This is a genomic window from Afipia massiliensis (genome assembly GCF_001006325.2).
GTDB classification, from domain to species: Bacteria; Pseudomonadota; Alphaproteobacteria; order Rhizobiales; family Xanthobacteraceae; genus Afipia; species Afipia massiliensis_A.
Map to the genome: position 1 here is coordinate 1,549,389 of NZ_LBIA02000001.1, position 55,791 is coordinate 1,605,179.

General features: G+C 62.2%; 56 protein-coding genes and 1 tRNA gene (2 of these 57 running past the window's edge). 34 read left to right on the forward strand and 23 right to left on the reverse strand.

Annotated features, from left to right (window positions below):
* Positions 1-889: the 3' portion of a 2-dehydropantoate 2-reductase gene (gene panE / locus YH63_RS07315; protein ID WP_046829691.1), read on the forward strand. Its footprint begins 41 nt before the window's first position; the window shows 889 of its 930 coding nt (coding positions 42-930); its start codon lies beyond the left edge, outside the window; the stop codon is at positions 887-889.
* A 66-nt stretch (positions 890-955) separates the two neighbouring features.
* On the opposite strand, the gene YH63_RS07320 is transcribed toward panE, so the two are convergent.
* Both YH63_RS07320 and YH63_RS07325 read right to left on the reverse strand, forming a co-directional pair.
* Positions 956-2,011: an alpha/beta hydrolase gene (locus YH63_RS07320; protein ID WP_083992610.1), complete on the reverse strand. Its 1,056-nt coding sequence runs from the start codon at positions 2,009-2,011 to the stop codon at positions 956-958.
* A gap of 234 nt (positions 2,012-2,245) precedes the next feature.
* Positions 2,246-2,320 (reverse strand) — tRNA-Gly (locus YH63_RS07325).
* A 365-nt stretch (positions 2,321-2,685) separates the two neighbouring features.
* Between YH63_RS07325 and trxA the strand changes: the two genes are divergently transcribed.
* A complete protein-coding gene (trxA, locus tag YH63_RS07330) occupies positions 2,686-3,606 on the forward strand; it encodes a thioredoxin (protein ID WP_046828169.1) in 921 nt (306 codons plus the stop codon).
* 42 nt (positions 3,607-3,648) lie between these two features.
* Positions 3,649-4,323 carry an LON peptidase substrate-binding domain-containing protein gene (locus YH63_RS07335; protein ID WP_046828168.1) on the forward strand — a complete coding sequence of 225 codons (675 nt, stop codon included), beginning with the start codon at positions 3,649-3,651 and terminating at the stop codon, positions 4,321-4,323.
* A 15-nt stretch (positions 4,324-4,338) separates the two neighbouring features.
* Here the strand turns inward: YH63_RS07335 and YH63_RS07340 are convergent, their stop codons facing one another.
* Positions 4,339-4,701, reverse strand: a complete 363-nt coding sequence (locus YH63_RS07340; protein WP_046828167.1) for a hypothetical protein — start codon at positions 4,699-4,701, stop codon at positions 4,339-4,341.
* A 101-nt stretch (positions 4,702-4,802) separates the two neighbouring features.
* Between YH63_RS07340 and YH63_RS07345 the strand changes: the two genes are divergently transcribed.
* The 3 genes from YH63_RS07345 (at position 4,803) to YH63_RS07355 (ending at position 6,116) form a co-directional block, all read left to right on the forward strand.
* Complete coding sequence (locus tag YH63_RS07345; RefSeq protein WP_046828166.1) at positions 4,803-5,363, forward strand: TetR/AcrR family transcriptional regulator; 561 nt, start codon at positions 4,803-4,805, stop codon at positions 5,361-5,363.
* Positions 5,364-5,453: 90 nt separating this feature from the next.
* Positions 5,454-5,654 (forward strand): Trm112 family protein, encoded by a 201-nt coding sequence (locus YH63_RS07350; protein ID WP_046828165.1) that lies wholly within the window; start codon positions 5,454-5,456, stop codon positions 5,652-5,654.
* A 66-nt stretch (positions 5,655-5,720) separates the two neighbouring features.
* Complete coding sequence (locus YH63_RS07355; protein WP_046828164.1) at positions 5,721-6,116, forward strand: nuclear transport factor 2 family protein; 396 nt, start codon at positions 5,721-5,723, stop codon at positions 6,114-6,116.
* Positions 6,117-6,158: 42 nt separating this feature from the next.
* Here YH63_RS07355 and YH63_RS07360 read toward each other — a convergent pair whose 3' ends face one another.
* Entirely contained in the window at positions 6,159-7,379 is a 1,221-nt protein-coding gene (locus YH63_RS07360; protein ID WP_046828163.1) for a ubiquinone biosynthesis hydroxylase, read from the reverse strand.
* A 174-nt stretch (positions 7,380-7,553) separates the two neighbouring features.
* Between YH63_RS07360 and tesB the strand changes: the two genes are divergently transcribed.
* Entirely contained in the window at positions 7,554-8,429 is an 876-nt protein-coding gene (tesB, locus tag YH63_RS07365; protein ID WP_046828162.1) for an acyl-CoA thioesterase II, read from the forward strand.
* A gap of 37 nt (positions 8,430-8,466) precedes the next feature.
* Here tesB and YH63_RS07370 read toward each other — a convergent pair whose 3' ends face one another.
* Positions 8,467-9,345: a DUF4339 domain-containing protein gene (locus tag YH63_RS07370; protein WP_046828161.1), complete on the reverse strand. Its 879-nt coding sequence runs from the start codon at positions 9,343-9,345 to the stop codon at positions 8,467-8,469.
* Between the two features lie 251 nt (positions 9,346-9,596).
* Here YH63_RS07370 and YH63_RS07375 point away from each other — a divergent pair, with 251 nt between their 5' ends.
* The 8 genes from YH63_RS07375 to YH63_RS07410 all read left to right on the forward strand — a co-directional run bounded on the left by YH63_RS07375 (position 9,597) and on the right by YH63_RS07410 (position 19,345).
* Positions 9,597-9,935: a P-II family nitrogen regulator gene (locus YH63_RS07375; protein WP_046828160.1), complete on the forward strand. Its 339-nt coding sequence runs from the start codon at positions 9,597-9,599 to the stop codon at positions 9,933-9,935.
* A 172-nt stretch (positions 9,936-10,107) separates the two neighbouring features.
* Positions 10,108-11,412, forward strand: a complete 1,305-nt coding sequence (locus tag YH63_RS07380) for an ammonium transporter (RefSeq protein WP_046828159.1) — start codon at positions 10,108-10,110, stop codon at positions 11,410-11,412.
* A 328-nt stretch (positions 11,413-11,740) separates the two neighbouring features.
* Entirely contained in the window at positions 11,741-12,079 is a 339-nt protein-coding gene (locus tag YH63_RS07385; RefSeq protein WP_002713927.1) for a P-II family nitrogen regulator, read from the forward strand.
* 37 nt (positions 12,080-12,116) lie between these two features.
* Entirely contained in the window at positions 12,117-13,559 is a 1,443-nt protein-coding gene (locus tag YH63_RS07390) for an ammonium transporter (protein WP_046829689.1), read from the forward strand.
* Between the two features lie 260 nt (positions 13,560-13,819).
* A complete protein-coding gene (locus tag YH63_RS07395) occupies positions 13,820-15,061 on the forward strand; it encodes an aminotransferase class I/II-fold pyridoxal phosphate-dependent enzyme (protein ID WP_046828158.1) in 1,242 nt (413 codons plus the stop codon).
* Positions 15,062-15,065: 4 nt separating this feature from the next.
* The gene (locus YH63_RS07400; protein WP_046828157.1) at positions 15,066-17,528 is read left to right on the forward strand and encodes a DNA translocase FtsK; all 2,463 of its coding nucleotides are present in this window, start codon (positions 15,066-15,068) and stop codon (positions 17,526-17,528) included.
* A 201-nt stretch (positions 17,529-17,729) separates the two neighbouring features.
* The gene (locus YH63_RS07405; RefSeq protein WP_433995112.1) at positions 17,730-18,458 is read left to right on the forward strand and encodes an outer membrane lipoprotein carrier protein LolA; all 729 of its coding nucleotides are present in this window, start codon (positions 17,730-17,732) and stop codon (positions 18,456-18,458) included.
* 71 nt (positions 18,459-18,529) lie between these two features.
* Positions 18,530-19,345, forward strand: coding sequence for an exodeoxyribonuclease III (locus tag YH63_RS07410; RefSeq protein WP_046828156.1), 816 nt, complete (start codon positions 18,530-18,532; stop codon positions 19,343-19,345).
* 23 nt (positions 19,346-19,368) lie between these two features.
* Here the strand turns inward: YH63_RS07410 and YH63_RS07415 are convergent, their stop codons facing one another.
* A complete protein-coding gene (locus YH63_RS07415) occupies positions 19,369-19,809 on the reverse strand; it encodes a Crp/Fnr family transcriptional regulator (protein ID WP_046828155.1) in 441 nt (146 codons plus the stop codon).
* A 33-nt stretch (positions 19,810-19,842) separates the two neighbouring features.
* Positions 19,843-20,529 (reverse strand): response regulator transcription factor, encoded by a 687-nt coding sequence (locus YH63_RS07420; RefSeq protein ID WP_046828154.1) that lies wholly within the window; start codon positions 20,527-20,529, stop codon positions 19,843-19,845.
* 144 nt (positions 20,530-20,673) lie between these two features.
* Between YH63_RS07420 and YH63_RS07425 the strand changes: the two genes are divergently transcribed.
* Positions 20,674-21,243, forward strand: a complete 570-nt coding sequence (locus tag YH63_RS07425) for a L,D-transpeptidase family protein (RefSeq protein WP_046828153.1) — start codon at positions 20,674-20,676, stop codon at positions 21,241-21,243.
* Between the two features lie 114 nt (positions 21,244-21,357).
* Here YH63_RS07425 and YH63_RS07430 read toward each other — a convergent pair whose 3' ends face one another.
* The gene (locus tag YH63_RS07430) at positions 21,358-22,047 is read right to left on the reverse strand and encodes a YggS family pyridoxal phosphate-dependent enzyme (RefSeq protein ID WP_046828152.1); all 690 of its coding nucleotides are present in this window, start codon (positions 22,045-22,047) and stop codon (positions 21,358-21,360) included.
* Positions 22,048-22,154: 107 nt separating this feature from the next.
* Here YH63_RS07430 and YH63_RS07435 point away from each other — a divergent pair, with 107 nt between their 5' ends.
* The 4 genes from YH63_RS07435 (at position 22,155) to holA (ending at position 28,159) form a co-directional block, all read left to right on the forward strand.
* Positions 22,155-23,846, forward strand: a complete 1,692-nt coding sequence (locus YH63_RS07435; RefSeq protein ID WP_046828151.1) for a sensor domain-containing diguanylate cyclase — start codon at positions 22,155-22,157, stop codon at positions 23,844-23,846.
* A 91-nt stretch (positions 23,847-23,937) separates the two neighbouring features.
* Positions 23,938-26,571: a leucine--tRNA ligase gene (gene leuS / locus YH63_RS07440; protein ID WP_046828150.1), complete on the forward strand. Its 2,634-nt coding sequence runs from the start codon at positions 23,938-23,940 to the stop codon at positions 26,569-26,571.
* On the forward strand, positions 26,558-27,112 hold the full coding sequence (locus tag YH63_RS07445) for an LPS assembly lipoprotein LptE (RefSeq protein WP_046828149.1): 555 nt from the start codon (positions 26,558-26,560) through the stop codon (positions 27,110-27,112). Before leuS ends, YH63_RS07445 begins: the two co-directional genes overlap by 14 nt.
* A gap of 18 nt (positions 27,113-27,130) precedes the next feature.
* Positions 27,131-28,159 carry a DNA polymerase III subunit delta gene (gene holA / locus YH63_RS07450; protein WP_046828148.1) on the forward strand — a complete coding sequence of 343 codons (1,029 nt, stop codon included), beginning with the start codon at positions 27,131-27,133 and terminating at the stop codon, positions 28,157-28,159.
* Positions 28,160-28,179: 20 nt separating this feature from the next.
* On the opposite strand, the gene YH63_RS07455 is transcribed toward holA, so the two are convergent.
* The 7 genes from YH63_RS07455 to hemJ all read right to left on the reverse strand — a co-directional run bounded on the left by YH63_RS07455 (position 28,180) and on the right by hemJ (position 36,345).
* A complete protein-coding gene (locus YH63_RS07455; protein WP_046828147.1) occupies positions 28,180-29,061 on the reverse strand; it encodes a ParB/RepB/Spo0J family partition protein in 882 nt (293 codons plus the stop codon).
* A gap of 169 nt (positions 29,062-29,230) precedes the next feature.
* Positions 29,231-30,085, reverse strand: a complete 855-nt coding sequence (locus tag YH63_RS07460; RefSeq protein WP_046829687.1) for a ParA family protein — start codon at positions 30,083-30,085, stop codon at positions 29,231-29,233.
* Between the two features lie 33 nt (positions 30,086-30,118).
* Positions 30,119-30,775 carry a 16S rRNA (guanine(527)-N(7))-methyltransferase RsmG gene (gene rsmG, locus YH63_RS07465; RefSeq protein WP_046828146.1) on the reverse strand — a complete coding sequence of 219 codons (657 nt, stop codon included), beginning with the start codon at positions 30,773-30,775 and terminating at the stop codon, positions 30,119-30,121.
* 9 nt (positions 30,776-30,784) lie between these two features.
* The gene (gene mnmG, locus YH63_RS07470; protein ID WP_046828145.1) at positions 30,785-32,656 is read right to left on the reverse strand and encodes a tRNA uridine-5-carboxymethylaminomethyl(34) synthesis enzyme MnmG; all 1,872 of its coding nucleotides are present in this window, start codon (positions 32,654-32,656) and stop codon (positions 30,785-30,787) included.
* A gap of 154 nt (positions 32,657-32,810) precedes the next feature.
* Positions 32,811-34,139 carry a tRNA uridine-5-carboxymethylaminomethyl(34) synthesis GTPase MnmE gene (gene mnmE, locus YH63_RS07475; RefSeq protein WP_046828144.1) on the reverse strand — a complete coding sequence of 443 codons (1,329 nt, stop codon included), beginning with the start codon at positions 34,137-34,139 and terminating at the stop codon, positions 32,811-32,813.
* 242 nt (positions 34,140-34,381) lie between these two features.
* Entirely contained in the window at positions 34,382-35,647 is a 1,266-nt protein-coding gene (gene rho, locus YH63_RS07480) for a transcription termination factor Rho (protein ID WP_046828143.1), read from the reverse strand.
* 275 nt (positions 35,648-35,922) lie between these two features.
* Positions 35,923-36,345: a protoporphyrinogen oxidase HemJ gene (gene hemJ / locus YH63_RS07485; protein ID WP_046828142.1), complete on the reverse strand. Its 423-nt coding sequence runs from the start codon at positions 36,343-36,345 to the stop codon at positions 35,923-35,925.
* A gap of 538 nt (positions 36,346-36,883) precedes the next feature.
* Between hemJ and YH63_RS07490 the strand changes: the two genes are divergently transcribed.
* Genes YH63_RS07490 through dnaQ form a run of 4 tightly spaced genes read left to right on the forward strand, consistent with a single transcriptional unit; the run spans position 36,884 to position 39,671 of the window.
* Positions 36,884-37,726, forward strand: a complete 843-nt coding sequence (locus tag YH63_RS07490) for a pyruvate, water dikinase regulatory protein (RefSeq protein ID WP_046828141.1) — start codon at positions 36,884-36,886, stop codon at positions 37,724-37,726.
* Positions 37,723-38,331 carry a Maf family protein gene (locus tag YH63_RS07495; protein ID WP_046828140.1) on the forward strand — a complete coding sequence of 203 codons (609 nt, stop codon included), beginning with the start codon at positions 37,723-37,725 and terminating at the stop codon, positions 38,329-38,331. Before YH63_RS07490 ends, YH63_RS07495 begins: the two co-directional genes overlap by 4 nt.
* A gap of 14 nt (positions 38,332-38,345) precedes the next feature.
* Positions 38,346-38,945, forward strand: coding sequence for a dephospho-CoA kinase (gene coaE / locus YH63_RS07500; RefSeq protein WP_046829686.1), 600 nt, complete (start codon positions 38,346-38,348; stop codon positions 38,943-38,945).
* A gap of 30 nt (positions 38,946-38,975) precedes the next feature.
* Complete coding sequence (gene dnaQ, locus YH63_RS07505) at positions 38,976-39,671, forward strand: DNA polymerase III subunit epsilon (RefSeq protein WP_046828139.1); 696 nt, start codon at positions 38,976-38,978, stop codon at positions 39,669-39,671.
* Positions 39,672-39,708: 37 nt separating this feature from the next.
* Here dnaQ and secB read toward each other — a convergent pair whose 3' ends face one another.
* Positions 39,709-40,191, reverse strand: coding sequence for a protein-export chaperone SecB (gene secB / locus YH63_RS07510; RefSeq protein WP_046828138.1), 483 nt, complete (start codon positions 40,189-40,191; stop codon positions 39,709-39,711).
* Positions 40,192-40,595: 404 nt separating this feature from the next.
* On the opposite strand from secB, the gene YH63_RS07515 reads away from it, so the two are divergent.
* From YH63_RS07515 to YH63_RS07525, 3 genes are read left to right on the forward strand one after another with little or no spacing between them, the layout of a single operon-like run.
* On the forward strand, positions 40,596-41,297 hold the full coding sequence (locus YH63_RS07515) for a Tim44/TimA family putative adaptor protein (RefSeq protein WP_046828137.1): 702 nt from the start codon (positions 40,596-40,598) through the stop codon (positions 41,295-41,297).
* Positions 41,275-42,981: a murein transglycosylase A gene (gene mltA / locus YH63_RS07520; RefSeq protein ID WP_170978670.1), complete on the forward strand. Its 1,707-nt coding sequence runs from the start codon at positions 41,275-41,277 to the stop codon at positions 42,979-42,981. Before YH63_RS07515 ends, mltA begins: the two co-directional genes overlap by 23 nt.
* Entirely contained in the window at positions 42,978-43,562 is a 585-nt protein-coding gene (locus YH63_RS07525) for a Smr/MutS family protein (RefSeq protein ID WP_046828136.1), read from the forward strand. The genes mltA and YH63_RS07525 overlap by 4 nt, the downstream gene beginning before the upstream one ends.
* Positions 43,563-43,752: 190 nt before the next feature.
* Here YH63_RS07525 and hslU read toward each other — a convergent pair whose 3' ends face one another.
* Genes hslU through hslV form a run of 3 tightly spaced genes read right to left on the reverse strand, consistent with a single transcriptional unit; the run spans position 43,753 to position 46,268 of the window.
* Positions 43,753-45,054, reverse strand: coding sequence for an ATP-dependent protease ATPase subunit HslU (gene hslU, locus YH63_RS07530; protein WP_046828135.1), 1,302 nt, complete (start codon positions 45,052-45,054; stop codon positions 43,753-43,755).
* A gap of 57 nt (positions 45,055-45,111) precedes the next feature.
* On the reverse strand, positions 45,112-45,720 hold the full coding sequence (locus tag YH63_RS07535; protein WP_046828134.1) for a DUF2585 domain-containing protein: 609 nt from the start codon (positions 45,718-45,720) through the stop codon (positions 45,112-45,114).
* Complete coding sequence (hslV, locus tag YH63_RS07540; protein WP_046828133.1) at positions 45,717-46,268, reverse strand: ATP-dependent protease subunit HslV; 552 nt, start codon at positions 46,266-46,268, stop codon at positions 45,717-45,719. Before hslV ends, YH63_RS07535 begins: the two co-directional genes overlap by 4 nt.
* Positions 46,269-46,463: 195 nt before the next feature.
* Between hslV and hisB the strand changes: the two genes are divergently transcribed.
* The 7 genes from hisB to coaA all read left to right on the forward strand — a co-directional run bounded on the left by hisB (position 46,464) and on the right by coaA (position 51,256).
* Entirely contained in the window at positions 46,464-47,057 is a 594-nt protein-coding gene (gene hisB, locus YH63_RS07545; protein WP_019199261.1) for an imidazoleglycerol-phosphate dehydratase HisB, read from the forward strand.
* Positions 47,058-47,163: 106 nt separating this feature from the next.
* Positions 47,164-47,667 carry a DUF2628 domain-containing protein gene (locus tag YH63_RS07550; protein ID WP_046828132.1) on the forward strand — a complete coding sequence of 168 codons (504 nt, stop codon included), beginning with the start codon at positions 47,164-47,166 and terminating at the stop codon, positions 47,665-47,667.
* Positions 47,664-48,314, forward strand: a complete 651-nt coding sequence (gene hisH, locus YH63_RS07555) for an imidazole glycerol phosphate synthase subunit HisH (RefSeq protein WP_046828131.1) — start codon at positions 47,664-47,666, stop codon at positions 48,312-48,314. Before YH63_RS07550 ends, hisH begins: the two co-directional genes overlap by 4 nt.
* Complete coding sequence (gene hisA / locus YH63_RS07560; RefSeq protein WP_046829684.1) at positions 48,311-49,051, forward strand: 1-(5-phosphoribosyl)-5-[(5-phosphoribosylamino)methylideneamino]imidazole-4-carboxamide isomerase; 741 nt, start codon at positions 48,311-48,313, stop codon at positions 49,049-49,051. The genes hisH and hisA overlap by 4 nt, the downstream gene beginning before the upstream one ends.
* Before the next feature lie 11 nt (positions 49,052-49,062).
* Complete coding sequence (gene hisF / locus YH63_RS07565; protein WP_046828130.1) at positions 49,063-49,839, forward strand: imidazole glycerol phosphate synthase subunit HisF; 777 nt, start codon at positions 49,063-49,065, stop codon at positions 49,837-49,839.
* A gap of 81 nt (positions 49,840-49,920) precedes the next feature.
* Entirely contained in the window at positions 49,921-50,244 is a 324-nt protein-coding gene (locus YH63_RS07570) for a phosphoribosyl-ATP diphosphatase (RefSeq protein ID WP_046828129.1), read from the forward strand.
* A 55-nt stretch (positions 50,245-50,299) separates the two neighbouring features.
* Positions 50,300-51,256 carry a type I pantothenate kinase gene (gene coaA / locus YH63_RS07575; RefSeq protein ID WP_046828128.1) on the forward strand — a complete coding sequence of 319 codons (957 nt, stop codon included), beginning with the start codon at positions 50,300-50,302 and terminating at the stop codon, positions 51,254-51,256.
* Positions 51,257-51,381: 125 nt separating this feature from the next.
* Here the strand turns inward: coaA and YH63_RS07580 are convergent, their stop codons facing one another.
* The 4 genes from YH63_RS07580 to YH63_RS07595 form a co-directional block, all read right to left on the reverse strand.
* On the reverse strand, positions 51,382-52,416 hold the full coding sequence (locus tag YH63_RS07580) for a GNAT family N-acetyltransferase (RefSeq protein ID WP_083992609.1): 1,035 nt from the start codon (positions 52,414-52,416) through the stop codon (positions 51,382-51,384).
* Positions 52,417-52,523: 107 nt separating this feature from the next.
* Positions 52,524-54,776, reverse strand: coding sequence for an ATP-binding protein (locus tag YH63_RS07585; RefSeq protein WP_046828127.1), 2,253 nt, complete (start codon positions 54,774-54,776; stop codon positions 52,524-52,526).
* A gap of 132 nt (positions 54,777-54,908) precedes the next feature.
* Complete coding sequence (locus tag YH63_RS07590) at positions 54,909-55,373, reverse strand: hypothetical protein (RefSeq protein ID WP_046828126.1); 465 nt, start codon at positions 55,371-55,373, stop codon at positions 54,909-54,911.
* Between the two features lie 161 nt (positions 55,374-55,534).
* Positions 55,535-55,791, reverse strand: partial view of a YifB family Mg chelatase-like AAA ATPase gene (locus YH63_RS07595; RefSeq protein ID WP_046828125.1) — the final stretch only. Its footprint extends 1,282 nt past the window's final position; only the last 257 of its 1,539 coding nucleotides appear in the window; its start codon lies beyond the right edge, outside the window; it ends in the stop codon at positions 55,535-55,537.

The window sequence follows — 55,791 nt, forward strand, 5'->3', positions numbered from 1 at the left end:
TTTCGGCGGCAGATTGCTGCAGGCGGGACGCGACGTCACGTTTCTGGTGCGCGCAAAGCGCGCTGAACTGCTGGCGAAGAATGGCCTGATCATCAAAAGCCCGGTTGGCGACGTCACGCTGAAGAATCCGCCCACCCTTCTGGCGGACAAGATCACCGCACCGTTCGACGTCATCATTTTGAGCTGCAAGGCCTACGATCTCGACGACGCGATCACGTCGTTCGCGGCCGCCGTCGGTCCGGACACCGCAATCATTCCGTTCCTCAACGGCATGAAGCATCTTGAGGTGCTTGATGCGAAGTTCGGCATCGACCGCGTGATGGGCGGACAGTGCCAGGTCGCCTCGATGCTCGACGCCGAAGGCGTCATTCATCATCTCGCGCCGATGCATTCGATGTCGTTCGGCGAACGCGGCGCGCCCGAGGGGGATCGCGCCAAGCGGATCGAGGCGGCACTGCAGGGCGCGATGTTCGACGCCCGCGCCAGCGACGTCATCATGCAGGAGATGTACGAGAAGTGGGTGTTTCTCGCCACGCTGGCGGGAGCGACATCGCTGATGCGCGCGCCCGCCGGTCACATCACCGGCGCACCCGGCGGCGAGCAGTTCATTCGCGCGCTCCGCTCGGAGATCGCCTCAATCGCCGAAGCCGCCGGTCATGCGCCGCGGCCGGAATTCCTGGAGCGCACGGCAGGCCTGCTGTTCACGCCGGGATCGCCGCTCACCGCATCGATGCTGCGCGATATCCGCAGCAATGCGCGGATCGAGGCGGACCAGATCATCGGCGACCTGATCCATCGCGCCGAAACCAACAAGGCAGGCGCACTCAACGTGCCGCTACTGCGTATCGTCTACACGCATCTGAAAGCGTACGAAACGCAACTTGCGTAAGGCGGTCGCCTCGAAAGTATCCATGCATCAAAAAGGCCGGGTCAGACCCGGCCTTTTTTATTGCGATCATTTCAACGCGAGCGGCTTTTCCTCGTCGAGGAAATTCATCAGTTCGCGGAAGAACTGCATGCGGTTCTTTTCCATCATCACCGTGTGGGTACCTTCACTGATTTCGATAAACCGCCAGTAGGGCGCATTCTTCAGTTGCTTGACGTAATTCTGCGCGAGATAGCTCGGCAGGTCGGCATCCCATTCGGCATGCAGAACAATCGTCGGTACCGTGATCTTACCGGGATCGAACAGCGCCTTGCCGGCACCCCAGTAAAGCTGGGTATCCTCCACCACGCCGTTCGGCGCCCGCAGCATGCCGGGATTCTTGGTCGCCGAGTCCGGGTCGGTGGCCCAGGTCGCATTGGCCCATGCATCGAACACGCCGGGCGGAATGAGATCGGCCTTCTTGTTCTCCGGCACATCCTTCAGCCAACGCTCCTTGGCCGAATCTTTCGACACAAGGCGATACGCGCCAAGTTTCGGCCAGGTGGCCGGCGGCGGTTCGGTGCGAATCCACTGCGGCGCGTAGAGCACAAGGCGATTGACCTTGGCGTTGTTCTCGCTGGTGTAGAGACCCACGGTCGAGGTGCCCCACGACCAGCCCATCACGTTGATCTTGGAGACGCCGCGTTTTTTCAGGATGTAATCCACCGTGGTCCCGAAGTCCTTCGCGGCAACGCGTGTTTGGACGATCGGCTTATTGTCCCCCGGCGGCTGGCTCATTTCCGGCGGCCGGCTTGAGCGGCCATAGCCGCGAATATCCACCAGATAGACGTCGTAGCCGCGCGCAGCGATCAGATCCATCATCGACTTGCCTTCAATGGGCAGATCGAACGCGGTCTCAGAGGGATAGGTCGCGCCATGCACGTAAAGCAGGATCTTGTCGGCCGCGAATTTCTTCTGGTTCGCCGGATGCTTGTTGCGCACGAACAGCTGGATGCCCGCATCGCCCGTCGGAATCATGGTGTCCGACGTCTCGAGCCTGACGTCCTTTGCCTGTGCGCTCACACCGGTGAAAAGTGCACCGGCGGCAAGGCACGTCAAAGCGATCCAAGAAAACTTGCTGGTCATCGAATCCTCCCGCGGACTTTTATGTTTGAGTTTTTGATCGTCCCCAGGCAGTTCGTCCGCTCAGCCCGAGCGGTGCGATGGTAGGCAGATTCCATAGCGATGAGTAGGCGCACGAATGTCGGGGCTGGTCTTTGGATGTCGCGCGAACGATGCAGCGCAAAAACGACAAAGCCGCCTTGCGGCGGCTTGTCATTCGACAAACGATCCGAAGATCGCTGATCGGCCAAGAATTTCTGGAGCGGGCGAAGGGATTCGAACCCTCGACCCCGACCTTGGCAAGGTCGTGCTCTACCCCTGAGCTACACCCGCATCACAGAGAATTGGCGGGGCGCGAAGCGCGCCGCCGGGCAAACCTATGCCAAAAGCGGCCATGCAATGCAACAGGGTGAAACCTTTAATCTGCAGGCCCGGTTCCGGCTGTTTCGGGCCAAATCGATGTTTTCATGGGCCTTTGTCGCACATGACGGTCCTTGACCCGATTGAAAATCGCCCAAAAGACCTCCATCTGTGGTTTTGCGCGATTTTCGCCCCGACGGCCACCCGAGGTCGCACGAAAATCGCGCCTTCTTGCATATCGGCCATTTTTCCTGCGGCGGATCGAAGCTGCCGGAAAAGGCCCAAGCCATGCTAGAAGCGGCTCAACTCCACCAAATAACGCGGCAGGCGAGGATCACGTGACGATAGTCGAGCAAGGCACCGGACCCGCGGCAGCGACGCCGCCGGACCTGATCAAGGACACCACGACCCAAACCTTCGTGAAGGACGTTATCGAGGAATCGAAGCGCCAGCCGGTGCTGATCGACTTCTGGGCGCCGTGGTGCGGCCCCTGCAAGCAGCTCACGCCGGTCATCGAGAAAGCCGTCCGAGCAGCGAAGGGCAAGGTCAAGCTGGTCAAGATGAACATCGACGAGCATCCCGCCATTCCGGGACAGATGGGCATCCAGTCGATTCCCGCCGTCATCGCCTTCGTCAACGGCCAGCCGGCCGACGGCTTCATGGGCGCGGTACCCGAAAGCCAGGTTACCGCCTTCATCGACAAGCTGACCGCTGGCATGCCCGCGCCGGAAGACGATGTCGCCCTGATTTTGAATGAAGCCGAAGCCGCGATGGCGGCGGGCGATCCGGCAACCGCCGCGTCGATCTATGCCGAGGTGCTCGGCGTCGATGCCACCAATCTCGCCGCGCTCGCCGGGCTTGCGCGATGCTATGTCTCCGCCGGCGCGCTGGAGCAGGCCAAGCAGACGCTGGCGATGGTGCCGGAGTCCAAGCGCAGCGATGCCGCAATTTCCGCTGTGCAAACCATGCTCGATCTCGCGGAACAGGCGAAGGCCGTTGGCCCGGTGACCGAACTGGAGCAGAAGGTCGCCGCCAACCCGCTTGACCATCAGGCGCGCTTCGATCTTGCCGTCGCGCTCAACGCCAGCGGTAAACGCGCCGAGGCGGCCGGTCATCTGCTGGACATCGTCAAGCGCGACCGTAAATGGGACGACGACGGCGCGCGCAAGAAGCTCGTGCAGTTTTTCGAGGCGTGGGGACCGGACGACGATGCGACCGTGGACGGCCGCAAACGTCTGTCGACGATCCTTTTCTCCTGAAGCTCCTGACCGAGCTTCTTACGCCTGAGCTGAGGAAAGCGGATGCCGATCAACGCTGAATACCGTGGGCCCGCCGATCTGCCGAAAGTCATTCCGGTGTTTCCGTTGCCCGGAGCGTTGCTGCTGCCGCGCGGTCAGATGCCGCTCAATATTTTCGAGCCGCGCTATCTTCAGATGGTGGACGACGCATTTCGCGACGGACACCGCCTGATCGGAATGATCCAGCCCGACGTGACCCATTCCCAAAGCAACGAACGGCCGGCCCTGTTCAAGGTCGGCTGCGTCGGCCGCATTACCCAGCTCGCCGAATCCGGCGATGGCCGCTACATCCTCGAACTGACCGGCGTTGCGCGCTTCAGGATTCTCGAGGAGAAGACGGTGCTGACGCCGTACCGCCAGTGCCAGGTGGACTTCAGCGCGTTCCTTGACGATTTCATCGCGCGCAAGGGCGAGGAAGAAGTCGATCGCAAGGCGCTGCTGGAAGCGCTGACGCAGTTTCTCAAAGCCAACCAGCTCAAGGTGGATTGGGACGGCATCGAAAGCGCCCCCAATGAGGCGCTGGTCAATGCACTCGCGATGATGTCGCCCTATGGCCCGGCGGAAAAGCAGGCGCTGCTGGAAGCGCCGAACCTCAAGACCCGCGCGGAAATCCTGATCGCCGTCACCGAGATGGATCTCGCCAAGAAGCAGACATCCGGCGATCCGCCGCTGCAGTAACGAATGACGTCCGGGTTAGTATCCGGCGATCGCCAGCACGACCACCACGCTCAGCAGCATCCACCCAAAATGACGGCCGCGCTTGGCCCAGGCGTTGGCAGCGGCTGCGAAGGCAAACACCACGGCCATTGTGACAACGATCCAATGACGCGCCGTGTCAGAGCCCATCAACGGCGCCGTCAGCAACAGAACTCCTCCGCCGATCCACGCCACCGTGCCGGTCTGCCAGACGAGGCGCAGCAAGGTCCGCACGTGCGCGGGTTCGATGGTGATTCTGCTATTGCCCTGCGCGAATATTCTTGTTTCGCCCAGCGTGCCGTGGATCAACGCCACGACAATTGCGAGAGCTCCCGAGACTTGCAGCAACAGATCGCGCATCGGCGTTTCTCCCAACCATACAGTGCTGTATGGTTTATGCGCCCGGCGCTGGCGCCTGTCAATACAGTTGTGTATGGTGTCATTGACGGAGGAGTTCATCGGTGAAGAACAGCGCGAAACCCGACCAGCTATCCGCCGCCGACTGGCTCGATCAGGGCCTGAAAACGCTGACCGAAAGCGGGTTCACGGCGTTGAAGGCCGAGCCGCTGGCCAAGGCCATGGGCGTCTCACGCGGCAGCTTCTATTGGCATTTCGCGGATGTCGGCGCGTTCCATGCCGCCCTGCTGAAGCGCTGGCGGGAGGTCACGACCGAGCAGATCATCGCCAGTCTCGAACGCTCGCCGGAGGGGGAAATTCCTATGAATGTACTGCTGCGCCGGGCGTTCGGCGGCAGCAGGCTCACAGTGGACGTTGCGGTGCGCACCTGGGCCACGGTCGATCCGTCGGCTCGCGCGGCAGTGCAGGCCATCGACAAGCGGAGGCTGTCCTACATGGAGAGCCTGTTTGTGGCGCAGGGATATTCCCCCGCCGTGGCGCAGGCGCGCGCCCAGATTCTCTACTGGACTTTTCTTGGCTTCACGCTCTCCGACAAGTCTTTGCCAAAGCCACGGCAAGAGGAGATTCTCGCTGAATTGATCAGGATCGCCAACGCCCCGGCGTAACGGGCTACGACAACGAAACCGCGCGGTCAGTTGATCCGGACCGCCGCGGGTGTGATACAAAGAGCCAAGCCAAGACTGTGGAGCTGACCTATGACGACCTCGCCGAACGAACGACCCGAAATCGGTGTCGATCCGAAACTGCTGGAAATTCTGGTGTGCCCGCAGACCAAGGGTCCTCTGGAGTTCGACAGCGCGCGGCAGGAGTTGATCTCTCGCTCCGCCAAGCTCGCCTATCCGATCCGCGACGGCATCCCGATCATGCTGCCGGAGGAGGCGCGGCGGATCGATTAAGACCTGATCGCCATTCACCCTACTGGCGCGACGCCTCGACGCCGGACACAAACACCGGAGAGCCCGATGCGACCCTTCGCCCTCGACCGCTGGCACGACTTTATCAAATCTCATGATGAGAAGGCGTTGTGGGAGTTGCTGCATCCTGACGCCGTGTTCGAAAGTCCCGTCGTCCACACGCCGCAGCGCGGACGCGAGATCACATTCAAGTATCTGGCCAGCGCGGGAACAGTGCTTGGCGGCCCCGGCTTCAAATATCTCGGCGAATGGCGCAGCGACAACGGCGCGGTGCTGGAATTCGAGAACGAGGTCGAGGGCATCAAGATCAATGGCGTCGACATCATCACCTTCAGCGATGACGGGCGCCAGATCACGCATTTCAAGGTGATGGTCCGGCCGCTCAAGGCGATCAACCTGCTGCATCGCCTGATGGGCGAACAACTGGCGAAGCTTTCCGCCTGATCTTGTCAGGCGGAGTTCGCCGACCGATCCGCAACAGCGTCTTTAAAGCGCCTCGCCGCGCAGCAGCCGCGGCACTTCGCCGGACAAACCTGCTGCCTGACGAATGAACGCGCTTTTCAGCGGCGGCATGCGATCGACCAATCCCAGACCGATGTCGCGCACCGTGCGCAGCAGCGTCGACTTGTTCGAGAACAGCATGTTCAGCGAATTGGTCGCGACGCCCATCGCCACGGTGTCGAACCGCCGCCAGCGCTGGTAGCGCTCCAGCACATCGGCCTGCCCGGGATCGATGCCGAGCCGCGCAGCATCGACGATCACTTCCGCCAGCGCCGCCGCATCCTTCAGACCCATGTTGAGCCCCTGCCCCGCAATGGGATGAATCACATGCGCGGCGTCGCCGACCAGAGCCAGACGTTCCGCGATGAACGACCGCGCAACGAAATAGCCGAGCGGAAACGCGCGCGGCTTGTCGAGCGCTTTCACGTCGCCGAGGTGAAGCCCGAACCGTGTCTCCAGTTCGCTCTGAAACTCAGTGTCGGGCAGCTCGATGATCCGCGCGGCTTCGCGGCGGCTCTCAGTCCACACCAGCGATGACCGGCTGTTCTTGAGCGGCAGGATCGCGAACGGACCCGCAGGCAGAAAATGCTCTTCGGCACGGCCCTGATGATCGCGCTCGTGACCGACGGTGACGACGATGCCGGACTGATCGTAGTCCCAGCCGTGGGTCGCAATGCCGGCGCGCTCACGCAGCTTCGAGCGTGCGCCGTCGGCCGCCACCAGCAGACTCGCATCGATCGCGCGACCGTCGCTCAGCGTAACGCGTGTGCCTTCGGGATTCGATTCATAGGCAGAGACCGCAACCGCGTTGAGTTCGATGCCTTCGGATTCCGCGCGCGTCACCAGCGCGTTGATCAGGTGACGGTTCTCGACCATGTGCGCGAACGGCTCGCCGGGCTCGACCTCGCCGCCGAAGGTCAGAAAGATAGGGCGCGTCACGTCCTCAAGCCGCGAGTCGGTCACCACCATGTCGAGGATCGGCTGGGCGCTGTCGGCCACCTGATCCCAGACACCGACCACCTCAAACAACCGGCGGCAGGCCGCGACGATTGCCGACGCGCGCGGATCGCGGCTCGGCTTCACCGCAAAGGCGGGATCGGCAACGACGATGGGAATTTCAGGGCCGAGACCCTGTCGCAGCGCCAGCGCCAGTCCCAGACCGGCGAATGCGCCCCCTCCGATCACGATGCTTCGCTGTGACGACATAAGACCCGAACTTTCATAAGTGCATTTCGTTTCATGGCCGCTCTTGCCTCGGGCCCGGCCATGGGGGAAATATGCTCCGTGAATGGGCCCGAAAGATGAGCCTGTTTATCAGGGTTTGCGGGTGACCGGAAACCGCCCCTCGACCCTGACATACCGAAGATCGGAACATCGTGAATGTCGAAAAGCCTGATTGATCTGCTGTCGATCCTCGATATCGAACAGTTAGAGGTGAACATGTTCCGCGGCACCAGCCCCAAAACACGCTGGCAGCGGGTGTTCGGCGGGCAGGTGATCGGTCAGGCGATGGTGGCGGCGTGCCGCACCGTCGAGGGCCGCCTGCCGCATTCGCTGCATTGCTATTTCATCCTTCCCGGCGATCCGCAGATTCCGATCATCTACGAGGTCGAGCGGCTGCGCGACGGCAAGAGCTACGCGACGCGGCGCGTCACCGCGATCCAGCATGGCCAAGCGATCTTCTCGATCATGGTGTCGTTCCACGCCGAGGAAGAAGGCTCGTTCAACCATCAGGACAAGATGCCGGACGTTCCGCCGCCGGAGAAGCTCACTGCGGAAGAAGTGTCCAAGCAGCCAATCTTCAAGGAGATGCCGGACTTCATCCGGCGCTACTACGAATCCGACCGGCCGATCGAACTGCGCCCTGTCGAGCTTGGCCGTTACTTCGGTCAGAAAATCGACGACGGCCGCATCCATGTCTGGATTCGCACCGTCGCCAAACTGCCGGACGATCCGGCGCTGCACATGTGCGCGCTGGCTTACGCATCGGACTTCTCACTGCTCGATGCGGTAATGGCGCGTTACGGGCGCACCTTGTTCGATCAGCGCATGATGCCCGCGAGCCTCGATCATGCGATGTGGTTTCATCGTCCGTTCCGCGCCGATGAATGGCTGCTCTACGTGCAGGATTCACCGAGCGCACAGGGCGGCCGCGGTCTGACGCGCGGCATGATCTTCAAGCAGGATGGCACGCTGGTCGCGTCCGTCGCACAGGAAGGCTCGGTGCGGGAACGCAAGGAAAAGCCGAAGGCGTAGCCGGCGGCTTCAGACGACTGATCGCGCTGACGTCGGCTTACGACAAGCGTTCCGATGCGGAAAACTGCGACACGTACCAGCGGGTGTACCAGCCCATCACCCACGGAATCGGAATAATCAACACCGAACCGATGGAGAAGACCAGCGTTCGCCACAGCGTCTCCAGTCCGGTCGCGTTGAACGAAATGGCGCGCCGGGTGCCTGCGATGTTGCTGCACGTCCATCGCATCCAGGCTGTGAGAACCCACGCCCAGCCGATGATGGTGATGAACGACAGCGCCAGCAAAAGATACCAGCCGATATAGATCCACGGGCTGCCGTCGAAGCTGAGCTGAAGCGGCTGGCCCTCCGCCGTGATGTTCGCCACAACCCACCGCACCGTGAGCCACGACAAATACGCCTGAAGCGGAAACAGAAGGTAGCTCAGGTAAGGAATGTCAGTGACCCCGCCGACATATGTCAGCAGCGCCAGCCCGATGAAGACGTACCAGATGTCGAGGGGGTTGCCGGTGAAGCCAAGGTAGCCGCGTTGCGGCACATGGATGCGCGAGATGATCCAGCCGTAGAAACTCGCCGCAACCCAGGGCGCTGGAATGATCAGCAGGAATCCGATCAAGAAAACCAGCGCGCGGCCGAGCATTTCCCAGATGCTGATCTCGATCGAAAGCGATCCGCCTGACTGGTCCCCGTTGGCGGACGGTGCGGATGCGCCTGGCCGCGGAATCAAAGGCGGCGCGCGGCCGGGTGACAGCAGACCCGGGATATCTCCGGCATATTGCCAGTCCTGCATCCCATCGGCCCACACATAGGTGTCGGGCCGGATGTTTCCTCGCGTGATCAGGTCGCGAAATTCGTCCTCGGAGTATGGGCCTTCCTGCTTATCCCCGGCGGCAACAAACCAAGATCGGCCCGGCATGATAATTCCTTTTCTTTCGGAAAATGGAGTGCCGGACCGGCCGCAAGACTGTCTTGCAGCATCAGAGCAAATCGCAATCGGTCTCAGCCCCCGAGAGTGCCGATGCTACAAACTGACCCCGCGCTGCCGCAACGGTTTTCGAGCCAGCCTGCATATTTTTCTGCCCCTTTGCCCAAAAAGGTAGCGGATTTCCGCAGGCGCGCGTAAAGACTCCTGACGCTTCCGCACTGATTTAAGGATGAAGAGCGACCATGAAGCTTATCACCGCCATCATCAAGCCCTTCAAACTTGAAGAGGTTCGCCTGGCCCTGACCGCGATCGGGGTTCACGGCATGACCGTCACCGAGGTGAAGGGTTTCGGCCGCCAGAAGGGTCACACCGAAATTTATCGTGGCGCCGAATACATCGTGAATTTCCTGCCCAAGCTGCGGATCGAAATCGCAGTCGGGAGCGATCTCGCCGACCAGGCCGTCCAGGTCATCACCGCCGGAGCCCGCACCGGGCAGATCGGCGACGGCAAGGTTTTCGTCACGCCCATCGAGAATGCCGTCCGCATCCGAACCGGCGAGACCGACAACGACGCACTTTGATTTGCGAGCTTGATTTCCGAAAGCCGGTTTTCACGTTTCGGAACCCTGCTCAAACAAGAACTAAACGAGCGTTCGATTCAGACTCACTGAACCAAACTCTCGCACAGCATCACCAAGCGACTGCAACGGCGCATGCAAGACGCCGGAGATTATCGTAGCCGGGGGAAAATCCATGTTGAGATTGCCGCATGCCGCCGCGCGCCTCGCGACGGCTTTTCTGCTGACCAGCCTTGCATCCGTCACACCCGCCCTTGCTCAACCTGCAAAGATCGACGCCGCGGACACCGCGTGGATGATCACGGCGACCGCGCTCGTGCTGATGATGACGATCCCGGGTCTCGCGCTGTTCTATGCCGGCATGGTGCGCAAGAAGAACGTGCTGGCGACGATGGCGCAAAGCCTGATGGCAGTGGCGCTGATTTCAATTCTGTGGGTGATCTACGGCTACAGCCTGGTGTTCGTCGGCGACGGCGCCTGGCTCGGCACGCTGGAGCGTTTTCTGCTGTCCGGCATGACGATGGACGGCGTCAACGCCGCCGCCAAGACCATCCCCGAAGCGCTGTTCATCATCTATCAGATGACCTTCGCGGTGATCACCGTCGCGCTGGTCGCCGGAGCAGTCGCGGACCGGATGCGGTTTTCATCCTACGTGCTGTTCTGCATCGGCTGGTTCACGTTCGTGTACATCCCGCTGGCACACTGGGTGTGGGGCGGCGGCTTCCTGGCGCAAGCCGGCGTGCTGGATTTTGCCGGTGGCCTCGTTGTGCATCTCAGCGCCGGCACCGCCGGCCTCGTCGCCGCGGTCGTGATGGGCCGTCGCCGCGGCTACGGCACGGAAAATCTGTCGCCTTACAATCTGTCGCTTGCGGTGATCGGCACCGGAATGCTGTGGGTCGGCTGGTTCGGCTTCAACGGCGGCTCGGCCTTGCAGGCCAACTCGCGCGCGGTGATGGCGATCCTCACAACGCATCTGGCCGCCTGCGCCGGTGCGCTGACATGGTGCGCGATCGAGTGGATCACGCGGCGCAAGCCGTCGGTCCTCGGCATGATCTCGGGAGCCGTGGCCGGTCTCGGCACCATCACGCCCGCCTCCGGCTTCGTGGAGCCGTGGCATGGCATCGTGATCGGCGTCATCGCCGGCGCGATTTGTTTCTGGGCCTGCACCAGCCTCAAGCATCGCTTCAATTACGACGACACCCTCGACGTGTTCGGCATTCACGGTATCGGAGGGTTGCTCGGCACCCTGATGACCGGGATTTTCGCCACCGCCGCCATCGGCGGGACCGCCGGATTGATCGAAGGCAATCCCAAATTGCTGCTGACCCAGGCCTATGGCGTCGCGGTTGTGTTTGCCTGGACCGGCGGGGTGACCTTCATCCTGCTCAAGGTCGTCGACATGCTGGCGGGTCTGCGGGTCTCCCACGAGCATGAGGTCGAGGGGCTGGACATCACCCAGCACGGCGAAGCTCTCCAGTAAGCGCTCAATCGGTCAAGATCTGCCGCCCCTGCGGGGCGCAGATCTCTTTTGCTGCTCCGGTGAGCACGAATGTGTCGACAGTCTGACCTGCCTATGTTTTTGGCATTCCTGTCGCTCTTTTAGGCGTGGCCAAATCGCCTCTTTCCAGAGCACCCCCCTCGGGGCCGAAAACCCCCGGATTCATAAACCGTTAGCGATTTTGGCGGTGTTGGCACGGCATTTGATTCTATGGGACCCGGCTGTGCCCGTGGAGTGATCTGTCTTCGCGCGGTGACCCTCAGTCGAGATCGCCCGGTCCGTACGACCGGGCCCAAGCGGGGAAGAATCCATGAAAATTGTTATGGCCATCATCAAGCCATTCAAGCTGGAAGAGGTCCGCGATGCCCTGACCGCCATCGGCGTTCACGGTCTCACGGTGACGGAAGTGAAGGGCTACGGCCGCCAGAAGGGCCATACGGAAATCTACCGCGGCGCTGAGTACGCCGTGAGCTTCCTGCCCAAGATCAAGATCGAGGTCGCTGTCGCCTCGTCCCAAGTCGACAAAACCATCGAAGCGATCACCGGCGCTGCAAAGACCGGCCAGATCGGCGACGGCAAAATCTTCGTCATCAATCTCGACCATGCGGTGCGCATCCGCACGGGCGAAGCCGATGACGCGGCGCTTTGATTTCGCGCAAACCACATCTTATCAGGAGTACAAACAAATGACGTTCAAGCGTCCCACCAGCGCGGGATTGGCAGCTCTCGCAGTCGGCCTTTTCGCCACGACAGCGGCCTACGCAGCGCCGACCATCAACAAGGGCGATAACGCCTGGGTCATGACATCGGCGATTCTCGTGCTGCTGATGACCATTCCGGGCCTCGCGCTGTTCTACGGCGGCCTCGTCCGCTCCAAGAACATGCTCTCGGTGCTGGCTCAGGTTTTCTACACCGTCTGCATCGTCACCATTATCTGGGCAGTGTACGGCTACAGCCTCGCCTTCACCGGCGGCTCCGATTACATCGGCGGCTTCTCGAAAGCCTTCATGTCCGGCATCACTCTGGAATCTGCGGCGGCGACCTTTAGCGTCGATGTCAACATTTCCGAACTGGTGTATTTCTGCTTCCAGCTCACCTTCGCTGCGATCACCCCGGCGCTCATCGTCGGCGCTTTTGCGGAACGCACGAAGTTCGCGGCGGTCGCGCTGTTCGTCCCTCTCTGGGTGACGCTCATCTACTTCCCGATGGCGCACATGGTTTGGTACTGGGCCGGTCCGGATGCAATCACCGATGCAGCCAAGGCACTTGCGGCAGCGGCTGACGGTGCAGCAAAGACTGCGGCACAGGCGAAACTCGACGAGGTGATGGCTGACGGCGGCTTCATCTTCAAGAAGGGCGCACTCGACTTCGCAGGCGGCACGGTTGTGCACATCAACGCCGGCATCGCGGGTCTCGTCGGTGCTCTGCTGATCGGCAAGCGCACCGGCTACGGCAAGGAGCTGATGGCTCCGCACTCGCTGACCATGACCATGATCGGCGCTGCGCTTCTCTGGGTGGGCTGGTTCGGCTTCAACGCCGGATCGAACCTCGAAGCCTCGGGCGGCGCTGCGCTCGCCATGACCAACACCTTCGTTGCAACCGCAGCGGCGGCTCTGTCGTGGATGTTCGCGGAATGGATGATCAAGGGTCACCCCTCGCTGCTCGGCGCATTGTCCGGCGCAGTCGCGGGTCTCGTTGCGGTCACACCGGCGGCCGGTTTCTCCGGTCCGATGGGCGCGATCGTGCTCGGCCTCATCGTCGGCGTCGTCTGCCTGTTCTTCTGCACCGTGGTGAAGAACGCGCTCGGCTATGACGACTCGCTCGACGTGTTCGGCATCCACTGCGTCGGCGGCATCGTCGGCGCTCTGGGCACCGGCATCCTGGTCAACCCCGCCCTCGGCGGCACCGGCGTGATGGACTACGTCGCCGGCAAGGTCGGCGAGTACGACCTCGTGGCGCAGATGACATCCCAGTTCTGGGGCGTCGGCACCACGCTGCTGTTCTCGGGCATCGGTTCGGCGATCCTGTTCAAGGTCGTCGATGTGATCGTGGGTCTGCGTGTTCCGGTCGATGCGGAGCGCGAAGGCCTCGACATCACCGACCACACGGAGCGTGCGTACAATATGTAAGGACAACGGGTGGGGCACAAACCCGGCAATGCCCCGTCCGTCGAAGGGCCCCAGCGCAAGCTGGGGCCCTTACTTTTGCGCCGTCCAGAAAACAAAAACACCGTCCGCAACCTCAGCTAAACGCATCGAAAATCCGCCCGCGCAGCGATGGTTAATCGCGCCTTAACCTCGCCCCACCTATGGTGATGTGATCCAATCCTGCGCGATCCCTGGGATCAATCCTGAGGGATCGACGGACCTAAAGTGCTGGCGTTTCTCGAATGGCCATAACCGCTTCTTCCCGCTCGGCGGCTGCTGCCGGCGCCCAAGATGGCGCTCAGGTCAGCGAGCGCTCCCCCTTTGCCCGGCTGACCGATCTGCTGAGTCCCTTCGAGCCGGGTAAGCCATTGATAAACATGTCGATTGGTGAACCGCAGCATCCGGTGCCGGGCTTTGTCGGCCCGGTGCTGGCCAAACACATCAACGAGTTCGGCCGCTACCCCGCTGCAAAGGGCACCGAGCCGTTCCGGCAGGCCGCCGCCGCCTGGGCCACCAGGCGCTTCGATCTTCCCAAGGCTGTCGATCCGGAGACCGAGATTCTGGTGCTCAACGGCAGCCGCGAAGGGCTGTTTTTTGCAGCGATCGCCGCGGCCCGTTACGTCAGCCCACGCAAGGGCGCGCCCGCGATCCTGATGCCCAATCCGTTCTATCCGGCCTACGCGGCCGGTGCGCGCGCGGCCGGATGCGAGGCGGTGTTCCTGCCGACCACCCGTGACAACGGCTTCCTGCCCGATCTGGATTCGCTGAGCGCCGAGACTCTCGACCGCACCGTTGCGTTCTATCTTGCATCACCGGCCAATCCGCAGGGCGCGGTCGCATCGCGCACTTACTTCGATCGCGTGAAACAGCTCGCCGACCGTCACGGCTTCATCGTACTCAGCGACGAATGCTATTCCGAAATCTACACGGGTGAAGCACCGGGCAGCATGCTGGCCGCCGCCGGAAATGATTTCGCCAATGTGGTTGCGTTCCAGTCGCTGTCGAAGCGCTCGAACCTGCCGGGCATGCGCGTCGGCTTCGTCGCCGGCGACAGCAAATTTCTCGCGCGCTTTCATGAGCTGCGCAACGTCGCCGCCCCTCAGGTGCCGGTGCCGTTGCAGCATGTCGCCGTCGCCGCTTACGGCGATGAAGCCCATGTCGATGAAAATCGCAGGCTCTACCGGATCAAGTTTGATCTCGCGGACCAGATTCTCGGCAACCGGTTCGATTATCGGCGGCCCGCCGGCGGATTCTGCATCTGGCTCGATGTCTCCGCCCATGGCGGCGACGAAGCCGCGACCGTGAAGCTTTTCAGGGAAGGCGGCGTGCGCGTCATCCCGGGAAGTTACCTGGCCCGGCCGCAGGCCGATGGCAGCAACCCCGGCGCCGGGTACATCCGGGTCGCCATGGTGCAGCAGGACAGCGAAACAACGGCTGAGGCGTTACACCGTATGGTCGACGTCTTGAATGAAGCTCGGGGCTAGAACTATGCCAGCGATCGAACGCGTCATCCCCATCGTCGGCCAGATCTCGGACCCGCTGCGCGAAATGCTGGGGCGCCGCCTGCGCGAACTCACCGGCCTCGGCGTCATTGCCCTGTCGTGCGTCGTTGCCGCCGCCCTCATGACGTGGTCGGTACAGGATCCCAGCCTCAGCCACGCCACGTCCGGAACCATCCGCAACCTGATGGGTCGGCCCGGCGCTATCGGCTCCGACCTGCTGATGCAGATCTTCGGCCTCGGCGCGATCATGCTGATCCTGCCGGTCGCGGTGTGGGGCTGGCGGCTGATGACCCATCGCCTCTTCGACCGTGAGGCATTGCGGATCGCCTGCTGGATTCTGTGCGCGGTGATTGCCGCGGGATTTGCCAGCTGCCTGCCACGCAGCGGCGCATGGCCGCTGCCGACCGGGCTTGGTGGCGTCATCGGCGATGCGCTGGTGCGCTTTCCAGCGGTCGTGTTCGGCCCGCCGGGCGTGATCTATCGCACCGTGCTGGGTGTCATCCTGTTCGCCGCAATGATCGGAAGTTTCGTCTTCGCCTGCGGCGCGGGCGCAAAGGAGAAGATCGCCGAACGCACCCGGCCGCCGATGATCGACGACGAGGACGATTTCGAAGAGGACGACCGCCGCTCGATTTCGCTGGGATGGCTTGTCCATGCCGTCATGAGCGCGAAGGCACGCGTTGTCCGCATGGCCTCGGCGCTTTTCGCAATGATGGTCGGACGGACGGACTCCCACCGCACGCGGTCGTCGTTCGAGCGCATGGAGCCGAATCTTGGCGGCGAGCGCCGCGCTCCGTCGCTGGTGCCGCAAGACGAATACGAAGAGGAACAGGAAGAAGAGGACGAGGAGGAGGAAGAAGAAGACGAAGAGCCCGCCGCCCGTTCGCGCAAGCGCGCCGAGCCAAAGGCGTCAAAACGCAAGGGCACCTTCGTGCTGCCGCCGATCTCCGTACTGGCCGCGCCGAAATCAACGGATCGCCAGCCCCTGAGCAAGGACGAACTGGAAGCCAATTCGCGCGCGCTGGAAGGCGTGCTGCAGGATTTCGGCGTGCGCGGCGAAATCACCAATGCGCATCCGGGCCCCGTCGTCACGTTGTACGAACTCGAACCGGCGCCCGGCATCAAATCGTCGCGCGTGATCGGTCTTGCCGACGACATCGCCCGCTCGATGAGCGCAGTGTCGGCGCGTGTCGCCGTCGTTCCCGGCCGCAACGCCATCGGCATCGAACTGCCGAACCAGCATCGCGAGAAGGTTTATCTGCGCGAATTGCTGGTCGCCAAGGAAGGCAACGAGTCGTCGGCCAAGCTGCCGCTGTGCCTCGGCAAGACCATCGGCGGCGTCTCGACCATCGTCGACCTCGCCCGCATGCCTCACTTGCTCATCGCGGGCACCACCGGCTCCGGCAAATCGGTCGCCATCAACACCATGATTCTGTCGCTGGTGTATCGCCTGCGGCCGGATCAGTGCCGCCTGATCATGGTCGATCCGAAGATGCTCGAACTGTCGGTCTATGACGGCATCCCGCATCTGCTGACGCCGGTTGTCACCGATCCGAAGAAGGCCGTCGTCGCGCTGAAATGGGCCGTGCGCGAGATGGAGCAGCGCTACAAGAACATGTCGAAGCTCGGCGTGCGCAACATCGACGGCTACAATGCCCGCGTTGCCGAAGCCAAGGCCAAGGGCGAAGAACTGACCCGCACCGTTCACACCGGCTTCGACAAGGAATCCGGCAAGGCGATCTACGAGGAAGAGAAGCTCGAGCTGGAGCCGTTGCCCTTCATCGTCATTATCGTGGACGAAATGGCCGACCTGATGATGGTCGCCGGCAAGGACATCGAAGGCGCGGTGCAGCGTCTCGCGCAGATGGCGCGCGCCGCCGGCCTTCATGTGATCCTCGCCACGCAGCGTCCGTCGGTCGATGTCATCACCGGCACCATCAAGGCGAACTTCCCGACCCGCATCTCCTTCCAGGTGACGTCGAAGATCGACAGCCGCACCATCCTGGGCGAGATGGGCGCCGAACAGCTGCTCGGCCAGGGCGATATGCTGTACATGGCCGGCGGCGGACGCATCAGTCGCGTCCACGGCCCGTTCGTGTCGGACGAGGAAGTCGAAAAGATCGTCCGTCACCTCAAGTCGCAGGGTCAGCCGGAATATCTCGAAGCGGTCACAGCGGAAGAGGAAACCGACGAAGACGGCAACGCTGTGTTCGACGGCACCAGCATGGGCGCCAATGGCGGCGAAGGCGATCTGTTCTCGCAGGCGGTGGCGATTGTGAAGCGCGACCGCAAGGCCTCGACCAGCTACATCCAGCGCCGGCTTCAGATCGGCTATAATCGCGCCGCCACCTTGATGGAGCGGATGGAACTGGAAGGCATCGTTGGACAGCCCAACCACGCCGGCAAACGCGAGATTCTGGTGGCCGAGGAAGATGAACGATTTGGCTAAAACCACGCTGTTCGCAGCCGCGAAATCGCCATAGCTTGGGGCTAGGCCCCAGCGGAAGATCACAAGGCATCCCTACAGGACGGACCGTTGAGAAAATTCCATCGCAATCAGCCGTTCTGCCGCAACCCGCTCCCCACGCGTGGTTTTCTCGCCATGAAATGGCCCGCCGCCGCAGTGGCGACGGCCTTCGCCGCAGCGCTCATGATGTCGACGGCCTCGGCTCAGGCCGTTCCCGTTCCAAAGCCTGCGCCGAAGCCCCGCGCGGATGTCCCCAAGCAGGCGCTGCCGTCACCGGTGATTCCGGGCCCGTCGGCCGCCACCCCGCCGACACCGATCATTCCTGACCTGCGCAACCTGTTCGGCGGCAACACACCGACGTTCGACGCCAATCAGAAGGCGCTCGCCAGCAAGGTCAGCGCTTACATGTCGACGCTACAGAACGTCTCCGGCAACTTCGTTCAGGTCGGCCCGGACGGCAAACGCTCCACCGGGGATTTCTACATCCAGAAGCCCGGCAAGATCCGTTTCGAGTATGACGATCCGTCGCCGATCGCGCTTGTTGCGGATGGATCGTCCGTGATCGTGCGCGACCGCAGGCTCGCGACCCAGGATGTCTATCCATTGTCGCAGACGCCATTGCGCTATCTTCTGTCCGACCGCATCGACCTGATGCGCGACACCAATGTTGTGGGCGTCGCCTCGGACGACATGTTCATCAGCGTGACCATCGAGGAAAAGCAGCCGCTGGTCGGTACCAGCAGGCTGATGCTGATGATCGGCGCCAAGGACAATCAGCTCAAGCAGTGGACCGTGACCGATCCGCAGGGCTACGACACCACCGTGGCGGTCTATAACCTCGACACCACCAAGAAGCTCGATCCCGGCATGTTCAGGATCGACTACACCAACTACCAGTCCAACCAGAACTAGCGCAGCCGGACTGGAGCGCGCGGACAAAACCGGCTAACGGTCTTGCCCGATTGCCCTCACCCGCCGTTGTCATGCGCCTCACCCTCACCACCTGGAACATCAATTCGGTGCGCCTGCGCATCGACCTCGTCGCAAAGTTCATCGAGGCCGTGCGGCCGGATGTACTGTGCCTTCAGGAAACGAAATGCATCGATGACGCATTTCCGCTGAAGCGATTCAAACAGCTCGGCTATGAGCACGTCGCGCTCAACGGCCAGAAGGGCTATCACGGCGTCGCCATCGTCTCGAAGCTTCCTTTCGAGTCGAGCGACGTGCGCACGTTCTGCGGCAAGATCGCTTCACGGCATATTTCAGTGGCGTTCGGCGCGAGCGCGGAGATCGCCGAGCCGCTCATTCTGCATAATTTCTATGTGCCGGCGGGCGGCGATGTTCCCGATCCCGCGCTCAATCCGAAATTCGAGCACAAGCTCTCGTTTCTCGATGAGATGCGCGATTGCGAACCGCTGCATCCGAAGGCGAATGACCGGCACATCCTCGTCGGCGATCTCAACGTCGCGCCGCACGAACACGACGTGTGGTCGCACAAGCAGCTTCTGAAGATCGTGTCGCACACGCCAGTCGAATGCGGCAAGCTGCTTGCCGTACAAAATCATGGCGACTGGATCGACGTCGCACGGCAGCGGATTCCGCTGTCCGAGAAGGTCTACACCTGGTGGAGCTACCGTTCCGCCGACTGGAGCGCCGCCAACAAGGGCCGCCGGCTCGACCACATCTGGGTTTCGAAAGCGCTCGGCGAGAGCGTTCAGGACTTCAAGATCACCAAGGACGCCCGCGGCTGGGAGCGCCCCTCGGATCATGTGCCGGTGACGGCGGTTCTCGACGTTTGAGATTGTCGCAGCCGGTCGCGCGATTATCGCAACGTCGCGGACACGCGGGTCATCGCGCCGATGGCGGCAGTGGAGCGGGCGGCGAAATCATCGCGCAGCCGCCGCGCCGCTTCCGGATGGCTTTCAAGCACGCGCTGAAACAGACTGCGTGAAATGCGCAGCACCGATGATTGCTCAAGCGCAACCGCGGTCGCAGGCCGCGCCATCGGGACCACGAGCGCAAGTTCGCCGATCAGAACGTTTTCGCCCGCGACGGCTTCCTGGCCATCATCGGATGCAACACGAAATGCGCCGTGCCTGACAATGAACCCAGAATCCGCCGGCTCGCCCTGTACGAACAGCTTTTCGCCGAATCCGTAATCGCGCTGCTCGGCACCGATCGCAAGCACCTGCAAAGCCGCAGCGCCCAACAAACTCAATGTCGGGACGCGCGCGAACAGGGCAATGTCGTCTTCAATGGCCATAAAGCGCCGCGCTTAAGCGCCGGGTGATTCGGCTCATGGCACCAGCTTATAGCCCCCGGACTCAGTCACAAGAATTTCGGGGTTTGCAGCATCCTTCTCCACCTTCTGGCGCAGGCGATAGATATGCGTTTCCAGAGTGTGGGTGGTGACGCCCGAATTGTAGCCCCAGACCTCCTGGAGCAGGGTTTCGCGCGACACCGGCAATTGCCCGGCGCGATAGAGAAAGCGCAGGATCGCGGTTTCCTTCTCGGTCAGCCGGACTTTCTTGGCATTGGCGCCGGTCAGCATTTTGGAGCCGGGGCGGAAGCTGTAGGGGCCGACCGAAAACACCGCGTCTTCGCTGGCTTCGTGCTGGCGCAACTGCGCGCGGATGCGGGCCAGCAGCACCGCAAACCGGAAAGGCTTTGCCACATAGTCGTTCGCCCCTGATTCGAGGCCGAGGATGGTGTCCGAATCGGTGTCGTGTCCGGTCAGCATGATGATCGGCGACTTGAAGCCGCCCTTGCGCAGGCTGCGCACCACTTCGCGGCCATCGGTGTCGGGCAGGCCGACATCCATCAGCACGAGATCGGGGGAGTTGCTTTTGGCCGCCAGTGCACCTTTCGCACCGGTATCGACCGCGGATGCCTCGAATTCCTCGTGAAGCGACAATTGCTCCACCAGGGCTTCGCGCAGATCGGTATCGTCATCCACGATCAGGATCTTGCGGGCGTTGGCCATACCATCCAGTCCTTTAAAATTTGGCTTGTAAAAGAGGACTTTGAGAGCGATCCCGAAGGGGCATATCTCAAATGGCCTCGGCGAAATAGAGCATTTGCAGGCGAAAGCGCAAGCTGGGTTTGTGCGCCGTCATCGGAACCAATTATGGGAAATCTAGGCTTTCCAAGGGCTTATCAAACACCGTTGCGTGATCGGCCGCTGGCGGCCATCGCAATCCATGCCGCCGCAGGCCGCCCCACCCAAGGCTGGCTGGTGGCCGGAGCGCACAACCTACCGGTCGCGCTTGGACGCGGCGGAATCAAGGCCAACAAGTATGAGGGCGACGGCGGCACCCCGCGAGGCACCTTCCGGCCGATCCGGTTGTGGTGGCGGGCCGACCGGCACCCCCGGCCCCGCACGCACCTGCCGGTCCAGGCCATCCGGCCGACGGACGCCTGGTCGGAAGACCCCGCCGACCGGCATTACAATCAGGCCGTGACCCGCGCGCCGGGCGACAACGGCGACCGGCTGACGCGGGACGATCACCTCTACGATTTCATTATCGAGATCGACCACAACACCCGGCCCCGCATTGCCGGACGCGGCAGTGCGGTCTTCCTCCATCTCGCCCGCGAGAAATTTTCGCCCACCGCCGGCTGCGTCGGACTGACCCGCGGCGCGATGTTGCGGCTGCTGGCGCGGATCGGGCCAAAGACAAAGATCGTGATCGGGTGAGGCTTGTGAGCCGGTCGTCATTGCGAGCGAAGCGAAGCAATCCAGAGCAAGGGGCTGGATTGCTTCGTCCCAAGTACTCCTCGCAATGACGATGACGCCTCTCGCGCTGAATCTCTACCGCTTTCCAAAAATCGCCGAGCCGATGCGGACATGCGTTGCGCCGAGCTGGATCGCGGTTTCGAAATCCGCGCTCATGCCCATCGACAGCAATTTGAGTCCGTTGCGCGCGGCGATCTTTGCAGTGAGCGCGAAGTGCGGTGCCGGTGGATCCTCAACCGGCGGAATGCACATCAGTCCCGAAATCTGCAACCCGTAAACGTCACGGCAGCTTGCGATGAACGCATCGGCATCGGCCGGCGCGATTCCCGCCTTCTGCGGTTCTTCACCAGTGTTGAGTTGAACGAACAGCTCCGGATGCCGGTCTTGCTTAACGATTTCTTTCGCCAGCGCTTCGCACAGGCTGGCGCGGTCCACGGAGTGAATGGCATCGAACAACGCCACGGCCTCCTTGGCCTTGTTGGATTGCAGCGGCCCGATCAGGTGAAGCGCGAGGCCTTGATGTTTCTCTATCAGAGCTGGCCACTTGGACTTTGCTTCCTGCACGCGATTTTCGCCGAACACGCGCTGGCCCGCATGAATTACCGGCTCAATGGCGCCGCCATCGAATGTCTTCGATACCGCCACAAGCGTCACCGAGGCGCGCTCGCGGCGCGCGTCGCGGCACGCGCGCGAAATTTCCAGCTCCACCGCGGCGAGCCCGCTTGGTGAATCAGACGTTAGCGGCGGCACGTTATCCACAGCCATCGATGCAAACCTGCGTTAAAAATTAGGGATCATTCGATTTTTAGCGAATTCAAGAAAGGGTCTTTGAAGCCTTTTTTGTAGGGTTGGCGTGGGGCAAGGGAATACCGATGTCAATCGCCAGCTTCGGCCGCAACACGTCAAAACTCAAGGCGCTCGTCGGGATTCGCGCGCGCCTTGTGATTCTGGCGTTGATTCTGGTCGTTCCTCTGATGCTGGACCGCGTGCGGGTGCTCGAAGACACCCGCTCCCGGCAGGTGGCTCAGGCTGCAAACGAGCTGTCGGAACTGGCGAAACATACCGCCGACGCACAGCGCGAAATCATTTCGACGGTCCAGGCCGTCGTGAAGTCCTCCGCCTACATCTACGCCGCCGCGTCGCATCAGGGCCGCGGTTGCGCGGTAATGCGCGCAAGTCTGCGTGTGGATTTGCCCTGGATCAGAAACATTTCGACTATTGGACCGGAGGGCAAGATCGATTGCTCGACATCACCGAGCATCGTCGGATCCGATCTCAGCGACCGCGACTATCTTCGCAAGGCGCGAGAACTTCATGAATTCGTCCTCAGCGATTACATCCCGAGCCGCATCACCACTCTTCCGACAATGATCGCAGCCTATCCCGTCTCCGCCGTGGACGGCGGGCAGGAGTCCGTGGTGATCGCGGCAATCGACCTGAAATGGATGTCGCAGCTTCTGGCCAACCGCGGCGGCCGCTCCGGTGTGTCGGTTGTTCTTGTCGACGGCACAGGAACGATTCTGGCGTCTCCGCCCGAAAGCGCCAGCCTGATCGGGCAGAAGCTCAAGGACACATCGTTGCTTGAAGCCGTCACGCTGCGAGAAATCAATCTCGATCGTGAGTACGGATCGATCTCGTTCGAGTCCGCTGACGGCGAGAGGAAGGCTGTGTCGTTCGCCCGCGTCACCGGCACGCGCGCCCGCATGATCGTCAGTATCAACAAATCCGTGATGCTCGGCGACATCAATCGCGAAATCAGGACCGCCTACATTCAGCTTGGCCTTGTCGGGCTCATTACATTGCTCGGCGCATGGTTCGCCGGCGAGCGTCTTATCATGCGGCCCGTCCGCATGATGACCGACATGGCCAACCGGCTGGGCCGCGGTGAATTGTCGGCGCGGGCATCGGGTGCGTCGCTGCCGCCCGAATTCGTGCCGCTCGCGAAGGCGTTCGATGCGATGGCGTCGCAACTGTCCGAGCGTGAGCGGGAGATGGCCGCGGCCAACGACCGGCTGACCGTTATCGCGTCGCACGATCTTGTGTCCGGTCTGGCGAACCGCCGCGGTTTCCAGAGCCGGCTCGAATTCGAATGGATGAAGGCGCTGCAGTCCGAGGGCCGGCTTTCGGTGCTGATGATCGACGTCGATCATTTCAAATTGTTCAACGACACCTACGGTCACCCGGAAGGCGATACCTGCCTCAAGCGGATCGGTGAGGTGCTGGCGGCGATCGCCAATTCATGCGGCGGCTTCGCGGCACGCTACGGCGGCGAGGAATTCTGCCTGCTGCTGCCCAACAGTGATCCAGCGCATGCCGTGCAGATGGGTGAACAGGTGCGCGCGACGGTGGAAGGTCTCGCGATTGCGCACCTCACCAGCCCCGGCCAGACCGTCACCGTCAGCGTCGGTGTCGCGACGATTGCCCCGGGCGAGTCCCAGCCGCAGGATGACCTGATCGAGGCCGCGGACGCAGCGCTCTATGCGGCCAAACGCCGGGGCAGGAACGCGGTGGTCGAACACGGGCTGATCCGGCCCGCCGATCAGCCGGTTTCGCTCGCCGGCTAGGGCTATATTTGCGCCTAAAGCGTTGACCCCTCGCGGTCTTTTGTGGCTAGTCTGCCGCCTTCTTATCCCCCTTTGGCAGACGACCGATCCGATGACGACCGAACGCTATAACGCCCGCGAATCCGAACCGCGGTGGCAGAAGCTCTGGGATGAGCGCGCCATCTTCGCGACGCGCAACGACGACCCCAGGCCGAAATATTACGTGCTCGAGATGTTCCCCTATCCGTCGGGGCGCATCCATATGGGTCACGTCCGCAACTACACCATGGGCGACGTGGTCGCGCGCTACATGCGCGCCAAGGGGTTCAACGTGCTGCATCCGATGGGCTGGGACGCCTTCGGCCTGCCTGCGGAAAACGCCGCGATCGAACGCAAGGTCGCGCCGAAGGCGTGGACCTACGACAACATCGCCGCGATGAAAAAGCAGCTCCAGACCATGGGTCTGTCGCTCGACTGGTCGCGCGAATTCGCGACCTGCGACCCGAGCTACTACAAGCATCAGCAGAAGATGTTTCTCGATTTCATGAAGGCCGGACTGGCCGAGCGCGAAAAGCGCAAGATCAACTGGGATCCGGTCGACATGACCGTGCTCGCCAACGAGCAGGTGATCGACGGGCGCGGCTGGCGCTCCGGTGCTGTGGTCGAACAGCGCGAGATGAACCAGTGGGTCTTCAAGATCACGAAGTACTCGCAGGACCTGCTGGACGCGCTGGATACGCTCGATCGCTGGCCCGACAAGGTACGGCTGATGCAGCGCAACTGGATCGGCCGGTCCGAGGGCCTGCTGATCCGTTTCGCGCTCGATTCCGCAACCGCACCGGGCGGCGAAAGCGAACTCAAGGTTTTCACGACGCGCCCCGATACGCTGTTCGGCGCCAAGTTCATGGCGATCGCGGCCGATCATCCGCTGGCGCAGGCCGCGGCATTGAAGAATCCAAAGCTCGCCGCGTTCATCACCGAGACAAAGCGCCTCGGCACCGCGCAGGAAATCATCGATACCGCCGAGAAGCAGGGCTTCGACACCGGTATCAAGGCAATCCATCCATTCGATCCGGACTGGAAGCTGCCGGTCTATGTCGCCAATTTCGTGCTGATGGAATATGGCACCGGCGCGATTTTCGGCTGCCCCGCGCACGATCAGCGCGACCTCGACTTCGTCAACAAATACAATCTTGGCAACACGCCCGTCGTGTGTCCCGAAGGCCAGGATCCGAAGACGTTTGTCATCTCCGACACCGCCTATGACGGCGAAGGCAGCATGATCAATTCACGCTTCCTCGATGGCATGACCATCGACGAGGCGAAGGAAGATGTCGCCAAGCGCCTTGAGGGTGCGACCCGCGGCAACGCGCCGGTCGGCGAGCGGCAAGTCAACTTCCGCCTGCGCGACTGGGGCATTTCGCGTCAACGCTACTGGGGGTGCCCGATCCCCGTCATCCATTGCCCGAAATGCGATGTGGTGGCGGTGCCGGACAAGGACCTGCCGGTGGTGCTGCCGGAGGATGTGACCTTCGACAAGCCCGGCAACGCGCTCGATCATCATCCAACGTGGAAACATGTCACCTGTCCGCAATGCGGCGGCAAGGCTACGCGCGAAACCGACACGATGGACACGTTCGTCGATTCGTCGTGGTACTTCGCGCGCTTCACCGATCCCTGGAACGAGAACGCGCCGACCACGCCTGCCGTCGCCAATCACATGATGCCGGTCGATCAGTATATCGGCGGCGTCGAACACGCGATCCTGCATCTTCTGTATTCGCGCTTCTTCACCCGCGCGATGAAGGCGACGGGACATGTCGGCATGGACGAACCGTTCGCCGGCATGTTCACGCAGGGCATGGTGGTGCACGAAACCTACAGGAAGCAGGACGGCACCTTCGCGTCACCCGCCGAGATCAGCATCGAGACCGTCGGCGACAAGCGCCGCGCGACCTTGCTGACGACAAAAGAACCCGTCGAGATCGGCTCGATCGAGAAGATGTCGAAGTCGAAGCGCAACACCGTCGATCCCGACGACATCATCGGCACCTACGGCGCCGACACCGCCCGCTGGTTCATGCTGTCCGATTCACCGCCGGACCGCGACGTGATTTGGAGCGAGGAAGGCGTTCAGGGCGCAAGCCGCTTCGTGCAGCGGGTCTGGCGGCTGGTGAACACCGCCGCTCCGCATTTGCCGAAGCCCGGCACACCTGCGGGCAGCGACGGCCCCGAAGAGGCGCTGGCGCTGCGCCGCATCGCCCACCGCACCCTCGCGGACATCTCGACCTCGATCGAGCGGCTTCGCTTCAACACCGCGATTGCAAAGCTCTATGCCTTTGTGGGCGCGCTGGCGGACGTCGTCGATGGGCCGGCGAAATCGCTGGAAACCAACCCGGCCGTCGCCGCAGCGGCCCGGGAGGCGTTCGATATCCTGGCCCGGCTGATCTCGCCCATGATGCCGCATCTGGCCGAGCAGTGCTGGCAGGTGCTGGGGCATTCGGGACTGGTTTCCGAGGCGGAATGGCCCGAAATCGAGCCTAAACTGCTGGTGGATGACACAATTACGCTGCCGGTGCAGGTTAATGGCAAGAAGCGCTCGGATGTCACGGTGGCCCGAAATGCTTCGAACGGGGAAATTGAGGCTGCCGTTTTGGCAATCGATGCAGTAAAATCGGCCTTGGATGGGAAATCTCCCCGAAAAGTCATCATCGTTCCGCAGAGGATCGTGAATGTCGTGGTTTGATACGCGCATCGCAGCCCGGCTTGTGGCCGTGGCCGCCCTTGCGGCCCTGACGGCCGGGTGCTTCCAGCCGATGTATGGCGAGCGCAGCGCAAGCGGCGGCTCGGCGCTGCGGGAGAAACTGCAGGGCGTCGAAGTTCCTCCGCTCAACCTGCCCAACGGTTCGCGCGAGGCGCGGCTTGGCGTCGAGATTCGCAACAATCTCATGTTCAGCATGTACGGCAGCGCCGTCGGCGCTCCACCGACCCACCGCCTCCTGATGCGGCTCAGCACGTCGCGGCTGTCGATCATCGTCGATCCGACCACCGCCCGGCCGGACATCGAGAACTACGGCATCGATGTGGTCTATGAGCTGAAGGACAACGCCACCGACAGGACGGTGCTGACCGGAACGACGTTCTCGCGCGTGTCTTACGACATCCCGGGACAGGCGCAGCGCTTCGCCCGTTCGCGCGGACTGCGTGACGCGGAAGACCGCGCCGCCAAGGTCATCGCCGACAACATCAATCAGCGTCTCGCATCGTTCTTCGTTGCCGGCACCTGATCGACAATCGAGATAATTGTGGTCGCGCTTCGCGGGAAAGAAATCGACGCGTTTCTGGCCCGGCCCGATCCGTCGCGGCCGATCATCCTGCTCTATGGTCCCGACACCGGCCTTGTGCGTGAACGCGCCGATGCCCTGATGGCGTCCGCCGTCGACGATCCGAACGATCCATTTTCACTGGTGCGCATGGATGGCGACGAACTCGCGGCCGAGCCGTCGCGCCTTGTCGAAGAAGCCATGACGGTGCCGCTGTTCGGCGGTCGCCGGGCGATTCGGATCAGGGCCGGATCGCGCAGTTTTGCGAGCGGCATCGATACGCTTGCGGAGATGCAGCCGAAGGATTGCCGTATCGTGATCGAGGCCGGCGAGTTGCGCCCGGACGCTCCCTTGCGAAAGGCGTGCGAGAAAGCCAAGTCCGCCGTCGCCATCGCCTGCTATGCAGACACCGAGCGCGATCTCGCCAGGCTGATCGACGACGAACTGCGCGCGTCGAATCTAAAGATCGCGCCCGACGCACGCGCAGCGCTGACGTCGCTGCTCGGCGGCGACCGTCAGGCCTCGCGCAACGAAATTCGCAAAGTCGCGCTTTATGCCCATGGCCAGCGCGAAGTGACGCTGGACGATGTGGTCGCTATCGTCACCGACGCCTCGGGTCTGGCGCTCGATCCCATCGTCGATAATGCCTTTGCCGGGCGCGCCGCCGACGTTGAAACCATGTTCACCAAGGCGATGGCGGCCGGGACATATCCGGGCCTGATCATCATGTCGGCGCAGCGCCACGCCGCACTGCTGCACAAGGCGCGATTGTCGATCGAAGAAGGCCGCAGTGACCTCGACGCGCTCGACAGCGGATTTCCGCGGCTGCACTTCTCGCGCAAAACACTGGTTGAGACAGCGCTGCGAAACACCAGCGCGGAGCGCATGGCGCGGGTGATGGCGCAACTGGCCGACGCCGCGTTCGACATGCGCAAACAGTCATCGCTGGCTGAAATCATCGCGCAGCGTGCGCTGCTCGCGATTGCGGTCAACGCACGGCGGCGGGGCTGACCCCTCGTCGTTGCGAGTTTTTACTTGCCCGCTTCGAGCCGCCGCAAAATCTCATCGAGCTGATCGAGATCGGTATACTTGATCTGCACCGTGCCGCCCGGATTGCGGTGATCAACACTCACCCTCAGGCCAAGCACATCGCTGACGCGCTTTTCAAGTGCGATGGTGTCGGGGTCTTTCGCAGGCGCCGCGCCGCGCGCCTTCTGCGGCTTGCGCTCCGGCACACCTTCTTCGTGTGCGAGGGCTTCGGTCTGACGCACGTTCAGACCTTCCTCGACAATACGCTTCGCGGCCGCAGCGGCATCCGGCAGATTGATCAACGCCCGCGCGTGTCCGGCGGACAGCTTGCCTTCGGCGATATAAGCCTGAACCTGATCCGGCAGTTTGGTCAGACGCATCATGTTCGCGACATGGCTGCGGCTCTTGCCGACGATCTTGGCGATATCTTCCTGGCTGCGTTTGAACTCTGCGGCGAGCGCGTGATAGCCCTGCGCCTCTTCCATCGCGTTCAGGTCCGAGCGCTGCACGTTCTCGATGATCGCGATCTCGAGCGCGTCGCTATCGTTCACGTCCACAGTAACGACCGGCACATCATGTAAGCCAGCGCGCTGCGACGCGCGCCAGCGCCGTTCACCCGCGATGATTTCGAAACGATCCGTCGCGCCCTTTACCGACCGCACCACGATCGGCTGAATCACGCCGTGCTGTTTGATCGAGGCCGACAGCTCGTCGAGCTCGGTATCGGAAAACGTGCGGCGCGGATTGCGCGGATTGGCTTTCAGAAATTCAATCGGAACGCGGCGCGGCGTGCGCGACGGGCGATCGACGTGAGCGGCTTCGCCGCCGACATCGCCAATCAGACTTGCAAGACCGCGACCCAATCGCGAACGCTCGTCGGCCATTGCCGTCTCCCTTGCACTCAACCCACGCACTCCAGATCAACAATCTTAAGACCGACGATCCGAAGACCGTCGCTGTTTGTCATTGCGAGGAGCTTTTGCGACGAAGCAATCCAGATTTTACTTTCGCAAGACTGGATTGCTTCGCTTCGCTCGCAATGACGGCGGATACTTAATGCGAACGCAGTTCGCGCTCGCGCTGAATCACTTCGGTCGCGAGTTTCAGATACGCATCGCTGCCGACGCATTTGAGATCGTAAACCAGCACCGGCTTTCCGTAAGACGGCGCTTCGGAGATGCGCACGTTGCGCGGGATCATGGTGTTGTAGACTTTGTTGCCCATGAACTGGCGCACATCGGCGACGACCTGATTCGACAGGTTGTTGCGCGAGTCGAACATCGTCAGCACGATGCCGTGAATCGACAGCGTCGGATTCAGCGTCGAGCGCACTTGCTCGACGGTCTGCAACAACTGCGACAGACCTTCGAGGGCGAAGAACTCACACTGCAGCGGCACGAGAATCGCGTGCGACGCCGCCATGGCGTTGACGGTGATGAGGTTGAGCGACGGCGGACAATCGACCAGCACGTAGGTGTAGTCGGTGTCGGGCGCGACATTGACGTTGAGTTCGGCGATCGCATCGCGCAGACGAAACGCGCGGTCGCGCGTGGTGCCGAGTTCAAGCTCAAGGCCCGACAGATCCATGGTCGATGCCGCGATGTGCAGGCGAGGGACCGCGGTCGGGATGATCGCCTCGCGCAGCTTGGCTTCGCCGATCAGCACGTCATAGGTCGAACAGTTGCGATTGCGCCGGTCGATGCCGAGGCCGGTCGATGCGTTGCCCTGCGGATCGAGATCGACGATCAGTACCCGCTCGCCAATGGCGGCGAGCGCGGTTCCGAGATTGATGGCGGTCGTGGTCTTGCCAACGCCGCCCTTCTGATTGGCGAGCGCCAGGATCCGGGGATGACCCCGTTGGGCTGTCGCGCCGGTCTCGTCTTGAAAAATTCCGTCGATGCCAACCATGTGCCTGGCCATGCCTTGTTGTTGCTGGACGCCTTATCGCCGCTCAATCGTATTGAGTTCGACGATCCAGCCGTGTCCGCCGGTGCGACTGGGATGAAGAAGAGGCTCTATCTTCCAGTATTTAGTAGCTTCCGTCAATTCAGCCTCTACATCTTGTCCCTTCAAGAACAAGACTTTGGTGCCTTGCTGCACCAGAGGTGCAGCAAAACCCAGCAACATATGTAGTGGAGCAACTGCGCGGGCAGTGATGCAATCGACCGGCGTCCGCAAGCTATCCACATAATCCCCGATGTCAGCGAGAACAACTGAGCCGGCGGCGCCGGTCACCCGCAGCGCCTCACGCAGAAACGCGGCCTTCTTGGCGTTGCGCTCCACAAGCTGGACGGTTGCACCGTCATGCTCGGCCATCGCACAGGCCAGCACCACGCCGGGAAAGCCACCACCGCTGCCGAAGTCGAGCCAGCGCCGAGCGTTCGGAGCCAGATCCAGAAGCTGAAGCGAATCGGAGATGTGCCGGGTCCAGAGCTGCGGAAGCGTGGAGGGCGCAATCAGATTGGTCTTGGCCTGCCATTCGACCAGCAGGCTGACATAGCGATCGAGCCGCGCCCCTGTTTCACGTGAAACAGGGGTCAGCGCCAAGGCTGCCGCCTTATCCGAGGCCGGGATGGAAGCGAGGGCCGGTTTGGCCATGAGATGTGCCTATGCCGAAGCTGCGGAGGATCGGCGCGCCTCACGGCGCAGATAGGCCGCCAGAATGGCAAGCGCCGCCGGGGTCATGGCCTCGATCCGGCCCGCCTGCCCGATGGTCCGGGGCCGGACCGTCTCAAGCTTCTGACGAGCTTCATTCGAGAGGCCGGGGACGGCGCTGTAATCGACATCGGTCAGCACCAGCCCCTCGTCGCGACGGAATGCCTGCACGTCGGCAGCCTGACGGGCCAGATAGACGTCGTATTTGGCATCGATCTCCAGATGGACCGCGATCTTCGGATCAATTGCGTTGAGCTGCGGCCAGATCGACGTGATGCTGGCCCATTCCACCTCGGGATAGGCAAGCATTTCAAACGCGGTGCGGCGCTGACCGTCGTGGTTCAGCATCAGGCCGTGCTTTGCGGCCTCGTTGGGCGTCACCGAGAGCGATTTTGCCAATGATTTCGCGGTATTAAGTGCACCCATCTTCGCGGCGTGGCGCCCTGCCCGCTCCGCGCCAACACAGCCGAGCGCGATACCCCGGTCGGTCAGGCGCTGATCGGCATTGTCCGCCCGAAGGGTCAAACGATACTCGGCCCGCGAGGTGAACATCCGATAGGGTTCGGTGATGCCGCGCGACGTCAGGTCATCGATCATCACCCCGAGATAGCCGTCGGCGCGGTCGAACACGGCCGGCTCGCCGCGCCCGGCGAGAATCGCGGCATTCAATCCGGCCACCAACCCCTGCGCGCCGGCTTCTTCATAGCCGGTGGTGCCATTGATCTGCCCGGCCAAGAAAAGTCCCGGCACCCGGCGGGTTTGCAGGGTCGGCTCCAGTTCGCGGGGATCAACGTGATCGTATTCGATGGCATAGCCCGGGCGGACCATTTTCACGCGCTCGAGGCCGGGAATGCTGGCCAGAATAGCCCGTTGGACTTCCTCCGGCAGCGAAGTGGAGATGCCGTTGGGATAAACGGTGGTGTCGTCGAGCCCTTCGGGCTCCAGAAAGATCTGGTGGCCGTCGCGGTCGCCGAAGCGGACGATCTTGTCCTCGATCGAGGGGCAATAGCGCGGTCCGGAGCTCTTGATCTGGCCGGAATACATCGGCGAGCGATGGACATTGGCCCGGATGACATCGTGGGTCGCGTTGGTGGTCCGGGTGATACCGCATTCGATCTGTGGGGTCGTAATCCGGTCGGTCAGCACCGAGAACGGCTCGATCGGGTCGTCACCGGGCTGCATTTCGACCGCGGACCAGTCGATGGTCGATCCATCGAGCCGTGGCGGGGTCCCGGTCTTGAGACGGCCCAGCGTAAAGCCGGCGCGCTCAAAAGACTTTGAAAGACCCATTGCCGGGGCCTCTCCGACCCGTCCGGCGGGCCAGTTCTTCTCCCCGAGATGGATCAGGCCGCGCAAAAAGGTCCCGGTGGTCACAACCACCGCTCCAACGACGAATTCCCGGCCGTCAGCCAGACGAATCCCGCAAATCCGGCCCTCAGAGAGCAAAAGCTCGTCCGCCTCGCCCTCGATCACGGTCAGATTAGGGGTATCCCGGATTTCGGCCTGCATCGCAGCCGCATAGAGCTTGCGGTCGATCTGGGCGCGGGGGCCGCGCACAGCTGGCCCCTTGCGCCGGTTCAAAACCCGGAACTGAATGCCGCCGCGATCCGCGATCCGGCCCATCAGGCCGTCCAGAGCGTCGATTTCCCTAACCAGATGGCCCTTTCCAAGGCCTCCGATGGCTGGATTGCAGGACATCGCGCCGATGGTCGCGAATTGATGGGTGACCAGCGCTGTTTCCGCGCCCATGCGCGCGGAGGCCGCCGCGGCTTCGCAGCCGGCGTGGCCTCCTCCGATCACAATGACGTCGAATGTGGTCTGCATCGGCAGACTTCTATCGCTTTGGTGCGAAAGCTGAAAGACGGAAATGAGTTCCGGATGTTTCACGTGAAACAAACGCCAGATGGAACTTGTTTCACGTGAAACAGCGTCATTGGCCCACTTGGAACCAGCTGCAGGCCAATGGCCTACTTTGCACCTATTTGCCGATGCAGAACTCTCGGAAGATGACGTCGAGGATGTCTTCGACATCCACCCGGCCCGTAAGCCGCCCCAACGAATGAATCGCGATTCGTAGTTCCTCGGCCAGAAGTTCGTCGCCCTTGTCGGCCGAGCGCCCTGCCCGCTCCAGCGCCGCGACAGTCTCCCGCAACAAGGTCCGGTGCCGGGCGCGGCTGACCAGCGCCATTTCGCCCGACCCGAAATAATCCCGGGCGTAGGTCACCAGCGCCGCCACCAATTCGGAGACGCCGTCACCGCGCGACGCAGAGATATCGAACTGCGCCCTCGCCGCGCCGTCGCCGCCGACCAGATCGACCTTGTTGCGCACGATCCAGACCGGCGCATGATCGCCTTCGTTTTTCAGCGGCAGCGCGCTGTTGTCGTTCGCATCGACAAGCCACAGCACCAGGTCGGATGTGCGCGCACGGTCGCGCGCACGGCGCACACCCTCCTGCTCGACCGGATCGTGGGTGTCGCGAACGCCCGCGGTGTCGATCAGCGTCACCGGATAACCGTCGAGATCGAGATGCACTTCGATGACATCACGCGTGGTGCCGGCATGCGGCGACACAATCGCAGCGTCGCGCCGCGCCAGGCGGTTAAGCAGCGTCGACTTGCCGGCGTTCGGCGGACCGGCAATCGCAACCGTCAGGCCTTCGCGCAGACGTTCGCTTTGTGCCGATGAAATAAGGGTTTCTTCGATTTCGGATTTCAGCGCCGTGATCTTGCGCAACGCCGGTGCAACCAATTCAGTCGATACATCGCCCTCGTCCGAGAAATCGATACCTGCTTCGATCAGCGCCGATGCTTCGATGATCCGCTGCCGCCAGCTCTCGGCCTTTGCGCCCAGCAAACCTTTGAGATGCCGCAGCGCCTGACGGCGCTGACGATCGGTGTCGGCGTGAATCAGATCATCGAGACCTTCGGCTTCGGTGAGGTCAAGTTTGCCGTTCTCGAACGCACGTCTGGTAAATTCGCCGGGCTCCGCCGGACGCAAACCATCGATGGCGCCGAGCGCATCGAACATCGCGGTGATCACCGCGCGGCCGCCATGAACATGAAATTCCGCGACGTCTTCACCGGTGGCGCTGTGCGGCCCCGGAAACCACAGCGTTACCGATTCGTCGAGTGCGCTGCCGTCGAGATCCCGCAGGGTCGCAAACTGGGCGAGACGAGGCGCAGGCAATTTTCCGCAAAGCCGCTCAACCGCTGTCCGGGTTTGCGGGCCGGACACACGGATAATGGCAATCGCTGACGGCGCACGGCCGGACGACAAAGCGAAGATGGTCTGGTCGGGTGAATGCATGGCCTATTTGTCGGACACATGCAGAACAGGCAATGAAAATTCCCAAGAGATCGTCATATCGCTTATGTTGCGCTGCAATATACTGCGACCCAGTGTGCAACATCCACGATATTGCATCGCACCAATTTTTAGGCGCGGAGGATTTGCGGCGCCTTCAAAAAAATACCCGGCATCACCACGAAGACGCGCTTCGCACTGATGGCCGGGCATTAAAACGAGCTGACGCCTGTTGGCTGACCCGATCAGGTGTTCATCGACTCGAAGAATTCCGCGTTGTTCTTGGTGTTGCGGAGCTTATCGAGCAGGAAGTCGATGGCGTCCATGGTGCCCATCGGATTGAGGATGCGGCGGAGGACGTACATCTTCTTGAGCAGCTGCGGATCGGTGATGAGTTCTTCCTTGCGCGTGCCGGAGCGCGAAATGTCGATCGCCGGGAAGGTGCGCTTGTCCGAGACCTTGCGGTCCAGAATGAGCTCCGAGTTGCCGGTGCCCTTGAACTCTTCGAAGATCACTTCGTCCATGCGGCTGCCGGTATCGACCAGCGCGGTCGCGATGATCGTGAGCGATCCGCCTTCTTCGATGTTACGCGCGGCGCCGAAGAATCGCTTCGGACGCTGCAACGCATTGGCGTCGACACCGCCGGTCAGCACCTTGCCGGATGACGGCACCACGGTGTTGTAGGCGCGGCCGAGGCGCGTGATCGAATCGAGCAGGATGACGACGTCACGGCCGTGTTCGACCAGGCGCTTGGCCTTCTCGATCACCATTTCCGCGACCTGCACGTGACGAACCGCCGGTTCGTCGAAAGTCGAGGACACAACCTCGCCCTTCACCGAACGCTGCATGTCCGTGACTTCTTCCGGACGTTCGTCGATCAGAAGAACGATCAGATAGCATTCCGGATGATTGGCCGTGATCGAGTGCGCGATGTTCTGCATCAGCACAGTTTTGCCGGTGCGGGGAGGGGCCACGATAAGTGCGCGCTGGCCTTTACCTATAGGAGCAACGATATCGATGACGCGCGCGGAGAGATCCTTGCGGGTCGGATCTTCGAGCTCAAGACGGAAGCGCTCGTCGGGAAACAGCGGCGTCAGGTTATCGAAATTGACCTTGTGCTTGGACTTTTCCGGGTCCTCGAAGTTCAGCGTGTTGACCTTCAGCAGCGCGAAGTAGCGTTCGCCTTCCTTCGGGCTGCGAATATGGCCTTCGATGGTGTCGCCGGTGCGCAATCCGAATCGCCGGATTTGCGACGGCGACACGTAGATGTCGTCCGGGCCGGGCAGATAGTTGGCGTCCCATGAGCGCAAGAATCCGAAGCCGTCGGAAAGAACCTCGACGACGCCTTCACCGATGATGTCGGTTTCCTGGATCGCAAGCTGCTTGAGAATGGCGAACATCAGCTCCTGCTTGCGCATGGTGCTGGCATTTTCGACCCCAAGCTCTTCGGCGAACGAGACAAGCTCCGCCGGTGTTTTGGTTTTGAGGTCTTGTAGTTTGATTTCCCGCATTGGGGTTGTCCTGTGGAGCGTGTGGAGAAAAGAGTGGGGAGGGGAGCGAAAGGTTCAGCTTGCTGACGACATACGGACTACAAACGCGATCAGAAGTCCGCAGGTCTTGAGCGAGGAAGGTGCCGGGAGGCTTCGAACCTGATGTAGCGGCCGGTCCAACAATGAGACCGGGACTCAACCACATCCGCCTGCGTTCGGTGGGATGACAGATATATAGAAAATCGTCCGGCTCCACGCAAGGCGATCATTAACGCAGAGCCTTGAGGTTTGCCGCTCTAAAACGGCTTGACGATGACCAGAATCACGATACCGACCATCAAAACCGTCGGTACTTCATTGATAATACGATAGAATTTCTGGTTTCTGGTATTCGCATCATTGGCGAAATCCCGCACCCGGGCTGCGAAAAATCCATGAACGCCCGACAGAATCAGCACCAGTGCGAATTTCGCGTGAAACCAGCCGGAAACATACCAGCCGCCCTGCCAAACCAGCCACAAACCAGCCAGCCAGGTCACGATCATCGCCGGATCGATGATGGCTCGGAGTAATCGCCGCTCCATCACCTTGAAAGTTTCGGATTGCTTCGAGCCAACCTCGGCATCGCAGTGATAGACGAACAATCGCGGCAGATAGAGCATGCCGGCCATCCACGAGATGACCGCGATCACATGCAGCGCCTTGATCCATTCGTACATGGGAATAATCTTCAACTACCAATTTGTTGAACTGCTAAGCCAGTCAGTGTTTCGAGACTGACGCCTGCACGCGAAGACAGGAACCAAACGTTGCTCGGCGTGTTGAGCAACATCGCTAGATGACGCGAGAAGAGGTCTGTCCGCAAGCACCACTTGCTTAAAGAATCCTTTTAGATTCTTAAGTTTGAGTCAGTGTAACCGTGATTAGCGCTCGCGCATTTCTCTCCCGCATTTATCCAATGCTCGTCCACATGCCGCCGGTTTATACCCGGTGTTGGATCGGACGAGCACGGCGGAAAATAAGCCGATGGTTTCAAGCGCTTGAGTGCAATGGGCGTGGCATTATCCCAAGACAAATCCACACAACCCCGCTACCATCCCGGCAAAGGTCAAGATTTCATCCCGAAATCAGTGCTGTGAATGAAAGAGCGGGTTATCCCGGGCGGTGCTGTCCATCGCCGGATTGAGGTCAATATGCCCACAGGGATTCACAGCTATTCACAGTCGCCGGATTGAGCGGAAACGGATTCGAGACGCCATGGCGACAACCTCCGGCAGTTATTTTCACCTCCACATGATTTCCGATTCGACTGGCGAGACGCTGATCACGGTCGCGCGCGCGGTGGCCGCGCAGTATTCCAACGTGTCGCCGGTGGAGCATGTCTATCCGCTGGTCCGCAGTCAGAAGCAGCTCGATCGCGTGCTGGCGGAGATCGAGGAAGCCCCAGGAATCGTGCTGTTCACGTTGCTGGAGAAAGATCTGGTCGAGCGGCTCGAGGCGAAGTGCCAGGAAATCAACATTCCGAGCCTCTCGATCATCGGTCCGGTAATGCAGCTGTTTCAGGCCTATCTCGGTACGGAGACCTCCCGGCGCGTCGGCGCGCAGCACACTCTCAACGCCGAATATTTCAAGCGCATCGACGCGCTGAACTATTCGATGATGCACGACGACGGTCAGCATGTCGAAGGCCTCGAGGAGGCCGACGTGGTTCTTGTCGGCGTCTCACGGACATCGAAGACACCGACCTCGATCTATCTCGCCAATCGCGGCGTCCGTACCGCCAACGTACCGCTGGTGCCGGGAATCCCGATTCCGCATCAGCTTGAAACATTGAAAAAGCCGCTGGTGGTCAGCCTTCATGCCACGCCCGAGCGATTGATCCAGGTCAGGCAGAATCGCCTGCTCGGTATCGGCAGGACCGGGGACGATAACTATATCGATCGCCAGTCGGTGACCGAGGAAGTTGCGTTCGCACGCAAGCTGAGTGTGAAGTTCGACTGGGCGCTGCTCGATGTCACGCGCCGGTCGATTGAGGAAACCGCGGCAGCAATCATGAAGCTGTACGCCGATCGTCAGCGTCAGAAAGCACCGGAAACGTGACTGTCTGGCGTGAGCGGCAATCCTTGATTCTTGCATCGCAAAGCGCTGTGCGCAAAAGCCTGCTTGCGAACGCGGGGATCGCGGTCGAGACGATCCCTGCCGACATCGACGAACGTGCGATCCAGCAGAACTCGGGATTGAAAGATCCGGGCGAGATCGCAGCCCTTCTCGCTTGCGAAAAAGCGACGTTCATTTCTGCGAAATACCCTGATCGCTACGTCGTCGGCGCCGACCAGACGCTGGCGCTCGGCGATCAGCTTTTCAGCAAGCCCGCGGATCGCGCTGCCGCAGCGGCACAAATCACCACATTGTCCGGCCAGACTCACGCATTGCACAGCGCGGTTAGCGTCGTGAAAGATGGTGTGACGCTGTTTTCCCACGTCAGTGTTGCACGCATGACGATGCGCGCTCTTACTGGCAGCGAGATTGCGGCCTATGTCGATGAAGCGGGCGACGCCGTCACTGCAAGCGTCGGCGCCTATCAACTGGAGCGCACCGGGGTGCATCTGTTCGATCGCATCGAGGGCGATCATTTTACAATTCTGGGATTGCCGCTGCTGCCGTTGCTTGCTTTTCTGCGCAGCCGGAATCTGCTGGCTGTATGACGAAAGAGTTGCCGATGCTGTTGCTGGGTTTGACGGGTTCGATCGGAATGGGGAAATCGACCACCGCGAAGCTGTTTCAGGAGGCCGGGGTGCCGGTCTACGACGCCGACGCCACCGTTCATAAGGTCTATGAGGGCGAGGCCGCGCCGGCCGTCGAAGCGGCGTTTCCCGGCAGCACCGTGGACGGCAAGGTGGACCGGCAGAAACTGTCGGCCATGGTTGTAAACAATGCCGATGCCATGAAGCAGCTCGAGACCATCGTGCATCCGATGCTGCGCAGCCATCAGCTCAAGTTTCTCAGCGATGCGGAAACATCCGGCGCGCCGGTGGCGGTGCTCGATGTTCCTTTGCTGTACGAGACCGGCGGCGAAAACCGGGTCGATGCTGTGGTGGTGGTAACGACAACGCCGGAAATCCAGCGCGAACGCATCCTGGCGCGGGACAACATGACGCCTGAGAAGCTGGACGCCATTCTGGCGCGCCAGTTGCCCGACGCGGAAAAGCGCAAACGCGCGGATTTTGTGGTGGACACCTCCCACGGTCTGGACCCGGTGCGGCAGCGGATCGGTGAAATCCTCCGCGAAGTCGTTAAAATGCCGAGGCGGCGAAACTGATTCGCTGACATCGCACCCGGCATACCCATCATGCGCGAAATCGTTCTCGATACCGAAACCACAGGCCTCGATCCGCTGCGCGGCGATCGCCTGGTCGAGATCGGCTGCGTCGAGATGGTCAACCGGATGCCGACCGGGCAGACGTTTCACGTCTATCTCAATCCCGAGCGCGACATGCCGCAGGAAGCGTTCAATGTGCATGGCCTGTCGAGCGAGTTCCTTGCCGACAAGCCGCTGTTCGCGGCGGTGGCGGAAGATTTTCTGACATTCATCGCGGACGCGCCGCTGGTCATCCACAATGCGTCGTTCGATATCGGCTTCATCAATGCGGAATTGACCAAGGTCTCGCGAGCGGCAATCCCGCGCGACCGTCTGGTCGATACGCTGACGCTGGCCCGGCGCAAGCATCCCGGCGTGTCGAATCGGCTCGACGATCTGTGCTCGCGCTACGCCATCGATAATTCCCGCCGCACCAAGCACGGCGCGCTGCTCGACGCGGAACTGCTGGCGGAAGTCTATATCGATCTGATTGGCGCGCGGCAGTCGCAACTCATTCTGTCCGAAACGCGCCAGTCGTTCGGCGCCGGACAAGTCGATGCACCGCGCCGGCAGCGCGAGGTGCCGCTTGCGCCGCGCGTGACCGAGGCGGACACGGCCGCGCACGCCGCATTCGTCGCGACGCTCGGCGGCATGCCGATCTGGAACGAATTCACGAAAGAAGATTAAGCGAAGCGATTTTCGCTTCGCGCAGCGATAACCGGGCTCAGCTCGGCTTGCCCTGCTGCTGCTCGGCCTGACGCGCCATGTTCTGGCGATAGAGGCCGACGAAATCCACCGGATCGAGCATCAGCGGCGGGAAGCCGCCGGCGCGCACCGACGACGCCACGATCTCGCGAGCGAACGGGAACAGCAGCCGCGGGCATTCGATCATGATGAACGGGTGCATGCTGTCCTGCGGTACGTTCTGAATGCGAAACACGCCAGCATAGATCAGTTCGAACGCAAACAGCACAAAGTTGTCGTTCTCGGCCTTGCCCTCGATGGACAGCGCGACCTCGAAGTCATGCTCGGCAACCGGAGTGGCGGTGACGTTGATCTGAATATTGATGGTGGGCTGCTTGTCCTGGTTGGCCAGCGACGCCGGGGAGTTCGGATTCTCGAACGAGAAATCCTTGATGTACTGCGCCAGAACGTTGAACTGGGGCGGAGCCGCGTTCTCGAGAGGTGCACCGTTGCCGTTGGTCATGAATATTCGCTCCGAGAATGTGGAAACGAGATCGCCCAGGGAGCGATCCGGTCGGGAACCGCCTGTGAAAAGGCATCCGTTGGCGGCGAAAGTCCGCGTTCGGACAGGACAGGCCCTTGTCGGGGCGAGTGGCTATCATAGCCTTGCCTCATTCGACAAGGACGATGGGCTGCATTCCGTTGTGTTTCGGCTGGCCCTGACCGCTGGATCGGGTAGAATTGCGCTAAATCGGCGCTATGAATGCCCCAAATCTCGTCTTAGGGCACCTCAAGCGCGGCATATAGCGATGTTGGCTGGATTGGATTTCGTGCCTACATGTGACGGAACGAACGCCTCTGTGACCCCGTTTCAATCCGGGAAGCCGCGCGGGCGGCGTGCAGCACCGATCAGAAAGTGAATGCGACGTGGATATTTACACCATCATTTTTCTGGCCCTGGCGGTCTTCATCTTCTTGCGGTTGCGCAATGTGCTGGGGCAGCGGACCGGCGACGAGCGGCCGCCGTTCGATCGCGCGGCCCGTGATGTCCTGCGCGGAGCGCCGGACAACGTCGTGCCGATGCCGGGCAAGACCATCGATCAGGCGCCGCTGGCGCCGTCCGGGGACCCTGCCGTCGTGCCCGATCGCTGGAAGGGAATCGCCGAATCCGGATCAGCGCTCGCGCTCGGTCTCGATCAGATCGCCGTCTCCGACCCGTCATTCGACGCGCAGCATTTCCTCAGCGGCGCGAAAAGCGCCTATGAGATGATCGTGCTGGCTTTTGCCAACGGTGATCGCCGCGCGCTGAAGGATCTGTTGTCGTCCGAGGTCTACGAAGGATTCGAGGCCGCGATCAAGGAACGCGAACAGCGCGGCGAACGGGTCGAGACGCGTTTCGCGTCGATCGACAAGGCCGAGATCGTCAATGCCGAAACGCGCGATCGCGCCGCTCAAATCACCATCCGGTTCGTGTCCCAGATGATCTCGGTGACGCGCGACAAGGCTGGCACCGTCGTCGATGGCAACGCGGAAAAGCTCACCGATGTCACAGATGTCTGGACCTTTGCCCGTGACATCGCTTCGCGCGATCCGAACTGGAAGCTGGTTGGGACGGAAAGCGGACAATAAAGAATCTGCCACGCCCGGCGCGCGAGCCGGGCGCTTTGGCGCGTGGCTGAGCGCCGGAGCCGCTGGGCTTTTCGCAGCCGGTCTCGCAATCACAGACGTTGAGGCCAGAACGGCCGGCCGTGATGTCTCTCACGATCATCATGAAGCTCCGAAGCGCGGGCCGGTTGTCTGGCCGTTGGTAGTTCCCGACGGCCAATATGCGCCGCTGAAATGGAACGAGGTCGTGGGCTGGGCCGACGACGATCCGCTTCCGGCCTTCAAGACGTTTCGCACAAGCTGCAAACCGATCGCTGCGCAGAAAACCCCGGTCGCGGACAGCAAGGCGCTGGGCACCTCGCTGCGCGACCCCTGCATTGCGGCCCGCGCCGAGGATATTTCCGAGAGCGCCAAGGCGCGCGAATTCTTCGAGAAAAATTTCACCCCCTTGCAGATTTCGCGGATCGGCGAGGATGCGGGTTTTGTGACCGGATACTACGAGCCGATCGTTGACGGCTCGCGGGTCCAGACCGATGTCTACAACGTGCCTGTTTATCGGCGGCCGTCGAACCTGTTCGTGCGCGGATATTCGCAGGCCAATGCCAGCATGCCGAACAAGGGGCAGGTGTTCCGCAAGATCGGGCGGCGCAAGCTGGTGCCTTACTATGACCGCGCCGAGATCGAGGATGGCGCGATCGCGGGGCGCGGTCTCGAAGTGGTCTGGCTGAAGAGCCAGACCGATCTGCTGTTCATCCAGATTCAGGGTTCGGCGCGAATCAAGCTCGACGACGGATCGATAGTGCGCATCAACTATGATGCGCATAATGGTTATCCTTACACGCCCGTCGGGCGTGTGTTGATCGAGCGCAACATCATTCCCAAAGACCAGATGTCGATGCAGAAGATTCGTGAATACATGGAGCAGAGTCCGGATGCCGCGAAGGAATTGCGCCGGTTCAACCGCTCCTATGTGTTCTTTCGCGAGGTGAAGTTGGCGGCGGACGACGAAGCGGTCGGTGCGCAGGGCGTGCCGCTGACGGCAGGTCGGTCGATTGCCGTCGACAAGTCGCTGCATGTTTACGGCACGCCGTTCTTCATCGAAGGCAATCTGCCGATTGAATCCGACACGTCGAACACGCCGTTCCGCAAGCTGATGATCGCGCAGGATACCGGCTCGGCGATTATCGGCCCCGCGCGCGCGGACATCTATTTCGGCGCGGGCGCCGATGCGGGCCGCGTCGCAGGCCGCCTGAAAAATCCGGCGCGATTTGTGATGCTGTTGCCGAACAGCCTCGATCCGGTGGCGCGCGGCAAGACCATGCCGCTGCCGGAAGACCGGCCGTCGGCCACCATCGCAAAACTGTTTCCGCAAACCGAGCCTCCCAAGGAAGCGGTCAAGGAAACGCCGAAGGAGCTGGCTAAGGAAGGCGCCAAGGAAACTTCCAAGGACACGTCGAAAGAGCAGCCCAAAGATTCTTCGAAGGATGTTTCCAAGGATTCGGCGAAGAGCGCTCCGTCCAAGGACCAGCCGGCCGCGGCCCAGACGCCAGCCGTGGCAACAGCGCCCGCCGTTGCGGCCACCGCGCAGGCGGTGCCGTTGCCTGAAGCCCGTCCCAAAACCGCGCCGGATGTTGCGTCAGCGGCGACCGTCAAACCCGATACGCCGCGTCGCAAGCGTCATCACCGGCGTTATCGTCATCGCCAATGAAGCGTCCGCGCAATCTCGATCCGCCGCCATCGCCCCGGCGCAAGCGCGCGCTGAGCCGCGAAGAAGCCGAGCTATGGGAAAATGTGACGAAGCAGGCCAAGCCGCTACGCAAGAGATCGCGTCCGGCGAAAAATTCGCTGGAAATTGTCGAAGAAGCTCCGGCGACGTCGAATTCCGCGCCGCCGCCAAAACTTCCAGCCACGATCCGAAAAATTCCGAGTCCGCCTCCCGCGCCGCCGCCGCTTGCGCCGCTGGGGCGGCGTGAGCGGTCAAAGCTCTCGCGCGGCAGGAAAGACATCGACGCGCGGCTCGATCTGCATGGCATGACCCAGACCAGGGCGCATCGCATGCTGCTGAACTTTCTGCAGCACGCGCAGGCCGGTGGCATGAGCTTCGTTCTCGTCATCACCGGCAAGGGCCGCACCGTCGGGCCGGAGTCGGAGCGCGGCGTGCTGCGCCGCCAGGTGCCGCAATGGCTCGGCCTGCCGGAATTCCGCAGCCTCATCGTCGGCTTCGAGGAAGCTCACATCGGTCATGGCGGCGAGGGCGCGCTGTATGTGCGCGTGCGGCGCGCGCGGTAGCAAACACAGCCGCTGTCAGCGCGTACTTACCTCGTCGTCCCCGCGAAAGCGGGGACCCATACTCCCTGAGTTATGAAGTAGGTGGCGATGTCTCAGCGCTGAATTTCTAGCATCGGTGGTTATGGGTCCCCGCTTTCGCGGGGACGACATCAAAAATGTGGCGAGTCTCGCAGGAGAACTCGCGCCGTTGCTACAGAATGAACCGGCTCAGATCCGTGTTCTTCGCCAGATCGCCGATATGCTTCTGCACGTAGGCGGCGTCGATGGTGACGGTCTGACCGCCCATGTCGGGCGCGTGGAAAGACGTCTCGTCCAGCACCCGCTCCATCACCGTCTGCAGACGGCGCGCGCCGATATTCTCGATGGTCGAGTTCACCGCCACGGCGACATCGGCCAGTGCATCGATACCGTCGTCGGTGATGTTGAGCGTGACGCCTTCGGTCTGCATCAGCGCGACATACTGCTTGAGCAGCGAGGCCTCCGGCTCGGTGAGGATGCGGCGCATGTCGTCGCGCGTGAGCGCCTGCAACTCGACGCGAATCGGCAAGCGGCCCTGCAACTCGGGCAGCAGGTCGGACGGTTTGGCGATGTGAAACGCGCCCGACGCAATGAAGAGAATGTGGTCGGTCTTCACCGCGCCATGCTTGGTGGACACCGTGGTGCCTTCGATCAGCGGCAACAGGTCGCGCTGCACGCCCTCGCGGGATACGTCGCCGCCGCTGCGGCCATCGCGCACGCAGATCTTGTCGATCTCGTCGAGGAAGACGATGCCGTTGTTTTCCACCGCCTGAACGGACTCCTGAACCAACTGATCGTTGTCGAGCAGCTTGTCGCTTTCCTCGTTGACGAGGATTTCGTGGGAATCGGCCACGGTGAGGCGGCGAGTCTTGGTGCGGCCGCCCATCTTGCCGAAAATATCGCCGATCGAGATCGAGCCGACCTGCGCGCCGGGCATGCCCGGAATCTCGAACATCGGCGTGCCGCCGGACGACTGGGTTTCGATCTCGATTTCCTTGTCGTTCAGTTCGCCCGCCCGCAGTTTCTTGCGGAACGAATCGCGCGTCGCTGCGCCGGCATTGGCGCCGACCAGCGCGTCGAGCACGCGGTCCTCGGCGGCCTGTTGTGCGCGCGCCTGCACATCCTTCCGCTTGCGCTCGCGGGTCTGCAGGATCGCGACCTCGACGAGATCGCGCACGATCTGCTCGACGTCGCGGCCGACATAGCCCACTTCAGTGAACTTGGTGGCTTCGACCTTGATGAACGGCGCTCCGGCGAGGCGCGCCAGCCGCCGCGCGATTTCGGTCTTGCCGACGCCGGTCGGCCCGATCATCAGGATGTTCTTCGGCAGCACTTCTTCGCGTAGCGAGCCGGTCAGTTGTTGCCGCCGCCAGCGGTTGCGCAGCGCGATGGAGACGGCGCGCTTGGCGTCGCCCTGTCCAACGATGAAGCGATCGAGCTCGGAAACGATTTCGCGGGGGGAGAAGTCTGTCATGGCTCTTAGCTATTGTTGAATGGGCTGCATCGCAAGCGGTGGTCGCTTCAGTGTATCCTAGATAATCGGCGGCCCGCCCTGCCATTGCCGTATCGCATCGGATGGATGAATCAGCATGATGATGTTCAGCGTCAGGTTGTCGCGGATGTGCAGGCCGACGGCGATCTCGAACACAACCGCCAGGATCACCGTCGCGATCACTGGCAATTTTCGCGCGGCGAGAAAACCGGCGATCATCGCCAGTGTGTCCGAGATCGAATTGACGATGCTGTCGCCGTAATAGTCGAGCGAGATGGTGCCGGCCCGGTACCGCTCGATAATGAGTGGCGAATTCTCCAGCAGCTCCCAACCGCCCTCGATCAGCATCGCAATCAGAAGGCGTGCGATCCACGACACGCGCGGAAACAGCAGCCAGGTCAAGCCATAGAACAGGAATCCGTGGATGATGTGCGAGAAGGTGTACCAGTCGGCGATGTGCTGTGAGTTCTCCGAGCTCAGCACCACGCCGTGCCACAGTTTGACATATCCGCAGGCGCAGATCGGCAGCCGGCCCATGCCGTAGAGAATCGCGGCCTGCAGCGCGAGCAACGCTAAAGCGATCAAAAATCCCTGACGCGGCGACAGCCCCGGCGTCGCTGGCGCCACGGCACTGTCCGCCGCGCTCATGCGGGAAGGGTTTCGATGGTGACGTTGCGATTGGTGTAGACGCAGATGTCGGCGGCGATATCGAGCGAGCGGCGCACGATGGCCTCGGCGTCTTGGTCGGAATCGGCCAAGGCACGCGCGGCGGCCAGCGCGTAGTTGCCGCCGGAGCCGATCGCCATGACGCCATGCTCCGGCTCCAGCACGTCGCCGGTGCCGGTCAGCACCAGCGAGACATCCTTGTCGGCCACGATCATCATCGCTTCCAGGCGTCGCAGGTAGCGGTCGGTGCGCCAGTCCTTGGCCAGTTCGACGGCGGCCCGGGTCAGCTGGCCGGGATACTGCTCGAGCTTGGCCTCGAGGCGCTCGAACAGGGTGAAGGCGTCGGCCGTGGCGCCGGCGAATCCGCCGATGACGTCGCCCTTGCCGAGCTTGCGGACCTTTTTGGCGTTGGACTTGATAACGGTCTGGCCGATGGAAACCTGCCCGTCGCCGCCGATGACCACTTTGCCGCCCTTGCGGACCGTGAGAATGGTGGTCCCGTGCCAGATCTCAGGCTGTGATGCTTGCATGAATACCTCGTTGAAGGGCCTGATCTAGGCACTGGCGCCGGCGGTTGCAATTGGCCCGCCGGTGCGGCGAATTCCGGTCACTATATCTGAAAACTCAGGCAAAAATCGCGTCATCCCGCAGTAGCGAAGGCGTCATGTGCCTGTTAAAAGGACGCTCTTTCCCAAGAGTTCTGAGGCGTTCGGAGAGCACTTTTCATGCGCACGGCCACCATCAAGCGCAAGACCAAGGAAACCGACATCATGGTGTCGGTCAATCTGGACGGCACCGGCATATCCAATGTCGCGACCGGCATCGGATTTTTCGATCATATGCTGGATCTCCTGGCGCGGCATTCGCGCATCGACATCACCGTGCAGGCCGACGGCGATCTCCATATCGATTACCACCACACCACGGAAGATGTCGGCATTGCGCTCGGGCAGGCCGTGAAGCAGGCGCTCGGCGACATGAAGGGCATCACCCGCTATGCCAGCATCCACATGCCGATGGACGAGACGCTGTCGCGCGTCGTTATCGACATTTCCGGGCGGCCGGTGCTGGTGTTCAAGGCCGAATTCCCGCGCGACAAGATCGGCGAGTTCGACACCGAGCTGGTGCGCGAGTGGTTCAACGCCTTCGCGATCAATGCCGGTGTAACGCTGCATGTCGAGACGCTGTACGGCGAGAATAACCATCATATCGCCGAGTCGTGCTTCAAGGGCCTGGCGCGCGCGCTCCGTGCCGCGGTGGCGATCGATCCGCGCGCCGCGGGCGAAATTCCCTCGACCAAGGGCACGCTCGGCGGCTGATTTGACCTGAAGCGCATGCCGGTCATGCGCTGGAATTCACTTTTGGACCATCGAGCGGCGCACGATCTTTCGTGGATCGTGCGCAACGGGGTTCCGGAGAACGATCATGGCGGTTTACACGGTTCACGGGCCGGCGAGCTATTACGGCACCGATGTGCGCACGGCGCCGGAACAGCTCGTGTTCGTGCGGGACGGATTTTATTTTTGGGCCTTCGTCGCTTCCATCCTTTGGTTGCTGTGGCAACGGCTGTGGCTGGCGACGTTCGGCTATCTCGTGATCACGATCGCGGCGGAAATCGCAATGTGGTCGTTCGGCGTGGGATCGGGCACGCGCTTTCTGGTGATGGGCGTCATCGCCTTGCTGGTCGGTCTTGAGGCGGGCTCGCTGCGGCGCTGGAAGCTGTCGCGCCGGAAATGGCGCCAGCTCGATATCGTGGTGGCGGATTCGGAAGAAGCCGCCGAGCGCCGCTTCTTCGAGCGCTGGAACGCCAAGACGGCGCGCGACGGCAATCGCGGCAATGCGAGTTCACCGCCGCCGTTGCCGCGTGCCTCGCTGACGCAGTCGGAGAGCGTGATCGGCTTGTTTCCTGAACCTGGAGCGTCGCGTTGAGCGTTGCCATTATCGATTACGGCTCCGGCAATCTGCACTCGGCGGCGAAGGCTTTCGAGCGCGCCGCGCGCAGCATGGAGCAGCCGCTGAAGATCGTTGTGACGCGTGATCCCGAGACCGTGTTCCGCGCCGATCGCATTGTTCTGCCCGGCGTCGGCGCGTTCGCGGATTGCCGCAAGGGCCTCGATGGTTTGAACGGCATGGTGGATGCCATGACGGAAGCGGTGCGCGACAAGGCGCGGCCGTTCTTCGGCATCTGCGTCGGCATGCAGCTGATGGCGACGCAGGGCAAGGAATACGTCACCACGCCGGGCCTCGACTGGATCGCGGGCGATGTCGTGAAGATTTCGCCGCGTGAGGAAAACCTGAAAATCCCGCACATGGGCTGGAACACGCTCGACCTGGTGCGCGAGCATCCGGTGCTGGAACGGCTGCCGCTCGGCGACAAGGGCCGCCACGCTTATTTCGTGCACTCCTATCACCTGAACGCGGTGAATGAGGCCGATGTCGTCGCTCGCGCCGACTACGGTGGGCCGGTAACGGCCATCGTGGCCAAGGACACCGCGATCGGCACGCAGTTTCACCCCGAAAAGAGCCAGCGTTTCGGTCTCGCCCTGATCTCGAATTTTCTGAAGTGGAAGCCGTGATTCTCTTTCCCGCTATCGATCTCAAGAACGGCCAGTGCGTGCGCCTCGAGCAGGGCGACATGGCGCGCGCGACTGTGTTCAATCTCGATCCGGCCGCGCAGGCGAAAACCTTCGAGACTCAAGGCTTCGAATATCTTCACGTGGTCGATCTCGACGGCGCGTTCGCCGGCAAGCCCGTGAATGCGCAAGCGGTCGAGGCGATGCTTAAGGTCGTGACATTTCCGGTGCAGCTCGGCGGCGGTATCCGCGATCTTGCGACGATTGAGGCATGGCTGTCCAAGGGCATCCGTCGCGTTATCATCGGCACCGCTGCGGTGCGCGATCCGGCGCTGGTGAAGGAAGCCGCGAAGAAATTTCCGGGCCGGGTTGCGGTCGGTCTCGACGCGCGCGACGGCAAGGTCGCGGTTGAGGGCTGGGCGGAAACTTCGACAGTCACGGCGCTCGATATCGCGCAGCGCTTCGAGGATGCTGGCGTCGCCGCGATCATCTTTACCGACATCGCCCGCGACGGGCTACTGAAAGGTCTCAACCTCGACGCGACCATTGCACTCGCGGATGCAATCTCGATTCCCGTGATTGCTTCGGGCGGTTTCGCGTCCATTGCGGACGTGAAGGCGATGCTGGAGCCGCGCGCCAAAAGGCTGGAAGGCGCGATTTCCGGCCGGGCGCTCTACGACGGCCGTGTCGATCCGGCCGAGGCGCTGACGCTGATCCGCAACGCGCGCGCGGCGGCATAGGAACAGCAACGATGTTCAAGGCCCGTGTCATTCCCTGTCTCGACGTCAAGGACGGCCGTGTCGTCAAGGGCGTCAACTTCGTCGATCTGCGCGATGCCGGCGACCCCGTCGAGGCTGCGATTGCCTATGACGCGGCGGGCGCGGACGAGCTTTGTTTTCTCGACATCAATGCGACCCACGAAAATCGCGGTACGATGCTCGACGTGGTGCGGCGGACGGCGGAAGCCTGCTTCATGCCGCTGACCGTCGGCGGCGGCGTGCGCAAGGTCGAGGACATCCGTACGCTTCTGACCTACGGGGCCGACAAGGTGTCGATCAATTCGGCGGCGGTGTCCCGGCGCGAGTTCGTCAAGGAAGCGGCGGAAAAGTTCGGCGACCAGTGCATCGTGGTCGCGATCGACGCCAAGAGCGTCGCGCGCCCCGGCGGCGGTTCGCGCTGGGAGATTTTCACCCATGGCGGGCGCAAGTCCACCGGCATCGACGCCATCGAATACGCGCAGGAAGTGGTCTCGCTGGGCGCGGGAGAAATCCTGCTGACCTCGATGGATCGCGACGGCACCCGGCAGGGTTTCGACATTCCGCTGACCCGCGCCATTGCCGACAGCGTGAACGTCCCGGTGATCGCCTCGGGCGGCGTCGGCAACCTCGACCACCTGGTGGCGGGCATCCGCGAGGGACACGCCACGGCTGTGCTGGCTGCGTCGATCTTCCATTTCGGCGAGTTCACCATCCGTCAGGCCAAGGACCACATGGTCCGCGCCGGGCTGCCGATGCGGCTCGATCCATGAGCGCGGCCGTATGCCAAATACCTGAATCGGATCAACTCTTTGCGCTCCCTACCGGGGTACGGAAGTGATAGAAGGCGCTTTATGAGCCGTTTTACGATCCACGATCTTGCCGCCACCATCGACGCCCGCGCGGCGTCGGGAGGAGAGGCGTCCTATACCCGCAAGCTGCTGGACAAGGGCCCCGATCACTGCGCCAAGAAGCTGGGCGAGGAGGCGGTGGAAACCGTCATTGCCGCCATCGAGAACGACCGCGGCCACCTGATCGCCGAAAGCGCCGATCTGATCTTCCATCTTCTGGTGCTGCTGAAATCGCGCGGCATCAGTTTTACCGATGTCGAAGACGCGCTGGCGCAGCGGACGCAAATGTCCGGGCTTGAAGAGAAAGCCGCGCGCAAGCGCGATTAGTTGAAACTCCGGCAGGTGCGGGGACACGCGCCGGCCGGACAGGAGGGAATGGCTCATGGATGTGAGAGCCGAACAGGTTCAGTACAATCCTTATCGTGTTTTCTCGCGCGCGCAGTGGGCTGCGTTGCGCGACGACATGCCGATGACCCTGACCGCCGAAGAAATCGCGCGGATGCATTCGATGCACGACCGCCTCGACATGAAGGAGGTCGAGGAAATCTATCTGCCGCTGTCGCGCCTGCTGTCGTTCTATGTCGCAGCGGCCCAGCGGCTGTTCGTGGCGCAGCGGCACTTCCTCGGCATCGAGGACCGCAAGATGCCCTACATCATCGGCGTCGCCGGATCGGTGGCGGTGGGCAAGTCCACCACGGCGCGCGTGCTGCAGGCGCTGCTGGCGCGCTGGTCGCCGCGCCCCAAGGTCGATCTCGTCACCACCGACGGCTTCCTGTTTCCGAACAAGGTTCTTGAGCGCGAAGGCCTGATGCAGAAGAAGGGCTTTCCCGAAAGCTACGATCTTCCCGCGCTGCTCAGCTTCCTGTCCGACATCAAGGCGGGCCGGCGGCCGGTACGCGCGCCGGTCTATTCGCATCTGACCTATGACGTCATTCCGAACGAGGGCGTCGAAATCGACCGCCCCGACATTCTGATCGTCGAAGGCGTCAACGTGCTGCAGACCGGGCGCCTGCCGCGCGACGGCAAGGCCGTTCCCTATGTGTCGGACTTCTTCGACTTCTCCGTTTATATCGACGCGGAAGAGCCGATCCTGCGCGAGTGGTATGTCGAGCGCTTCCTCACGCTGCGCGACACGGCGTTCCGCGATCCGCGGTCCTATTTCAGCCGTTATGCCAAGCTGTCCGACAAGGAAGCGACCGAAAGGGCGCTCGAGCTCTGGACCACCATCAACCTCGTCAACCTCGAAGAAAACATCCTGCCGACCAGGCCGCGCGCGACGCTGATTCTGAAAAAGGGCGGCGACCACATCATCGAGACGGTTCAGTTGCGGCGGCTGTAAGACACGCGCGCAAGTTCTCAACGTCATTGCGAGCGAAGCGAAGCAATCCAGAATCGCAAACAAGGAACTGAGTTGCTTCGTCCCTGCGCTCCTCGCAATGACGGCACGCTAGCTTTGGTTCCGTGTTACGCGGCGTGACGCGTTGCGTCGGCGCCGAAGTGGTCGAGATAGCGTCCTGAAATAGCGGATACCGGCATCACGATCAGAACGTCGGTGGTGCCGAACTGGTGATCCACCACCGCGCCGTCGCCGACGAACGCACCGACCCGCAGATAGCCCTTGATCAGCGGCGGCAGCATCCGCAATGCCGCCTTGGTGTCGATCTCTTCTTTCGCAATGCGATTCATCTCCACCCGGCGCGATGGATGCGCGCTGGCGCGCCACCCCTCGGGGGCGGCGGCGAAGTGATGCAGGAACGACAGCGGCAAGGCCAGACGATCGGGGTTGGTGCCTTCGAAACTTGCGCAGCCGATCATCACGTCGAGATTGTGCCGGCGCACGTAGCTCCAGACGCCATGCCACAGGAGTTCGACGGTCCGCTTGGTGCGGTAGGGCGGCAGCACGCAGGAGCGGCCAAGCTCGAGAAACTTCAAGCCGGACTGGCGTTGCATCAGGCCTGAAATGTCGAATTCGTCGCCGGTGTAGAAGCCGCCATGCTTTTCGGCGACGTCCTGACGCAACAGGCGATAGGTGCCGACCACAGGCTGTTTGCCGCTCATCGTCGGCTTGGCGGCGTGATCGATCACCATCAGGTGGTCGCAGATCTTGTCGAACGAATCCTTGTCGCGCTGCGCGAGCATGGTCGCGGCGTCGGCAATGGCTGAACCGTTCTTGTAGAACACCTTGTAGCGCAGCTTCTGTGCGCGCTTCACGTCGCTTTTGGTTTGCGCGAGACGGACTTCCAGCGAACCGATTTTCCCGAGTTGCGCCGAGGCTGGCTGCAACATGTTCGGCACGGCCTCGCCACGCAGGCTTGAATGCAGAAGGTTTGGCATCAGCCATGTCGCAGCCGCCGTCGCTGCCGACTTCGCATGGGTGGGCCGGAGCATCTGGACCAGCGGATTTTGGCGAAACGCTTCAAGCGGGCTGCGAACGGCCTGCCGTTCAAGCAACCTGGAATTTGCATCCGGCTTCGCAGGCGCCGGTTTGTTGCCGCTCATGGCTTCCTCGCGGCTGCGCGCATTGATTCGCCAAGCGCAGCCCTGAGGCTTCAATAATCATGATCCTGATACGGATTTATGACACCGCGCGGCGCGGGAAGCCCTGCCTAGGCGATAACCGTTTGCGATGCAGGGATTGCAGCGAGCGCCTCGGCCAGCTTGTCGCGATCGAGTGGCTTGATCAGGAAGCCGTCCATTCCGGACTCAAAGCAAGCATAGCGATCGTCCACCAGTGTGTTCGCCGTCAGCGCGAGGATCGTCGTTCGCCGCGGGCTGCGTCCTGCTTCATGGGCGCGGATGCGCCTCGTCGCGGTGATGCCGTCGAGCTTCGGCATCTGGATATCCATCAGCACAACATCGTAGGGCGTGCCGGCGCTGTCGGCCGCGAGCCATGATTCAAGAGCCTGCTCGCCGTCGGTGGTGATGACCGGCCGATGACCGAGCCGCGTCAGCAGAGAGCGGATCAGCAGCGCGTTAATCTCGTTGTCTTCTGCCACGAGAATCGAAAGGGCACGCGACGTCTCTCCGGATGTTGCGATATCGGATACGTCAATCGGGGCGGCGGCGTCGTCGGGCAGGTCCGGCACCAGCGCTGCGCCGGAGGATGTCAGGCGTGCGGCCAGCGAGGCGGCGCGCAACGGCTTCACCAGATAGGCCGTATACAACGCGGTGATCGCAGGCGTCATGTCGCGGCGCTCCGCCGGCGTGAACATCGCGATCCGGTGGGCGGTATGGCGCAACGCCGCTTCGCCGAGATCGCGCAACTGCGTGTCGCCGCCGCTACAATCGACCAGCACGGCATACCATGATCGCTCGGGCAACAGCGCGCGTGCGATCGATGCGTCGGCCACGGTGCAGGTCTGCGCGCCCCAGCGCTCCAGACGCCGCGCGATCAGCGAGGCTTCGATGCTCTGCGGCGCCACCAGCATGATCGATTTATCGGTCAGGTCGGGTGCGATGAAGGTGGAAGCGGCGCTGTCGCCGCGGTCCGCGGCGGCAAGCGGTATCGAAAACGCGAATGTTGCGCCTTCGCCCTCGGCGCTCTCCAGCGTGATCCGCCCGCCCATGCGCCGAACGATGCGCTCGCTGATGCTGAGCCCGAGACCCGTGCCGCCGTAGTTGCGCGCGGTGCCCTCGGACGCCTGCTCGAACTCGCGGAAGATTCGCTGCTGTGCTTCCGGGGCAATGCCGATGCCGGTGTCGCGCACAAGGAACGACACTTCACCCGGCCAGATGCCCGGCTCGACAATCAGCGCGACACCGCCGGTCTGCGTGAACTTGATGGCGTTACCGGCGAGATTGAGCAGCACCTGGCGCAGCCGTGCTGCGTCGCCAATCACGTTCTGCGGCAGGCGCTCATCGACATAGGATGCGATCTCGAGCTTGCGCGCCTGCGCGCGCGGCGCCAGCAGTTCGGTGATGTCCTCGACCATGGCGGCGAGCGCGAAGGGGCGCTGTTCGAGGTCGATCTTGCCGGCTTCGATCTTGGAGAAATCGAGCAGTTCGTCGATCAGCGCCATCAGGGCGTCACCGGATGTTTTCACGGCCTTGGCGTAGGTAGCCTGCTCGGCGGTCAGCGTGGTGTCGAGCAGGAGGTTGCTCATGCCGAGGATACCGTTCAGCGGCGTGCGGATTTCATGCGACGCCATGGCGAGGAATTTCGACTTCGCGCGGTTGGCGGAGTTGGCAAGGTCGCGCGCTTCGGCCAGCGCGCGCTCGGTCTCGGCGCGGTCGGTGACGTCGCGGCCGACGCATTGCAGGTCGGCTGGCTGATGAGCGTCGCTGCGGATCAGGCCCTCGCGCCAGGCGATCCAGCGTGGACCCAGCGCACTGTCGATCTTCTGGTCATGGACGCGGGTGCCGTTCGGCTCGATGGCGATCGCGCCCTGCTCCAGCACGGGCAGGGTGAAACGCGTGCCGATCAGCGCCTCGCGCGGCTTGCGGGCCAGCGCGCAGTACGCGTCGTTGACCGAGGTGATGATGCCGTCGCCGTCCCGCAGGACGATCAGGTCGCTCTGAGACTCGAACAGGCTGCGGGCATGTTCCTCGGCGCTTTTCAGTTCCCAGTTGCGATCGACCAGCGATTCGTTGTGCATTTCGATCTTGCGCATCTTCTTGCGCAGCCAGCGCATCCGCATGCTGAGCGTTGCCAGCGCGACACAGGCCAACGCGAACAGGAAACTTGCGCCCAATGCAAAGGCGTGCGGATCGTAAGCTTCAGTCCGGCTTCCCGTAATGAATCCGTAGGCTCCGCCGAAGGTGGCGGAGAAGATCATCACAGAGCGGATCGTGATGCCCACCCACGGATGGCGGCGTCCAAAACGGCGGAAGCGCGATCTGATGCGCAAGGCTCGCAACATTAAGGGCCGCTCCGCGGTTGGGTGAAGGTCTGCGCGAGAATGTGTGGGGGATGTTTCGAAGTGTTTGAAGCGTCCGCGGATCGTCGGCGGCGATAAGAACGTGGCTAACGAGGCGTTAACGCCGGGTTTGGATCACATCGAGCGCTCGGCCATGCGGACGCGGCGTCCGGCGCCGACCACCAGCGCCGCGGCTTCGCGGGTGCTGAACGAGCGTGACTGCACGAAGATGCGGTAGTCCGCGTCGCGGTTCTGCGACAGGTAGATCACCGGCTCCGAAGCGGAGGCGTGGGCTGCGATGCTGACAAACGACGTGTCGCGGGTGACTGCGCAACTGTCGGTCTCGGCGGTCTGGGTGCCGTCGATCACGGTGAAGTCCGCCAGATCCGCGGTATCGACCACCTGAACCCGCACCGTCGCGGTTTCCGGATCGTCGGTGAAACTGACGCGAAGCGGGTTCTGCCAGGGCGCGGTGGCGATCTGCATCGAGGCGCGGCCGATCGCGATGCAGGGACTGGGGCTCGGGATCATCTCACCGCCGGCGACGACGCCGGCAAGCAACAACGGAACAGCCGAAGCCAGGATCTTTACACGCAACATGGACGCCACTCACTCACTCAACACGGTCGGTCGGCATGGTCTCGCGGACGGCCGGAGCGGCGGTCCGGATCATGCGCCAAAGCCGCCACGACAGGGCGGCTTATGGTTTTTGAAGTGTAAAGAGAGATCGTTACGGAACCGTTGTCGGGCGCTGATTTCGGTTACGCCGCGCGGCGCAGATCTTCCGCCAGCGCGCGATACGACAATGCTTCGGCAAGATGAAGCCGTCCGATGGTGTCCGCGCCGTCGAGATCGGCGAGGGTGCGCGCCACCCGCAGCACGCGGTGATAACCGCGCGCCGACAGCCGCATGGTTTCGGCGGCGTCGCGCAATAGTTTCTGTCCTTGCGCGTCAGGCTTCGCGATCTCTTCCAGCACGGCGGCAGGCGCCTCCGCGTTGGTGCGGATGTGCGGCAGGC

What these genes read in the sequence shown, in the direction of transcription:
- YH63_RS07320 (WP_083992610.1), bottom strand. Translation starts at nt 2,011, where the DNA reads ATGACCAGCAAGTTTTCTTGGATCGCTTTGACGTGCCTTGCCGCCGGT.
- YH63_RS07335 (WP_046828168.1), top strand. Translation starts at nt 3,649, where the DNA reads ATGCCGATCAACGCTGAATACCGTGGGCCCGCCGATCTGCCGAAAGTC.
- YH63_RS07340 (WP_046828167.1), bottom strand. Translation starts at nt 4,701, where the DNA reads ATGCGCGATCTGTTGCTGCAAGTCTCGGGAGCTCTCGCAATTGTCGTG.
- YH63_RS07350 (WP_046828165.1), top strand. Translation starts at nt 5,454, where the DNA reads ATGACGACCTCGCCGAACGAACGACCCGAAATCGGTGTCGATCCGAAA.
- YH63_RS07355 (WP_046828164.1), top strand. Translation starts at nt 5,721, where the DNA reads ATGCGACCCTTCGCCCTCGACCGCTGGCACGACTTTATCAAATCTCAT.
- YH63_RS07360 (WP_046828163.1), bottom strand. Translation starts at nt 7,379, where the DNA reads ATGTCGTCACAGCGAAGCATCGTGATCGGAGGGGGCGCATTCGCCGGT.
- tesB (WP_046828162.1), top strand. Translation starts at nt 7,554, where the DNA reads ATGTCGAAAAGCCTGATTGATCTGCTGTCGATCCTCGATATCGAACAG.
- YH63_RS07370 (WP_046828161.1), bottom strand. Translation starts at nt 9,345, where the DNA reads ATGCCGGGCCGATCTTGGTTTGTTGCCGCCGGGGATAAGCAGGAAGGC.
- YH63_RS07375 (WP_046828160.1), top strand. Translation starts at nt 9,597, where the DNA reads ATGAAGCTTATCACCGCCATCATCAAGCCCTTCAAACTTGAAGAGGTT.
- YH63_RS07380 (WP_046828159.1), top strand. Translation starts at nt 10,108, where the DNA reads ATGTTGAGATTGCCGCATGCCGCCGCGCGCCTCGCGACGGCTTTTCTG.
- YH63_RS07385 (WP_002713927.1), top strand. Translation starts at nt 11,741, where the DNA reads ATGAAAATTGTTATGGCCATCATCAAGCCATTCAAGCTGGAAGAGGTC.
- YH63_RS07390 (WP_046829689.1), top strand. Translation starts at nt 12,117, where the DNA reads ATGACGTTCAAGCGTCCCACCAGCGCGGGATTGGCAGCTCTCGCAGTC.
- YH63_RS07395 (WP_046828158.1), top strand. Translation starts at nt 13,820, where the DNA reads ATGGCCATAACCGCTTCTTCCCGCTCGGCGGCTGCTGCCGGCGCCCAA.
- YH63_RS07400 (WP_046828157.1), top strand. Translation starts at nt 15,066, where the DNA reads ATGCCAGCGATCGAACGCGTCATCCCCATCGTCGGCCAGATCTCGGAC.
- YH63_RS07405 (WP_433995112.1), top strand. Translation starts at nt 17,730, where the DNA reads ATGATGTCGACGGCCTCGGCTCAGGCCGTTCCCGTTCCAAAGCCTGCG.
- YH63_RS07410 (WP_046828156.1), top strand. Translation starts at nt 18,530, where the DNA reads ATGCGCCTCACCCTCACCACCTGGAACATCAATTCGGTGCGCCTGCGC.
- YH63_RS07415 (WP_046828155.1), bottom strand. Translation starts at nt 19,809, where the DNA reads ATGGCCATTGAAGACGACATTGCCCTGTTCGCGCGCGTCCCGACATTG.
- YH63_RS07420 (WP_046828154.1), bottom strand. Translation starts at nt 20,529, where the DNA reads ATGGCCAACGCCCGCAAGATCCTGATCGTGGATGACGATACCGATCTG.
- YH63_RS07425 (WP_046828153.1), top strand. Translation starts at nt 20,674, where the DNA reads ATGGGAAATCTAGGCTTTCCAAGGGCTTATCAAACACCGTTGCGTGAT.
- YH63_RS07430 (WP_046828152.1), bottom strand. Translation starts at nt 22,047, where the DNA reads ATGGCTGTGGATAACGTGCCGCCGCTAACGTCTGATTCACCAAGCGGG.
- YH63_RS07435 (WP_046828151.1), top strand. Translation starts at nt 22,155, where the DNA reads ATGTCAATCGCCAGCTTCGGCCGCAACACGTCAAAACTCAAGGCGCTC.
- leuS (WP_046828150.1), top strand. Translation starts at nt 23,938, where the DNA reads ATGACGACCGAACGCTATAACGCCCGCGAATCCGAACCGCGGTGGCAG.
- YH63_RS07445 (WP_046828149.1), top strand. Translation starts at nt 26,558, where the DNA reads ATGTCGTGGTTTGATACGCGCATCGCAGCCCGGCTTGTGGCCGTGGCC.
- YH63_RS07455 (WP_046828147.1), bottom strand. Translation starts at nt 29,061, where the DNA reads ATGGCCGACGAGCGTTCGCGATTGGGTCGCGGTCTTGCAAGTCTGATT.
- YH63_RS07460 (WP_046829687.1), bottom strand. Translation starts at nt 30,085, where the DNA reads ATGGTTGGCATCGACGGAATTTTTCAAGACGAGACCGGCGCGACAGCC.
- rsmG (WP_046828146.1), bottom strand. Translation starts at nt 30,775, where the DNA reads ATGGCCAAACCGGCCCTCGCTTCCATCCCGGCCTCGGATAAGGCGGCA.
- mnmG (WP_046828145.1), bottom strand. Translation starts at nt 32,656, where the DNA reads ATGCAGACCACATTCGACGTCATTGTGATCGGAGGAGGCCACGCCGGC.
- mnmE (WP_046828144.1), bottom strand. Translation starts at nt 34,139, where the DNA reads ATGCATTCACCCGACCAGACCATCTTCGCTTTGTCGTCCGGCCGTGCG.
- rho (WP_046828143.1), bottom strand. Translation starts at nt 35,647, where the DNA reads ATGCGGGAAATCAAACTACAAGACCTCAAAACCAAAACACCGGCGGAG.
- hemJ (WP_046828142.1), bottom strand. Translation starts at nt 36,345, where the DNA reads ATGTACGAATGGATCAAGGCGCTGCATGTGATCGCGGTCATCTCGTGG.
- YH63_RS07490 (WP_046828141.1), top strand. Translation starts at nt 36,884, where the DNA reads ATGGCGACAACCTCCGGCAGTTATTTTCACCTCCACATGATTTCCGAT.
- coaE (WP_046829686.1), top strand. Translation starts at nt 38,346, where the DNA reads ATGCTGTTGCTGGGTTTGACGGGTTCGATCGGAATGGGGAAATCGACC.
- dnaQ (WP_046828139.1), top strand. Translation starts at nt 38,976, where the DNA reads ATGCGCGAAATCGTTCTCGATACCGAAACCACAGGCCTCGATCCGCTG.
- secB (WP_046828138.1), bottom strand. Translation starts at nt 40,191, where the DNA reads ATGACCAACGGCAACGGTGCACCTCTCGAGAACGCGGCTCCGCCCCAG.
- YH63_RS07525 (WP_046828136.1), top strand. Translation starts at nt 42,978, where the DNA reads ATGAAGCGTCCGCGCAATCTCGATCCGCCGCCATCGCCCCGGCGCAAG.
- hslU (WP_046828135.1), bottom strand. Translation starts at nt 45,054, where the DNA reads ATGACAGACTTCTCCCCCCGCGAAATCGTTTCCGAGCTCGATCGCTTC.
- YH63_RS07535 (WP_046828134.1), bottom strand. Translation starts at nt 45,720, where the DNA reads ATGAGCGCGGCGGACAGTGCCGTGGCGCCAGCGACGCCGGGGCTGTCG.
- hslV (WP_046828133.1), bottom strand. Translation starts at nt 46,268, where the DNA reads ATGCAAGCATCACAGCCTGAGATCTGGCACGGGACCACCATTCTCACG.
- hisB (WP_019199261.1), top strand. Translation starts at nt 46,464, where the DNA reads ATGCGCACGGCCACCATCAAGCGCAAGACCAAGGAAACCGACATCATG.
- YH63_RS07550 (WP_046828132.1), top strand. Translation starts at nt 47,164, where the DNA reads ATGGCGGTTTACACGGTTCACGGGCCGGCGAGCTATTACGGCACCGAT.
- hisF (WP_046828130.1), top strand. Translation starts at nt 49,063, where the DNA reads ATGTTCAAGGCCCGTGTCATTCCCTGTCTCGACGTCAAGGACGGCCGT.
- YH63_RS07570 (WP_046828129.1), top strand. Translation starts at nt 49,921, where the DNA reads ATGAGCCGTTTTACGATCCACGATCTTGCCGCCACCATCGACGCCCGC.
- coaA (WP_046828128.1), top strand. Translation starts at nt 50,300, where the DNA reads ATGGATGTGAGAGCCGAACAGGTTCAGTACAATCCTTATCGTGTTTTC.
- YH63_RS07580 (WP_083992609.1), bottom strand. Translation starts at nt 52,416, where the DNA reads ATGAGCGGCAACAAACCGGCGCCTGCGAAGCCGGATGCAAATTCCAGG.
- YH63_RS07585 (WP_046828127.1), bottom strand. Translation starts at nt 54,776, where the DNA reads ATGTTGCGAGCCTTGCGCATCAGATCGCGCTTCCGCCGTTTTGGACGC.
- YH63_RS07590 (WP_046828126.1), bottom strand. Translation starts at nt 55,373, where the DNA reads ATGTTGCGTGTAAAGATCCTGGCTTCGGCTGTTCCGTTGTTGCTTGCC.